Below are 57,671 nucleotides of genomic sequence, written 5' to 3' on the forward strand. Positions count from 1 at the left end.
GATCAAACTCTCCAATAAAGTGTTTGTCTAGCATCATAAATAAAAATTGACGTTTCACGTTGTTTGTTTCGTTCAGTTTTCAAAGAACTTATCCGCCGCTCATTTGCGACTCCCTTATGCTAACATTTCAGTTATTCGATGTCAACTAAGTTTTTTATTTTTTCGCTTTCTGCTTTCGTGCATCAGCGACGTTTATTAATATATCATCTTCTTTTTTTTAATACAAGTATTTTTTCAAGAAAAAAAGAAAGTTTTTTATGCTATCAATTCAATCCTTTTATAAACCTTTAGCTAACTATCCAAAGAACACCTCACTTAAGATTTTTTTTAGAAATTTTTTACATAGATTTAACTCTAAAACCCTCCCCTTTGTTATATAGTAAAACAGTAACCATCAAACCCTATTATGGAGGAATTTATTTATGGAAAGATTGACGAAGTTTTCATTAAAAAATAGGGCCGCTATTATCATCATGGTTTTTCTCATCTCTGTACTAGGTATTTATTCCGGCTCTAAATTACCGATGGAGTTTTTACCAAGCATGGATCAACCAGTTGTAACAATCACTACCTTATCTGAAGGACTAGATGCTGAAACAATGACAAAAGAAGTAACAGAACCTCTTGAAAAGCAGTTTCGAAATCTTTCACATGTCGATACGATTACATCATCAACAAGTGAAGGATTGTCAAAGATTGAAATTATGTATACCGCAAAGACAAATATGAAAGATGCAGCGCGTGAAGTTGAAAAACTCACAAATGGAATGCCACTTCCAAAAGGCATAATGAAACCTGTTGTCAGCCAGCTAAATACTTCTATGATTCCACTCGCACAAATTACAGTCCAAAAGAAAAATGGCTTTACAAAAGCCGATGAAAAACAAATTGAAAAAGAAATTATCCCACAACTTGAAAATATCGACGGTGTTTCTAATGTTATGTTTTATGGGAAATCAACATCAGAATTATCTATTGTATTAGATCCCGCTAAAATGAAAGATCAAAACATTGTAACATCACAAATCGTATCTGCTCTTCAAGGAAAAGAAGCTTCTATACCAGCTGGACAAATATCTATAAATAATGAAAATCATCTACTTCGTGTAATTGGAGAAATAAAAAGCATTGAAGATATCAAAAACATTACACTCACACCACAAGTAAAATTAAGTGATATCGCAAAAATCGAATTAAAACAACATCATGATGCAGTTTCTCACATTAACGGAGACGACGGCGCTGTACTAGTCATTATGAAAGAACCGAGCAAAAATGCTGTTACAATCGGAAAAGCAATCGAGAGCAAAGTTGATGATATAAGTAAGCAATATAAAGACACTTTCACGATAAAAACACTTATGTCCACACACGAACAGGTTGAAAATGCTGTTACAAGTATGGGGAAAGAAGTTGTGCTTGGTGCGATTGCCGCTACATTTATCATTTTAATTTTCTTGCGTAACATTCGTACTACTCTAATTTCTATTGTTAGTATCCCATTATCCATACTCCTTACACTCTTTTTACTTGATCAGTCCAATATCACTTTAAATATTTTAACATTAGGCGGATTAGCAGTTGCTGTCGGACGTCTTGTCGATGATAGCATCGTTGTAATCGAAAACATTTTCAGGCGCTTACAAAAAGATACTTTCTCAAAAGACGTCATCATTGATTCTACGAAAGAAGTTGCAATCGCGATTACGTCTTCAACTTTAACAACCGTCGCTGTTTTTTTACCTATCGGTTTTGTAGCGGGTGGAATCGGTGAATTTATGTTACCTATGGTGTTGGCGGTTGTATATTCAATTCTTTCATCTTTATTAGTAGCCTTAACAGTTGTGCCGCTCATGGCTTTTCTACTTTTAAGGAAAACAAAACATACGGAGCAAAAAGAAACGAAACGTTATACAGCCATTTTAAGATGGTCGTTATCACATAAATTTATCATTTTACTTACCGCTTTTTTATTATTCGTTGGTTCAATTGCAGCTTATATTCTACTCCCAAAAGCCAATATTAAATCTGATGATAACACCATGCTTTCTATTAATATGACATTCCCTGCAAATTACGATTTAGAGAAAGGGAGACAACAAGCTTTTGAATTAGAGAAAAAATTACTTGCAGATTCACGGGTAAAAGACGTTACATTACGAATGGGTTCCGCTTCAGAAGATGCCCAGTGGGGACAAACAACAAAAAACAATCTCGCAAGTATATTTGTAGGGTTTAAAAAGGGAATTGACCTTGAAACGTACATTAATAAACTAAAAAAAGAACAGAATCAATTTCAACCAGCGACATTTGATTATATAAAAGTAAGCTTTTCAAATTTCGGCGGCGGAAACGCATTACAATTTAACGTCACTGCAAACAATAATAAAGACTTAAAACAAGCTTCCGACCTTGTTACTACAAAGTTAAAAAGCTTAAATAGTCTTTCAAAAGTAAAAACGAATACAGAGGAAGAGAAAAACGAATGGGTTATTAACGTCGATCAAACAAAAGCAGAAAAAGCAGGACTAAGTTCTGAAGTCATCGGACAACAAGTTGCATTTTTAATGAAAAAATCACCAATTGGTCAAATCACACTGGACAATGAAAAGACAACTCTTATGCTAGAACACAAAAAAACAGAGACTCCTAATAAAGATGCGATTTTAAACTCAAATATTTTGTCACCAATCACTGGTTTAATCGCATTAAAAGATGTTGCAACTATTTCCGAAAAACAAATACAAACCGAAATATTTCACAAGGACGGAAAAGAAACAATTCAAGTTACAGCAGAAGCGAAAGGTGAAGACTTAAGTAAAGTAAGTGCAGAAGTAAATACAGCTATTGCAGATTTGAAATTGCCTGATGGAGCGAAAGTTAACATTGCTGGAGCAACAGAATCGATGCAAGAAAATTTCACTGATTTATTCAAGATTATGGGAATTGCAATTGGTGTTGTTTACTTAATTATGGTCATTACTTTCGGGCAAGCGCGTGCACCATTTGCAATTTTATTCTCTCTCCCATTAGCAGCTGTAGGCGGGATTTTAGGTTTAATTATTTCACAAACACCTGTCGATTTAAACTCTCTTATCGGAGCTTTAATGCTAATCGGGATTGTTGTAACGAATGCAATTGTATTAATAGAACGTGTACAACAAAACCGCGAAAAAGGAATGGCAACAAGAGAAGCACTATTAGAAGCTGGTTCAGTACGGTTGCGCCCAATTATTATGACAGCTATTACAACCATCTTCGCAATGCTTCCTCTATTATTCGGTGATACACAAGCAGGAAGCATGGTATCTAAAAGCTTAGCTGTTGTAGTCATTGGCGGTTTATTAGTTTCTACATTACTAACACTAGTTGTCGTACCCGTTATGTACGAATTGCTAGATCAAATCGGTAGTAGAAAGCACCGTAAAAAACGACATGAATCTTATACAAATGTTCCTAAATCTTAAAAATATAAAAGCCGTATTCAGACTTCTGAATACGGCTTTTCCTTCTTTGACAAAACAAGAGTATTTCCTCAAACTCTTAGGACACTCTCTTTATTTTATAATTAAATTCTTTTTAATTTTTCAGCATATAAATCGCAGCAATACAAAACGAAAATTGATATCCGCTCGCTTTCTCCCTTTGTTTTAAACCTTGCACGTGGCAGAAAAAAGCCCTGACCGCTTCTATGCATGGCCAAATGCTCTGGCCCACCTAAAAGAAAGGAGTTTTTTATATCTGTTATTCACTTTGTATATAAAAGTTATGCTGCTTTTACTTTCTTACTTTTGCGAGTTTTTTTCGTACCAGTAAAGCGCTTATGAAGTACAGATGCTGTAAAGCGTGCAATAATATTGAATAGTAATACCATAATAATTAATACTGCTGCTGATTTTGTTGCAATTAGTTTCGCGTCAGGGATAATTCCCTCAGAATTCAACTTCCAAATATGCACAGCTAATGTTTCTGCTGGTCGAAATGGATTTAATGGATGTGAAGGGCTTGAAAAGTCCGCTGCCGAGTTTAAAATCGGTGACGTTAATCCAGCTGTGTAAATGAGTGCCGCCGCTTCACCAAAAATACGTCCAGCCGCTAAAATGACACCTGTAATAATTTGCGGCAATGCAGATGGAAGCATAATTCTTACAATTGTTTGCCACTTTGTTGCACCTAATCCAAGACTTGCTTCTTTCACATTCGCTGGAATTTCTGTCATTGCATTTTCACAAACGCGTGTTAAACTTGGTAAATTTAAAATTGTTAAGGCTAAAGCTCCGCCCATAACAGTATATCCCCAACCTGCCGTTGTAACGAACACAAGCAATCCAAATAGACCGACTACAATAGAAGGTAAGGAAGCCATTGTCTCAATGCATAAGCGAACAAAATTTAAAAAACGACCTTGCTTTGCATATTCCGCCAAGTAAATTCCTGCACCGAGGCCTAAAGGAATAGAGATAATCAATGTAATAACAAGCATGTAAAAGGAGTTAAATAATTGAGGTCCAATTCCTCCTCCTGCTCTTGTATTACTCGGCTCTCCAAATAAAAAACTCGGATCCCAAAATCCCCAACCTTTTTGTAAAATTTCATATACAAGAAAAACAAGTAAAGTGACTATAAAGAAGGCAACTGCATATAAAATACCTGTCCATATATTATTAACTGTTCTAGCATTCATCGTTATCTTTCACCTCTTTGGCCAATCGCTCGAATTACTACGATAAATAAGAAAGAAATCAAAAGCAGTATCATCGCTAACGTCCATAGCGCATTATTCCAGGCTGTTCCATTTAACGTATTTGTCATATCCATCGTCAAAATACCCGTTAAAGTTGAAGTTGGACTATAAATTCCTTCCGGTAATTTTATTGTATTTCCTATTACCATTTGCACTGCTAATGCTTCCCCGAAAGCTCGAGCTAATCCAAGAACAACCCCTGTTAAAATACCTTGTTTTGCAGCCGGAACAATAATACGACTAATCGCTTGCCACTTCGTCGATCCTAAACCATAAGAGGCTTCTAAATACTCAAAAGGAACCGAACGAATTGCATCAGAAGCAATACTTGCAATCGTTGGCAAAATCATAATACTTAATACAATAATACCGGCAATTAAACTAAATCCTACACCACCAAATGAATCTCGTAAAATCGGAATTAAAATCGTGACCCCTAGTAAACCATATACAACAGATGGGATCCCTACCAACATTTCTAAAACTGGCTTTAACACCTTGTTTCCAAACTTCGGAGAAATTAAATTCATGAACACTGCAAGTGCAATTGCAATCGGTGCGCTAATGATTACTGCCCCAAGTGACACTAGCGTCGATCCAACTATGAAAATAACAGCTCCAAAACTTCCATTCCCTTCATTCGGTGCCCATTTTGTTGATGTAAACACTTCTGAAATCGAGATATTACTTTGTGTAAATGATTGAATTCCTTTTGCACAAATGAATGCGATAATAGCTAATGTAATAGCAACAATTAATAAACCGCAAAGCGTTACAAGTGTTCTTCCAATATATTCACTTTTTACGTAGTTAATTTGTTTTTTCCCCTTCATCACAAGACCACAACCTCACTTCATATATTGAAATGAACAGGACTGGCTAAACAGCCAGCCCTGCTTTATCCCGCATTAACGAGCAGTAATACTCCCACCTCAAAATTCAGCGAAAACATCGTCCAGCTCCAGTGGCTAGAATGTTCGGTGGCTTCACTTCTTCCTACGAGGTAAAAAACACCTCTACGTCAGAAGTTCCATCCCCCTCACATTCTGAACGAGCCACTTCCGCTTTTCTTAAGAAGTTAGGTGGGAGATAAACTGCCCGTAAAAGCCCGATTGGTTCAACTAATAATCAGTGGGGGATAAAACCCCCCACTGATTAAAGTTTCACTTTATATTATTGCTTTAATTTAGACATTGGGATGTAACCCATCTCTTCTACTTTCTTTTCAAATTCTTTACCTTTTACATAATCAATGTAGCCTTTTGTTGCATCTTTTGCTTCACCTTTTGTAATCATGTATTCATAAGACCAGAACGGATATTTACCAGCAGAAATATTTTCAGTTTTTGGTTCTACACCATCAATTTTTAATGTTTTTAACGATCCTTTTTTGTCGCCAGTCATGTAGGACATAGCTAAGTAGCTAACAGATCCTGGTGTAGAGTTGATTGCTTGCTCTACTGCACCATTTGAATCTTGTGTTGTACCTGTAGCATCGTTAATTTTCACGTCTTTCATAACTGTTTTTTCAAATGTAGCACGTGTACCAGAAGCCGCTGGGCGGTTAACTATATTAATTTTTTCATCTTTTCCGCCAACATCTTTCCAGTTTGTCACTTTACCAGAGAAAATATCTTGTACTTGTTTTAATGTTAAGTTATCAACCTTTACATCTTTATTTACTACTAACGCAAATGCGATACCTGCAACTTTGTTATCTACTAATTCTTTCGCTTTATCTGCTTCTTTTATTTTATCCGCAGCAGGAACATCGGAATTACCAACCTGAACCGCACCAGAAGCTACTTGGTTAATTCCAGTTCCACTACCGCCGCCTTGAACTGTAATTGATACTTTTGAATTTTTGCCCATAAATTCTTTAGCTGCTTCTTCTGCAAGTGGTTGAAGTGCTGTAGAACCAGCCGCTGTAATTGTCCCCGATAATTCTTGCTTCGCTTCATTACCACCTTTAGCAGTTTCCTTTGTGCTTTCTGATTTCCCGCACCCTACTAAAGCACCCGCAACTACTAATGCCGCTAAAGAAAATTTCAAGCCTTTTTTCATAACCATGTTTTGTACCCCCATTTAATTATCACTTTTCATTTCCACGTTATTATGTGCATAATCCGTAATACAAATTCATTGTAGAATACTAATATTATGTCAGTGTTAAGCGTTTTTTAATTTTAAGTAAAGACAGTATATCTTTAGAAAAAGCTATATATATTCATTGTTTTTCTACAAAAAAAAAGTGAAAAACCTTAAGAAACCGTACTCATTGTAAATCTAGTTTTAATAATGTAAATTGAATGTAAATTTCAAAATATACTTCTACGATTTTATTAAGATTGTCTTTACAAAAATTCTACGTTTCTCCTGTTAAAACAACTAAAACCTCAGCGCGACTTACATATGAATACTCCCCCCACTTAACAAAGCTTGAAGTGGGGGTTTTACTGCCAGTTAATGTGAGATAAATTGGAACACCTAAAGAAATGATTGAATATTTCTAAAGTAACAATTGACAACAGCATCCACTATCATCTAGTATAATATTAATAAAAAGTTTCCCTAGGGAAACTTTTTGAACTCGTACTAAAAAAATAGAGGTGAGGTAACTCTTATGACATTGGTTAAAACTCAACCACTTTCTACTTTTAAAACAGGTCAGCTCGTACAAATTGAAAAAATCAGATTAGAAGGAACGATGAAACGTCGTTTACTAGATTTAGGGTTCATTCCCGGTGCAACAATTAAAGTATTACAAAAGAGCCCGCTTGGCGATCCCACTGCATATCAAGTAAGCAATACAACAATCGCGCTTCGAAATGAAGAAAGCTCTCTTATATTAGGAAGCTTGATAGGAGATGATTCACAATGAAGAAACATCGCATCGCATTAGCTGGGAATCCAAACACAGGAAAAAGTACATTATTTAATACGTTGACCGGATTAAAACAGCATACTGGAAACTGGACTGGGAAAACGGTATTAAAAGCTGAAGGTGAATATGAACATCGCGGAAACCTCTATACTGTAATCGATTTGCCAGGAACATATTCCTTATACTCAAATTCTGCTGATGAAGAAGTGGCACGTGACTATATTATTTTTGAAAAACCAGAGGTAACAGTTGTTGTTGTTGATGCTACTGCAATGGAAAGAAATTTGAACTTAGCCCTGCAAGTAATGGAAATGACAAAAGAAGTGATTATATGTGTGAATTTAATTGATGAAGCAGAAAAGAAAGGCATTATAATCGATGAGAAAAAATTAGCAACATCGCTTGGAGTTCCTGTTGTGAAAATTTCTGCCCGTAACAAATTCGGAATCGGTCAGTTGCTAAATACAATTGAAAAAGTAGTAAATAGAAATTTAATTCCTACTCCTTTTCAAATTACTTATAACGAAAAAATAGAAAAGATGATCCAGGAACTCGAGCCGCAAATATATAAAGTTTTTGGAGACTCTTATCCTACTCGCTGGGTTGCACTTCGCATTTTAGATGGAGACAAGAATTTCTTAGAATCTCTTCAAAAACATCATGAAGAACCACTTATAAGGGAGGTTGTAATAAATGGAATCTCATTCAACCAGTAAAGCTCTTCCGTTAGACTATATCGTGCAGCGTGCACAAACACTTGTTAGAGAAGACATTCGTGATGAAATTGTCGGTGATATATATCGTGCTTCAGCTCATATTTGTAAGGATTCTGTTCAATATACAGATAAAAATAAATTATATCGTTCCGAGAAGCTCGATAAAATTTTTACTTCTCCTATATTCGGCTTCCCGATTATGCTTGCTATTTTATCTATTATTTTTTACCTTACAATCGCAGGAGCTAACGTTCCTTCTGATATGATTGCTGAGTTTTTCGGATGGGCAGAAGGTTATTTAACAACTTGGTTCCAAGCAATGAACGCCCCAAAATGGCTACATGGTATCCTTATTCTCGGTTTATTCCGCGGAACAGGAGCTGTTATTAGTGTTATGTTGCCGCCAATGGCTATTTTCTTTCCAATGTTTGCTTTATTGGAAAACTACGGTTACTTACCGCGCGTTGCTTTTAACATGGACCGCCTCTTTAAACGTGCCGGAGCACATGGGAAGCAATCACTAACAATGGCAATGGGATTCGGATGTAACGCAGCTGCAATTATGTCGACGCGTATTATCGAATCGCCGCGTGAACGTATGCTCGCAATCTTAACAAATAACTTTGTTCCTTGTAATGGCAGGTGGCCAACACTTATTTTATTAGCATCTTTATTCATGGCTGCTGGATATACGGGGGGTATGCAAACACTTGTAACGTCTGGTGTTGTTGTCGGTATGGTTGTAATTGGTATTATTGTAACTTTAACCGTATCATGGGTACTCTCAAAAACAGCTTTAAAAGGTGTCCCAACCCACTACACACTAGAATTACCACCTTATAGAAAGCCTAAAATTTGGGATACGATTGTACGTGCAACACTTGATAAATCCATATACGTTCTAAAACGTGCTGTTATCGTCGCAGCACCTGCAGCAGTATTAACATGGATATTAGCAAACGTATTTATTGGAGACACAAGTCTTCTTATGTATATCGTGAACTTTTTAGATCCGTTTGCAAAATTACTTGGACTTGATGGATATATTTTAGCAGCATTTATTCTTGGCTTACCGGCAAACGAAATTGTTGTTCCCATTTTATTAATGGCTTATTTATCAACAGGTTCATTAACAGAGTTAGAAGATTTAACACAAATTAAACAGTTATTTCTCGATCACGGTTGGACTTGGCTAACTGCATTAAATATGATGCTGTTCTCTCTTCTTCATTTCCCGTGCGGCACAACGTTAGTGAATATATATAAAGAAACAAAAAGTGCCAAATGGACATTTCTTTCATTTGCCATTCCTACTGTAATTGCCATTGTTGTTACGTTCCTTTCCGCACAATTAATAAACTGGTTAGGACTCATATGAGTCCTGAATAACAATCCAGAACACAATAAAGAAGATAGCCAACACAAAGTAGATGGTTATCTTCTTTTTTATATTGAAACGGTCTTTTTCAGTTCCTTCCGTATTACTCAGGTTTCTTTTTTTGCTGCATTTGTTTTTGCCAAGGTTGCGCACCGTGTTCTTGTATTTTCTTATGAAGAAAATAAGCTGTATACGGGAGAATTGCCATTAAAATCGTACATATAATCCCTAGAGTTGTAAACATGAGACTACTTACTCCTTTACTCACTTCTTATCGGTAACACAGACCCTGTATGTTCAATACTTGGATGTACACGAACGATAATATTACTCGTACTAAAATAATTCTGGCCTTGATCCCAATTTTTTTTAACTTTTATCCATTGCTTATAATTTTTGCGCTTGTAATACTCCCCTATCCCAAGTACATCTACTTTCAAATCTTTTTGAGCAACTTTAACTGTTTTTTGTAGCTGTTTTTCCATTTCCCTTGCAAGGTATTTACTGATTTCCTTGTCATTCATCGCCTTATTATCTTTCCTTAAATAAACTTCCGCTAATGTCCCAGCTAAATATACATCAATTACAAATTTAGGTTTTGTAGGATCCGTTACGAATGCATGAATTTTCCGGTGCATTGAACGAATTTCAAATACAATATGTTGATTTCCTCTTTGAATTTTAAAAAAACCTCCTACTTTTTTCCCCATCATATAATTTAATCCTAATGTTTCCATCCCATTTAATCTACCTACAAGCTTTTTGTCTTTCCCGCGAAATACAGCTGCTCCTTCCATTTTAATCCCCTGACGTGTTAGCCCTAAGACTGGAAGAACAAAACTTCTGCTAGCAGACATTTTCTGTTGTAAATCACCAATTCGAACCGCTTCTAACATTTGGGCATTTTTCTGTGCATGATTTGATATCATATTTACATATTTAGCTGGTAAGTTTTCTGGTTTTGCACTTTGTTTTAATATGTCTTCCGCTCTTCCTTTTGAAACGAAAATACGAATGTTCCTACGCATCTCATGATCACGAAAAAACACATCCAATGTATCTTCTAAAACGAAAGGTTTTTTCAATAAATCCTCAGAAAAAACAAGCACTTCTATATGAGGAAAAAATAAAGAACGGCTTATTTTCTTAGATATAATCCGAATTTGAGCAAATACACTATCAGCCGTTGCATTAATATTAATATAATTTTTCTCGCCGTCTTTCATTTTCTGCTGCGTTAAAGAGCTAGGTAACACAATTTGATATGTTCCTTTTACAAGAGGAGAACGACTAGTAGTTGTTGGTTCACTTTTTTCACCTTTATTAGTTCCCTTATCTAATGCGACCCCAACAACAAATCCTCTTTCTTCAATTTCCTGTCGTTCTGAGCAGCCGCTTATAACGATAACAAGAAATATACAACTCATTACGCTAAGAAGAGGTTTCATTTTTCGTTCCCCTTCCTTTTATTTTATAAAGAATAAAAATAAGAAACGTAACAACAAACATAACAGCCATGTCACCCCAAGCTAAATATGTACCGTACTTACTTATTACCTCTAAGTTACCTGGAATCATATTTACAGCATAAATAATCGGTGCACTAATAAAAATGAATGTATGTTTTTTTATAGCAGGAAACATGGAACAAAATAAAAAAATAGCCACACCATAATACAATGCAGTTGTATTAAAAACCGTAATAATCCATGTGATAAAAAAGATTGCATCAAACCTCTCTAGAAAACCTCCCCCTACTTCAATTTCTTTTCCAAGCTCAATTGTTGGATATGTTAAGGTGCTAGTTGTTAAATACGTAAATACGCTTATACAAGTAACATAAATTAATATATAGGATAAAACAGTAACCATAACCCCTTTCACTGCTGCTAAAGGAGCCTTTTTCGTTGTTCTTAGTATAGCAGCATAGAAAAAACCTACCTCGAATCCAATAAATGTAAAGGCAGTTTCTCGGATCCCTCCTATATATTTACTAAGTTTAGTTTGGAAAAATGGAGATACATTTTCAAATTCCATTAAATTAACATTTAACAGCGATAACAAAATAATAGCAATAAAAACAATCGGCAAAAACAGAACACTAAGTCTTAATAATCCTACCCTAGATCCACAAACACCATAAACAACAACAAGCAAATAAAAAAAAGACAAAAGCTGAACAGGTGTATCGCTAAATAAATATGTCTGAGAAATAATAGAAATTGTTCGCGCCTCATAAGCCGTAATTCCTGTAAATGTTAGTATTAAAATCATACTTAGCATATAAGCAATCGGCTTCGTTACATATACGCTCGCATATTGAACAAAATTTTGTTTCGGAAATAAAGTGGCAACCTTCATAATGAACCATGCAAAACAAGCGGATACTAATCCACCTATAAGTAAAAGAACCCACCCATCTGCAAAAAGGGCATGGGTTGCCATAACGCGCGGCATCGAAAGTGCACCTGTACCAATAATAGTAGAAGAAACAGCAAAACTGAGTTCACGAGTACCAATTTCTTCATTTCCATACTCAAATGGTTTCACTTTACTCTCTCTCCTTCGAGCGCAACGTTTTATCTTTCGGTTGTAAATACTCAGGTCTTTCTTTTAACATCGCTTTAGGCAAACGGACCACATCCTCTTTCCAATCTTTATAAAAAGCAGGTGCAATCGGTGCAGAATATGGTACTCCAACACTCGTTAAATTGACGATGTGAATCGCTAATGCAATTAGCCCTAAAATAATTCCATACAACCCGAAGACTGTAGCAGCTAAAATAAATGCAAATAGTAAAATACGAAAAGTAATTGTAATGCTATATACTGGCAATGAAAATGTAGCTACCGCTGTGACGGCAATAATAATGACAAGAAACGGGTTTACAATCCCAGCACTTACAGCAGCCTCTCCAATAACAAGACCTCCTACAATTCCAATCGTTTGTCCCATCGGCTTAGGAAGACGAATTCCAGCTTCGCGAATCAGTTCCATTGTGAGCGCCATGATGACTGTCTCGATATACGCTGGGAATGGGACACCTTCTCTTGCTCCAGCAATTGAATAGGCAAGAGTAGAAGGAATAAGACCTTGATGATAAGAGACAAGAGCTACATACATAGCCGGCAATAAAATTGCAATCACGCCCGCTAGCATTCGAAGTCCTCTTAACAACGTTCCAATCATCCAACGTTCATAGTGATCTTCCGGCGATTGAAATATATCAATCATCACCATCGGAGCAATCAGTGCAAATGGAGAACCATCTACTAAAATAGCTGCTTTCCCTTTTGCTAGTGATGCCACAACATTATCTGGTCTTTCTGTATTTAAAAATTGAGGAAACGGTGATAAATTATTATCTTGTATCAATTGTTCAATCGTTCCTGTTTCAAAAATAATATCAGTTTCAATAGATTGAATTCTCTTATGTAACTCCTCTACAATGTAAGGATTAATGATATCCTCAATGTAAACTAAGGTTACTTCTTTCTGCGAGCGCTTCCCCATAATATAAGAGCGAAACCGCAGTTGCGGGTCACGGATGTGACGCCGAATTAACATTTTATTTACATTTATATCCTCAATAAATCCTAAATTAGGTCCGCGAATGATTGTCTCCGTAGAAGGTGAATTGAGACTTCGCTTTTCCCATTCACGGAAATTAACAATCATTGCAGATGAAATGCCATCGAGTAATACAATTGTATCTCCTGCTAATAGCGCATTCATAATATCCGGAAATGTCTTTGCAATACTCACTTCTCCAACTGATAAAAAGCGATCCATTACTGTTTGCATAATTGGTGTTTGTTTAGGAACTTCTTCATACTGCAATGGCCGAATGACAAAGCGATGAATCATGTCTTTATTACTGAGTCCGACTAAAAAAATAACCGCACACCGATTATTTGTCCCCGAAAGAGAGAATTCACGTACAATTAAGTCGTTAGGTGAATCTAACTTATTTCGAATTTCATTTGTTATTTTCGATAAGTTAGTATCTAATTCAATCATATATATCACCTAACTTTCTGTTTCAAAATGTTATAACGAATTTATATAGTTAGATTTCTCTACTTAAAGAAAATATATACAAAAAGAGTTATCCCTTGGTAATTGGATAACTCGAATAAAATACAATTTTATTTTCCATTCCTCATGAAATTCAAAACTGACGAAACAAATACACTTACACCAACTGGCAAGGCATCTTCATCAATTGTGAAGCGCGGATGATGATGGGGATATATAATCCCTTTCTCCTTATTTCCAGCCCCTATAAAGAAAAATGTACCTGGAGCTTTTTGTAAAAATGCTGAAAAATCTTCTCCAGCCATTGTCGGCTGTAAACGAACAACACATTCTTTTCCTAAAAGCTGCAATGCCGTACTTTCTACATGACTTGTTACAGATTCTTCATTTACAACTGGGCGATATCCATATTCGTATGTAAATGTATAAGATGCACCGTATGCCTCTGTAATACTTTTTACAATCTTTTCAATGCGTTCTGCTGTTTGCTTTCGAAGCTCATTTCGTAGACTTCTCACTGTCCCGCCAATTGTCGCACGATCAGGAATTACATTATGAGTTGTCCCTGCATGAAACTGCGTTACCGATAACACCAATGAATCTAACGGATTCGTGAGTCTGGAGACAATTTGTTGTAATTGCGAAACAACCTGTGTACCAATCGCAATACTATCAATTGTTTCATGCGGAATACCAGCATGTCCACCTTTCCCAATAATCGTAATTGAAAATGCATCCGGAGCAGCCATCGCCGGGCCATATATCACGCCAACTTTCCCAACTTCCAGCGGTGACCAAAGATGTGCACCAATAATGCAATCAACGCCTTCCATCACACCAGCGTCCACCATTTCCTGTGCGCCGCCCGGGAAATTTTCCTCAGCATGTTGAAATAAAAAGCGAATTTCTCCTTCAATTTGATCATATTTTTTCGAAAGTGTGTATGCTGTTCCTAGTAACATCGCCATATGTCCATCATGCCCGCACGCATGCATAACTCCTTCATTACGAGAAACAAAATCAAACTGGTTTTCCTCTTCAATAGGCAGTGCATCCATATCAGCACGAAGCGCAATTGTTCTTCCCGGTCGCTTACCAATCAATCGTGCCATTACACTATATTGCGCCGGACGCGAAACTTCTAGATGAGGAAATGTTTGCAATATATCATAAACCATTTGAGATGTTTGTTCTTCAGAATAAGAAAGCTCTGGGTACATATGAAAATGTCTTCTCCACCAAATAAGCTGTTCTTTTGAAATAGATGCTTCTTGGATCAAGTCCATATACAATCATCCTTTCTTCTTCCAATGTAACTGTTATTATAACCTGGATACTCACGAAAATAAAAATTATTCCGATAATTAAAGTTATTATATATCCATTTTGATGTTTGGACATCTTTGTCTAGCTCTGCCTCCTAGGCCCTCATGTCTAAAAACCTTAGCCAACAGGCCTAAACAGTCGGCTCCGCTTGTCTTTATAAGTCGCTACCATGCAGAGTACAACATGCTCGCTACTTACTTTCTCTTTTTGTTTTAAACATTGCATGTGGCAAAAAAAAACCTGACCGCTCCTATGTACGGCCAGATGCTCCTCCCTAAAAAGAAAGTTTTTTGTAATATGATTCTAGTGAAGATGTGTCTCTCTATTACTTATAAATTCGTTTTTTGGCATATAGACTACTGTCATACAAACAGGGCAGGAGCTTGCACTTATTGTCTACTTTTATTTTCAAACCTTGCACATGGTAGGAAAAGGCCCTGACCGCTCCTATGCATCGCCAGTCCCTCTCGCCCATTTAAAAAAAATGCTTTTCTGCCTTTTTTTCATAAAGTAACTGAGTAGTTACAGTTTTTTTAGCTTGTATATAACCTCTAGCTCATGATCAATAGCAATATTCTCAAAGATTCTTATCTATGAGTTGCAAAAAGAAATAAGCTGGTGCTACACAAAGCCCTAATACACTAATCGTACCCAAAATAAGAGAAAATGAAATACAAGAATATTTTACTGCCTTTGTTTTTTTCCAACCATAACTCCAAATTTCAATGCTTAAGCCAATTAATATAATTGCGACAAGTACTTCCCCAAGTAATAAAAGGGCCATAGTTGAGATCGACATGTATTGACACTTCCTTAGTGATATAATAGTAATATTTTACCATACGCGGAAGTTAATCTTAAAGAATAATTATAAAAAAACCTGCTGAGACAATGTCCCAACAGGTTTTTGAAAGCATATTACATAGAGAAGAAGATCCAAACTGTACCAACAACCGTTATTGTCGCAATGAAAAAGTGGAATACGATTGTCATTGTTTGTATTACTCCCTCTCCTTCTGTCATGTGCATAAACATAACTAATTGTAATGCTGCTTGTGCCACTGCCATTACAAGAATACTTGTTAAAATTGTTGAAAGTGGCAAACTTGTCTCTAACGTTACATATAAAGCAAGGAACGTTAATGCAAGCGATAAGATAAATCCGAAAACGTGTGACCATGGAAATCCGCTATGCGCATGTCCTTTTGCTTGTGTATTGTTTTGTCCCATTATTACGCCACCATCCCGTTCAAGTAAACTAGTGTGTAAATAAAGATCCAAACAACATCAAGGAAATGCCAGTATAAGCTGATAATAAATACTTTACGAGCTGTAACTGGTGTTAGTCCTCGTTTTAAAATTTGGATAATAACACAAGTTGCCCAAATGATACCACCTGTTACGTGGGCACCGTGCGTTCCAAGAAGAACGAAGAATCCAGATAAGAATCCACTTGTTTGTAGTGTAGCACCTTGGCTCACGTACATCATAAACTCTTCAATCTCCATATAAAGGAAGCCGGCACCTAATAGTAACGTAATGATAAACCATAGAAGCATACCATTTTTATTTTCTTTACGCATTTCATGAATTGCAATCCCGCATGTGAAACTACTTGTTAAAAGTAAAAGTGTTTCAATCATAACAGGCTTTATTTCGAAAATTTGTGCTGGTGTTGGACCATCTGCCGTACGACCAGCTAATACTAGATAAGAGGCAAAAAGCGTTGCAAACAGTACGATTTCAGCCCCAAGGAAAACCCAAAACCCTAAAATATTCAATCTGCTTTGTTCGGATTGATATTCTAAAGGTAAGCTTTTATCTAAAGCCGCCATTTCGTTTCACCTCTCATGCAACATGTTCTGTCTTTTTAATTTCATCTACACTAACGTAGTATCCGTCGTCGTAATCAAACGAACGCCAGATCATACAACCTAACATACCAATACCGCCGACAATTGCTAACCAGAACCAACTAAATACTAATGCAAAACCTGCAAGACCGATACAGCAAGACATAATAATCGGAACACCTGTATTGCTTGGCATATGAATTGGTTTTAATTCTTCAGAGCTCGGTGTAATAGACTCACCGTTTTTCTTCATTTCCCAGAATACATCGCTATGCTTAATTTCTGGTAATTTTGCAAAGTTGTAATGTTGTACAGGAGATTGTGTTGCCCACTCAAGTGTACGAGCGTCCCAAGGATCTCCAGTTACATCACGCTCACCATGACGAATGCTATAAACTACGTTGTAGCATAATAAGGCGAAGCCGACTGCCATCATTACTGCACCGACAGATGCGATTAAGTTTAATCCGCCCCATCCAAGGTTTTCAGAGTAAGTGTACATACGACGAGTCATACCATCTAAACCTAGGAAGTACATTGGGAAGAAACAGATGTTAAATCCGATCATAAAGATCCAGAATGTCCATTTACCAAGACGTTCATTTAACATATGACCAGTCATCTTCGGATACCAGAATGTAAATCCAGCAAGCATCGCGAATACTGTACCCGCGATTAATACGTAGTGGAAGTGAGCGATTAAGAAGTAGCTGTTATGATATTGATAGTCAGCTGCTGCCATCGCAAGCATAACCCCCGTAACCCCACCAATTACGAAGTTTGGAATAAACGCCAATGACCATAGCATTGGAACTGTAAAACGAATACGTCCTTTATAAAGCGTAAACAACCAGTTAAAGATCTTAACACCCGTTGGAATCGAAATCGCCATTGTCGAAATCGAGAAGAATGAGTTAACTGCTGGTCCTGCACCCATTGTAAAGAAGTGATGCAGCCATACAAGACCACTTAAAGTTGCGATTGCAACCATTGAATATACCATTGCTGTATATCCAAATAAGCGCTTGCGTGAGAACGTACTTACGATCTCAGAGAAAATACCGAATGCCGGTAAAATAACGATATATACTTCAGGGTGACCCCATACCCAGAACAAGTTCGCCCAAAGCATTGGCATACCGCCGCTCGCCATCGTAAAGAAGTGAGCATCGAATAAACGGTCAAATGTCATTAATGCAAGAGCAACTGTTAATACTGGGAATGCAAAGATGATAATAAGACATGTAATTAAAATAGACCAAGTAAACATTGGCATTTGCATTAATTTCATGCCTGGCGCACGCATTTTTAAGATTGTTACAAGGAAGTTAATCCCTGTCATCAGCGTCCCGAGACCTGAAATCTGCAATGCGAGTGCATAGTAATTATTTCCTACCCCTGGACTAAATTCTGTACCAGCCATAGGGAAGTATGATGTCCACCCAGCGTCTGGAGAACCACCGATAACGAAGGCGATGTTAAATAACATAGCACCTACGAAGAATAACCAAAAACTTAATGCATTTAAGAACGGATATGCAACGTCACGTGCTCCAATTTGAAGAGGAACAACAACGTTCATAAGTCCCATAACAAACGGCATTGCCATGAAAAGGATCATAACTGTACCGTGAGTTGTAAAGATTCCGTTATAGTGTTCAGCGTCTAAATATGTTGTGTTAGGGAATGTTAACTGGGCACGAATCATTAATCCATCCATACCGCCGCGGAACATCATTACAATTGCTGAAATGATGTACATAACCCCAATTTTCTTATGGTCAACAGACGTTAACCACTCATCCCAAAGCCATCTCCACTTTTTGTACTTCGTCAGTACAAAAATGATTGCTAATGTCACAAGAACAATAGATGCGTCCGCTCCGTAGATAATCGGATCACCTGTGACAAAAAATTCATCAAGCTTCACTATATTCACTCCAATCTGTTGGAATAATCGTTATTACTTTTTATTTTTGTAGTAGTTGTAATCACAATATTCAAGTGATTTCGGATCTACATATTTCAAATGTGTATTAGAGTATGTCATACGACCTACTACACCTGGTTGGACAATTTCTTTATATTTCTTTTCTGATAACGGAGGAGCACCTTTTGCTTCTTTTACCCATTTGTCATACTCTTCTTTTGTTTTCGCTTCAAGTTCAAACTCCATATCAGTAAATCCTTCACCAGAGAAGTTTGCACTACGTCCAGTGTAAGAACCTGGTTTATCAGCTTGTAGGAATAAATCCATAATCATGCCATCCATTGTATACTTCATTCCACCAAGTTCTGGAACCCAGAAAGCATTCATTGGACCGACAGAAGTTAATTTAAATTGAATTGGTACACCTGCTGGTACATTTAAATAGTTAACGGTTTCAATTCCTTCCTCAGGATAACTGAATAACCATTTCCAGTTAGCAGATGTAACGTAAATTTCAACAGGTTTAATATCTTTTGTTTGCTCTGGTGGTTTTTCCGTTGCATACGTTGCTTTTACTGTCGGGATTGACAATGCAATCACGATGATAACAGGGAAAATAGTCCAGATAACTTCTAAAAGTGTATTACCGTGTATATCAGGTGGCTCATAGTCCATATTTTCTGGTTTTTCACGGTAACGAATTAAAATAATTGTAAACAGGACAAATACGACTACAATGATGACTGACATCAGTATGAGCGACCAAATAATTAAATCATACTGCGTTTTTGCAACAGGTCCTTGTGGATTTAATACAGCGATTTTTTCGCATCCACCGAGGAACAAGAGTAATGATAGTGGAAGAAGTGAAGCCAACTTCCAAATTCTTTTTTTCAGTTGCACGATTGAAAATCTCCTTTCTCCTTGGATTGAAACTATGCCAATAAAACAATATAAACCTATTAATTTATAGTTGGCAATAGTTTTTAAGATATTGTTAAAAAATAGACACAAATGCACAGTTTTTACGTTGAAAAACATTTGTAACTTGCTAATATTGTAAACTATTTTTTAGACCATAACTCGATTTTAAAAATTTTAAGATAATTAAAGTTATACCAGAATATCCAATAAACGGAAAAAAGTTATCTCATTATAGAATGAGATAACGGAATTTTTCATATATTCAGTTTATCATTTATGAAACGTTTTTTTGCTGTTCAAATGTGACAATTTTTTTATATTTTACTTTATAAAAAATGTAACAAGTAATCATGAATGGAATGCCGCAATATAAAGCAATACGCTGGTCTGGAATAAACGCTAAGCTTATAAATGTAACAAAATTTAAAGAGAACGCTACAATAGGAACAAGCGGATAAAGCGGCGTACGGTATTTTAAATCTCGTATATCCCCGCCGTTCTTAATAAATTCTCTTCTAAAGAAAAATTGAGATGCAGCAATGGACATCCAAACAACGACAGCTGCCATAGCCGCAATCGATGTTAACACTAAAAAGACGGTATCAGCGGCAAATACACTTGTTAAAAGAGAAAGACCGGCAAAGATTAAACTGAAAATTAAGGCATTAATTGGTACCCCTTTTTTCGTTAATTTTGTGAAGCGCGGACTTCCCATTCCTTGTTTTGACATCGCCCAAAGCATACGAGAGTTTGCGTATAACCCAGAGTTTGCCACCGATAATACAGCTGTAATAATAACAAAGTTCATAATGTCTGCTGCATAAGGAATTCCAACTGTGTCAAAAACGAGTACGAACGGGCTTTCTACAAGATTCGCTTCTTGCCATGGTAATAATCCTACGACTACAGTAATTGCAAGAACGAAAAAGAAAAGTGTTCGCCAAATTGTATTTTTTATAGCGCGTGGTATTGTTATTTCCGGTTGCTTACTTTCACCTGAAGCAATACCAATTAATTCTGTTCCTTGGAACGCAAAGTTAACGGTGATCATTGTAAAAAGAACAGCTGGAAGTCCGTTTGGAAATAATCCGCCATTTTCTGTAAAGTTATGGAACATTGGTGCGGGCTTACCATTAAAGTCTAATAAACCAAGCATAACAGCACCGCCGAGTAAAATAAAAACAATAATCGTCATTACTTTAACACTTGCAAACCAAAACTCAGTTTCCGCATATGCCCGCGCTGAGGAAGCGTTTACAATAAAGAGTATGGCAGCAAATACAACACACCATATCCAAGATGCAACATCTGGAAACCAACGCTTCATTAAAATACTAACAGTCGTTAATTCCACTCCGACAGTCACAGCCCAGTTTAGCCAATACATCCATCCAACGACAAATCCAAAACCAGGTGAAATAAATTTGCTAGAATAACTTTGAAAGGAGCCTGCTTCAGGCATTGCAACTGTTAGCTCCCCAAGACAAAGCATGGTTAAATACATAACAAACCCGCCGACTAAATAGGCAAGAATCGCTCCGCCCGGTCCAGCATTGTGAACAATTTGCCCGGATCCCATAAATAATCCAGTTCCAATAACGCCCCCTAGAGCAATCATGAAGAGGTGTCTGCTTTGCATCGTACGTTTTAGTTCATTTGACTGCTTCTCCTTTTGGATCATATACCCCTCACCCCATATTTTCATCTTAATTAGTGGAAATTTAACTAAGTTAAACATATTTTATTTTAACAAAATATTCTAAAAATGTATATTTATTTTTCTTTTTATTTGAAAAAGTTAGAATCTTCAGTTCGGTATATTCCCTCCTTTCTTTTAGAGGAGGACGAGAGCATCTGGCCATGCATAGAAGCGGTCAGTTCCTTTTCCTTCCACATGCGAGGTTTAAAACAAAAGGAAGGAGCAAGTGCAAATCATGTTGTATTCTACATAGCGACGATTTATATGTCGAAAAATTAAAATGGATTTATATATATGGAAAAATTAAAAATATATTCATATATTAGGATGTTATCGGTATAATCATTCTAGTAAACTAGTGAAAACAAAGGTACAATAGAAGAGTGTGTCACTTTTCGAAATGCAAGAAAATAATTATGTAATGGAGTTAGAGAAATGGGTAGGATCGTCAAATACGTATGTATTTTAGGTATTGGTGTTATTTTTGGTGTAGCATGTAATAAACAAGTTATGGGCGTAATTGAAACAGGGAAAAATAAAATTTTTCAAAAAACCCAGGAACTTCGTGTAGATTTTTCATTTGACATGAAAGACACAATGATGATTGAAAATGTTCCATTTATAAAACAACTTCCCGAATTAGAAAGAGGTTGTGAAGTAACGAGCTTAGCAATGTTACTTCAATATAAAGGAATTAAAGTGGACAAAATGACGCTTGCAAATGAAATTGCTCATGTCCCATTTGAAACAAACGGTGTGCGAGGAAATCCACACGAAGGATTTGTTGGAAATATTTACACAAAATCAGAACCAGGTTATGGTGTATACCATCAGCCAATTTTTAAATTAGCACAGAAATATGTTCCGGATAAAGCTGTTGATTTATCTGGAAGAGACGTGAAGGATTTGTATAAAGTACTTAGTGCTGGTTCTCCAGTATGGGTGATTGCAAATACAACCTTTAAGCCGCTAAATGAAGGCAACTTTGAAAAGTGGAATACAAACGCTGGAGACCTAATGGTTACATATTTTGAACATAGTGCCGTTATTATCGGTTATGATCAAAACTCTGTATATGTAAATGACCCACTTGCAGATAACCCGCGTAAAAGTATTCCACGTGCTGAGTTTGAAAAAGCGTGGGAACAAATGGGGAAACAAGCAATTACTATTTTGTAACGATGAAAAGCTATCAGTTTTGATGGCTTTTTGTTGTTAATAGACAATGTATATAAAGTCAAAACCCATTCTTTTTTTGGAGGGCGAGAGGAACTGGCCATGTGTAGTAGCGGTCAGGGCTTTTTTCTGCCTCTTGCCATGTTTTAAAACACAAGGAGCGAGCGAGTGCGGGGCATCGGGTGTTTTTCGTAGCAGCGACTTATGTGTGTCGATAAATTGAAATGGATTTATATAAGGTAAACAGCGACATACTCTCTCCACTTTTTCTTTTTAGGGGAGGACGAGAGCACCTGACCGTGCATAGAAGCGGTCAGGGCCTTTTCCTGCCACATACGATGTTTTAAAACAAAGGGAGCAAGCGAGTACAGGTCGTGTTGCAGTCTGCATAACAGCAACTTATCTGTCGAAAAATTAAAATTGATTTATATAGATTCAATTCTAAATGAAACTACTTGATATCAAATTTTTACGTCGATACACACTTAACACGATACCCATTAAAAACGCATGAAACAGAGTTGGCATCAATCCATAGCTAATAAAAGGCAAGGATATAGAAGTAATCGGTAATAAGCCTAGGATCATTCCAACGTTATAAATGAACTGGACTACAAAAAGAGTCACTCCGCCAACAAGAAGCAATTTACCATAATGACCATTTATTTTATAAGATATGACCATTATCCTTGCTACAAAAAGGGAAAGAATCAAGACAAGGATAAGTGCAAACAAATACCCATAATAGTAAGTCAAACTTGCAAACACAAAATCAGTATGTGCAGCAGGGATAGACTTTACATTTCCAGATGTACCAAACCAACCCGCTGACAACATTACCTCTTTTAAACGTATATACATAAACCCTGCGCCACCCGCATCTTGCTCTGGGTTTAAAAACCCTAAGATTCTAGCCGAATGGGTGCCCTTTACTGTGGGACGAAAAAACAATTCACCGATGATAGATAAACAAATTGGTACAACTGTAATGATCAGTGCCTTTTTCTTACCTAACTTACTCCACCAAAGCATAACGAATACCATCATGATATAGATAAAGGTTGTTGAAAGGCTTGGTGTAGTTAAGAATAGACACAAAGAAAATAGGTGCAAAATCCCAAGATGCCAAACCTTTAACTTACCGTTATTGAAAAAAGAAGCCCAAGCTAGAAAAAAGAATGGTACAGCCATTAAACAGCCAATTGTAATGGGACCAATTTTTATTAACGATTCTCCATACATTGAAGTGTTTGGGAAATAGTTTATCATTAACAGGATAAGTACTCCAATTGTGTAAAACAGCCATCCAAGTCTCTCTAATTTCCGATAATCAATCATCATCATCCCAAGAGCCGTCGCAATACCGAGAATAACGAATATCACCTTATTGATTAGTAAATCATCCGTATGTCCAAGAGCTACAACTGGCAAGAAACCTAGCCCCATAACAGTCACCAATAAAATAATAATGAACCAATCAACCTTTGGCTTATGAAGTTTGTTAAGTTCTTGACCAAGTTTGAATGGACTTCCCATTTGTTCAACAGCCTTGTCTTCAGCAATTTCCTCACTTAGCCCTTTCTCTATCCACATGTTCTTAGCCTGCTTCAAGTGAAATTCCAATTCAGTTGCCACAAGATTCTTTGCTTCTTTTGATTTAATATGATTGGTAACTTCTTTTAAAAAATGATCCCCTTTTTTGTTCAATTTTGTCTCACCCCTGTACTAATTCTTTTAGTATAAATCTTGCCTTTGCAGAATCTTTTTCTGCCTTTCGTAATATCTTTCTTCCCTTATCATTTAATTGATAATATTTAGTTTCTGAATGATCCCAACTTGATTGGATAAAATGATTCTGTTCTAGACGATGTAATAAGGTGTATAAAAAGCCTTCATTTCCTTCGAATTTTTGAATTCCTCTCCCACGCAATAGCTGTGCCAATTCGTACCCTGTTTTTTCATTCATGAGAAGTTGCAAAACTGCTAAAAAGATATCTTCTTCATTTTCGGATGGTTTATTAATTTTTTCGTAAACCTGCTTACGATGCTGATCAGAAAAATTCAAATGTTTAAAGGTTGTTTTCTCCATTGATTTTCGTAGCCCTTTTAATCGATCTTCCATTTGATTATTCCCCCAATCCTTTCTTCAAGAGTTCCTTAGCTCTTTTAAGTCTTGTTTTAATCGTGTTTTCCTTCACTTCTATTACCATAGCAATATCTTTGATTGGCAATTCTTCAAAATAAAAGAGATAAATCACTTCTCGATATTTTATTGGTAAGCTCATTACTGCAGAAGTCAGCCTACGATCCTCATCATTTTGAATAACAGTCTGTTCAACACTTTCTTTTTGAACCCCAGTATACGTAGATTCATTTTCTGTAACGATTACCTTTTTGTTATACCAACTTTTTATATAGTCCTTACAATGATTAATAGCAATTCTCCACAACCATGTTCTTAACTTCGATTTTCCCTTGTATGTATGAAGAGATTTGTAAAATTTAACAAATATATCTTGGGTTAAATCCTCAGCGATCTCTTTATTATTTACATATGAATAAACAAGCTGTAAGATCTCCTGTCCATACTTGTTCATTATCTCGTCTATAAGGGCCTCCTTATCTTCTATTTCAAACACCTCTGCTGTTAATTCATCCACATCAGTTCCTCCTTCCAATTTATTAGACGACGTACTCCATTGAAAAGTTTTCTAAATTCCTTAAAAGAAAAACGGTTGTCAATGTCCATACCGTTTTATTAAACCTATCTTTATTTCAAGTTTAATTTTGCTTTACTGTAACTACTCAGTTACTGTATGAAAAACCGACAGAAAAGCATTTTTTTAAATGGGCGAGATGGACTGGCCGCGCATAGCAGCAGTCAGGGCCCTTTTCTGCCACTTGCGATGTTTCAAACACAAGGAAAAAGCGAGTACATGGCATGTTAAAATATATATAAACAGAGCCTCTCACACGAGAGGCTCTGTTCTTGAAACTTATTATAGAAATAGATGACACCCAAATAATATTGCAAAGACATAAAGAAGCGGATGTACTTCCTTTCCTTTTCCTTTTATGATTTTTAAAATCGGATAAATTAAGAAACCAAGCGCTATACCGTTAGCGATACTTGATGTGAGTGGAATACCGATGAAAATAAAGAATGCTGGGAACGCAGTTTCAAAGTCATTCCAATTTATCTCTCGAACGTTTTGCGCCATTAAGCCACCAACAATAATAAGAGAAGGTGCTGTAATTGCCGCTACACTGGATAAAGATGCAATGACAGGACTAAAGAACGCTGTAATAATTGTTAAAACGATAACAACAATACTTGTTAATCCTGTCCTACCTCCTGCTGCAATACCAGCAGAAGACTCAATTGTAGCTGCTGTTGGACTCGTTCCAAACATTGCCCCTACTGTTCCACCAATTGCATCAGCAATAAAAGCTTTTCCAAAACGTCGTTCTTCATGATCTGTATTTAAACCTGCCTGCTTAATTAAGCCTAGCAACGCTCCTGTTGTATCAAATAACAATACAAGTAAAAATGAAAAGACAACGCCGTATAATCCGTATTCCATTACATCTCCCGCAGCTTGAATAGGATTAAACGTAATGATTCCCTCAGGTAAATGCGGAACTTCTACAAGTTTATGTTCAAACTTTAATTGTCCTGTGAAAAAGGAAATAATCCCCGTCACAATCATACTAATAAATAGTGCACCTCTTACGTTTAAAACCATCAATACTGCAGCTAACACTAAACCAATTAACGTTAACACAACAGACAAAGAATGGAAGTTTCCAATCGTAACTAAGTTTGTTGGATGATCTACTATAATACCTGACAAACGCAAACCAATAAATGCAATAAACAAACCAATTCCCGCTGCAATCGCATGCTTTAAACTGTCTGGAATCGCTTCAATTAACTTTTGACGAAATGATGTAAATGAAAGTAATAAAAATATAATACCTGTTAAAAATACAGCTGAAAATGCAATCACATATGTAATTCCCTCTGCCTTTTGAACAACAGAATAAGCAAAATAAGCATTCATTCCCATTGCCGGTGCAATGACAATTGGATAATTTGCTAAAAATGCCATACACAATGTTCCGATAATTGTTGCAATAATTGTTGCAGTAAAAGCTTGATCGAACGGCACTCCTGCATCAGATAAAATCTTCGGATTAATAACAAGAATATACGAAAAGGTTATAAACGTCGTTATCCCTGCTAAAATCTCCTGCTTTACAGAAGTGTTATACTTTTTTAATTGAAACATATTAGCTATCCTTCCTATGTAATAAAATAAATCTTTTATTATACAAAAAATACAATACTTAATCATATCAATTGCTAAAAAGAGACGTCAATATCATCGCTAATAGTTCGAATTTTAAAATTAAGTTGATATATACAAGTGAAAAAAACCTTTCTTTTTTTGGGTGGGTGAGAGCGTCTGGCCTTGCGTAGTAGCGGTCAGGGCCTTTTTCTGCCTCTTGCCATGTTTCAAACAAAAGGAGCAAGCAAGTGCAGGGCATGAGAGCAGTGACTTAGATATCGAGACATGAAAACGGATTTATATAGTACAGAAAACATTGTCTTTTTTTGTAGCATAACAGTTATAAATGTTTTATAATTTTAAATAGTTAAATAAATCTGTAAGCGGATACAATATTTTTCATATTAGTTAAGGAGGTTTATTATGCAGCACACAAACAAAACAGAAAATTTAAACCGTGGATTAAAGCAACGACATATTACCCTTATGTCGCTTGGGTCTGCTATTGGGGTTGGGCTATTTTTAGGATCAGCTTCCGCTATTAAACTAGCAGGACCGTCTATTTTATTCGGTTATATTATTGCAGGCCTTGCGATTTTTTTCATTATGCGAGCGCTTGGAGAAATGGCAATTGAACAACCTGTTGCCGGTTCATTCAGTAAATATGCACATGACTATTTAGGTCCGTTAGCAGGTTATATAACGGGTTGGAACTATTGGTTCTTATGGGTTGTAACTTGTATGGCCGAAATTACAGCGGCAGGAATTTATATGGAATATTGGTTCCCAGGAACCCCGCGTTGGGTTTGGGCGTTAATTGCTCTTGTCTTAATGAGCGCATTAAACTTTTTATCGGTTAAAGTATATGGAGAACTTGAGTTTTGGTTTGCTTTAATTAAAATTGTCACAATTATCTGTATGATCATAATTGGCACCGGTATTATTTTATTCGGTTTTGGAAATGGCGGCGTAGCGACTGGAATTTCAAACCTTTGGTCACACGGCGGTTGGTTCCCAAATGGATTTTCTGGCCTTCTTTTATCATTACAGATGGTACTATTTGCTTACTTAGGAGTAGAGTTAATTGGTGTAACAGCCGGTGAAGCAGAAAATCCGAAAAAAACATTATCTAAAGCGATTGATAACGTTTTTTGGCGCATTTTAATCTTCTACGTAGGTGCCTTATTCGTTATGATGGCAATTTATCCATGGAATGAGATTGGTGAAAAAGGAAGTCCATTTGTACTAACGTTTGAACAAATCGGCATTGCAAAAGCAGCAGGAATTATTAACTTTGTTGTCTTAACAGCTGCTCTTTCTTCTTGTAATGGTGGTCTCTTTAGTACAGGTCGTATGCTATTTACATTAGCACAACAAAAACAAGCACCAGAAAAATTTGGTCAGTTAAATAAAAATGGAATTCCAAGCAAAGGAATTTTAGCAACCGCTTTCGTATTATTAATAGGCGTTGCATTAAACTACATTGTTCCGGCAAAAGTATTTACGTGGTTAACGAGTATTTCCACGTTCGGAGCAATTTGGACTTGGGGCGTCATTTTAGTTGCACAACTTCGTTTCCGCAAAGGACTATCACAGGAGGCGCAAGGCAAATTAGCGTACAAACTGCCATTGTATCCACTTAGCTCTTATGTTACGCTCGCTTTCCTTGTTTTAGTATTAGGAATTATGGCATACTCTGCTGATACACGCATCGCATTAATCGTTGGACCAATTTGGCTCATCGCTTTAGTAGTCGTATATTATGCAAAAGGATTTCATACAACAGATAAAACAGCGAAATCTTCTTCGCAAATCGGGTAATGCTAATCCCTTCCTTATATGAGGAAGGGATTTTTTCTTTTCCATCGCTGCAAAAAAAATATTTCTCAACAAAATTCACCTTAATTTTACAAAATTTTATAAATTCCCCCTTTTTTCTTCCGTTATATTTCGGTAAAGTAATACAGGGACACTTTTATTCGTAGGGGCATTTGATAGTTAGTTGAGCGAATCGCACTCTTACTTAACTTACTTTAGGGGGATTTTTTATGAAGAAACAAAAATGGCTGAAACTCACACTCGCAACAGGAATGACTTTAAGTATGGCTACCATGTTTAGTTCAACGACTTTTGCTGAAAGCGCTGTAGATCCAGCTCCGCAAATTGCAGCAAAAATTGTAAACGAAAACGCTGAAAAAAAAGTATTATTTGATAATACACATGGGCAAACAGCAGGGACAGCTGATTGGGTTATTGATGGGGGATTTTCTGATTTTGGAAACGGCATTGCAAACAAAGGCTTCTCTGTAAAAGAACTACGTAAATCAACACCTATTACATACGATGACTTAAAAGATTACAATGTGTTTATCGTTCCAGAAGCAAACATTCCTTATAAAAAATCAGAACAAGACGCTATGCTGCAATATATAAAAAATGGTGGAAGTATCTTCTTTATAGCCGATCATTATAACGCTGACCGTAATAAAAATCGCTGGGATTCCTCTGAAGTTTTCAATGGGTATCGCCGCGGAGCATGGGAAACTCCAGTAAAAGGAATGTCTTCTGAAGAAGTATCTTCACAAGCTATGCAAGGTGTAGAAAGTTCTGATTGGCTATCAGACAACTTTGGTGTACGTTTTCGCTATAATGCAATTGGCGATGTTTCTACAAATAAAATTGTAGCACCTGATCAATCATTTGGAATTACTACAGGTGTTTCATCTGTTGCCATGCATGCTGGGTCAACAATTGCAATTGTAAACCCTAATTTAGCAAAAGGAATTGTTTACTTACCAGAAGGTTTACCTAAGTGGAATAACGCTGTCGATAGTGGTGTATATAACGGCGGGGGCATCGCTGAAGGCCCTTACGTTGCAGTTTCAAAGGTTGGTTTAGGGAAAGCAGCCTTTATCGGTGACTCTTCGCCAGTTGAAGATGCGACGCCAAAATATGTCCGTGAAGATACAGGACAGTCTAAAAAAACATACGATGGATATAAAGAAGAAAGCGATGCTACTTTATTAACAAATATCGTAAAATGGCTTTCTACAAAAGAAACATATACAAGCTTAAATCAAGTAAACGGATTACAATTAGACAAACCAACACCATTAAAAACATTTGAACAACCAAGTGCATCAACTGAGCCGCAACCAGAACCATGGAGCGCTCCTAACCAAGGATATCAATGGTTTAATTCCAGTACATTTAAACCTGGTTCTTACGGCTATAATAATAGCAATAATAATAGCAATAATAATAATGATGGTGGAAACGTCTCAACAAATGATTATAACTTTATACACCCTAGTATTCTTCCAAACAGCGGTGTATTTCAAGTAAAAATACAAGCAAATCATTTATTACCAAACACGACTTACAATAATTACTCCCTAGGTATTTATACAAGTGGTGGCACACAAGTAGCAAAAGTTCAAAATGAAAACGGCACTTGGCCTTCTTCTTACGGTTATAGTAATTCATTTTCCTTTACGACAAATAGCCTAGGTGTTGCTGAAAAAGTCGTGAATGTACAAATTGCCCCTAATACAACAGGGCAAGCTACATTACGCCTTCGTCAAAACACGACTGTAAAAGAAAATAAAACGGTTGTAATTGGAACATCTGCTATTCGATAAAGTGAAACTTCCATCAGTGGGGGTTTTCTTCATCCCCCACTGATGGAAAGCCCGCCCAATCGGGCTTTTACGGGCAGTTATCCCTCACCTCTCTTCTTCGCTTCTCTCTGAATCTTGAGGTGGGGGTCTTACTGCCCGTTAATGCGGGATAAAGGAAATCCCCTTTCAATAGAAAGGGGATTTTTATTGTACATAACTATCACCATCACTATATAAGAATATTTTTTTACAATAAAGTGACCTTTGTTGACTCAGAAAAGTTAATAAGATAAACTATTAAATATATAAAACTATTAACTATGTTTTTTTAGGTTAGGAGGAATCACATATGGAAGCTGCGCTACAGTTTGATAAAAAACAACAGCCAAAAAAGAAACATCCTCCAGGTTTGTACTTACTCTTTTTCACAGAAATGTGGGAACGATTTAGCTATTACGGATTACGAGGATTATTAACATTATATTTAACAACAGCCTTAATAAACGGTGGTCTTGGTTTTAGTAAGAGCTGGGCACTTACGATTTATGGCTTTTATACAGGCGCTTGTTATTTCACCCCATTGATTGGTGGATTTTTAACAGATCGTTATCTTGGTAGACGATTAGCGATTACACTTGGCGGTATAACAATTGCAATTGGTAACCTTACGTTATTTGCACTGCAAAGCCAATTAGGACTATACCTCGGATTAGCGCTCATTATTATCGGGAACGGTTTCTTCAAACCAAATATTTCTACCCTTGTCGGAGAATTATATAAAGAAAACGATCCACGCCGTGATGGTGCCTTTACGATTTTTTATATGGGAATTAACGTCGGTTCATTCCTTGCTCCACTCGTTTGCGGATATTTATCAGAAGATTTGTTTAAAACAACAATAGATGGCGTTATGCATTACGGTTTCCGCTATGGATTTTTAGCTGCGTCTATCGGGATGATTGTCGGACAAATTTTATTTACAACATTATCAAATCGTTTTCTTGGTGATATTGGTAAAAAACCAACAGCGGCTTTACAAACAGGTACAGGCAACAAAACAGCTGGCAATACACCATTAACAAAAAAAGAAAAACAGCATACAGCAGTTATTGTCATTTTAACGTGCTTTGTTGTTTTCTTCTGGGCTGGATTTGAACAAGCTGGTAGTTCTTTAACTTTATATACAAATAGCTTTGTAGATCGCTCTATATTCGGTTGGGAAATTCCAACATCTTGGTTTCAGTCTGTAAACCCGCTATTCATTATTTTATTAGCACCAGCTGTTTCTGCACTTTGGACAAAGCTTGCTACTACAAAACGCGGTGACTTGAAAATCCCAACAAAAATGGGTCTCGGTATGATCTTACTTGGAATTGGTTATATGGTTCTTGTTGTTGCTACATTAAAAACAGGAAGTAACGAACAACAAATTACAGAAAAAGCAAACCTGCTCTTTATTGTCTTTACCTACCTGTTCCATACATTAGGTGAATTATTCTTATCTCCGGTCGGACTCTCAATGGTAAGTGCACTTGCTCCTGTCAAACTCGCATCTTTATTAATGGGCGTTTGGTTAGCAAGTACAGGTGTTGCTAATATTTTAGGTGGACAGTTAGCAAACTTTACAACTTCATTAGGATATTCAGAAGTATTTGCTGTGATTGGAGCTGTCGCTATTTTCTTAGGATGTATCTTACTATTAATTTCAAAAAAATTAGTAAAGTGGATGGACTAAAAAAGATGAGGGGTTATCCCTCATCTTTTTTATGCATTTTCTCCTTTTTCTATCGCTTGCTTATAGAAGAACGAAATTCCACCCTCAACGAAGGTGGAATTTCTTTTTAATTATTTAATCTTTTTCGTCTGCACCAAGTTCCCAGATACTACGTATCGCTTGGAATTATCAAGTACAGACGTACATGTAATAAGTGTTACTTCATTTTTCCCATGATCTTCAACGACTTCCCATTTATCCGGTGTGACTTGTGTTACTTGTTCTACCGCATACTCATATTCATTTTCACTATCATATAAATATACTTTATCATTCTTTTTTAATTTTGAAATATCGCTAAATAACACACTTTTTTTCGACATGTTATGTCCTGCTAGCGCATAGTTCCCTTTTCCCATCTCTTGTTTCTCTTTTACTGTTGCTGCACCTGATAATAAATTTTTCTCTGTTGAACCATTTAAAATTGGAAGTTCTAATCCAATACTTGGAATCGACATACGCCCAATCACTTGTTTTTTATCTAATGAAGCATTGGCCACATCAGCTAAATCCGGTTGATTTATTTTAGAAGCATCAACAAATTTCGTTTCTTGTTTTTCATACTTTATTTTCTTAATAGCTTGTACGTTTTCATCTTGCATTTTTCCAGCTTTGTAACCATCATAAAATGGTTTTGCAATTAAAACGCCACCTACAATAAATAAAAGAAGTGCCAGTATACTATAAATCTTTTTCTTATTCATTCTCCAATTCCTTTCCTTCACAAAATTCCTCTTATATAAAATGATAAAGTAAGAATGCTAGATATACAAGTAACATGTACAAGACAAAGGAAATGGCACTCCTTATTAGGAAGTGCCATGATTATCATTTTTGCAAACAATAAAAGCTCAATGTTCCATCTGCTTCATCTGCACTTACAAATATATTACGGTTGCTAATCTTATGAATCCCTTCTGGTGCTTTGCCTCCTGAAGGAACAAGACCAATATAAACAGGGAACATCGGGATCGTTACATCAAAAAAGAGTACTGCATTTGCTCTTTCAGCAGCAACAGCCATAATCGGACTTTCTTGTATCATTCCTGTTGCAACATTTTCCACTTCACTGCCTCGGCTATTACTGCGACTATCTGGATATAAACCTGCAGCTGCAACTTTCTCATCAATAAGGTTCATACTATCATATACAAGCGAACCATTTTGACTCCATACAGATATATTGCGTCCACCTGATTTCACACCATCTTTAAATTCATTTTTCCCTAGGTCTCCTTCATTAGCAGTAATTACAAAACGCCCCGATTGATCCCACGTTATACCATCTGGTTCTGGTCTTGCAATTAGTTCATCTTGAAAAGAAACAGCACCATCATTTTGCAAATCTGCTTTATGCTTTGTTGTTCCAAGGCCAAATATCGTTTCAATGTTTTGTCCTTGCAAATTAACAATAGCAACAGCATTATTCTCTTGTAACGTAACAGCAGCTTTTTCTCCATTTGGACTAATTGCAACATATTCTGGCTGAGGGTCATGTTTGTAAACTGTTCCGTTTCCAATTTGACTTATATCAATTGATAGCTCATGGTGAATTCCTTGCAATACATCTCCACTTGGGAACGTGATGATAGAAATCGTACCCGGTCGCTTCGTTTTTTTCATATTGACTTCATTTCCGTCATTTGGATCTCCTTCTTCATCCTCATTACAAACAACAAGCTTTGTACCATCTTTTGATAAAGCAATAGAATCCGGTCCTACACCAACCTCATATGTTTTCACAATATTTTTCGATGATAGTTCTACAACCGCTATCTTCCCTTTATTTGCATTGTACAAGTTATCGCCTGTACGAAAAGCAACAAATGCATACTTACCATCTGGTGTAACTGTTGTACTCGTCACCTCTGCTTCGGAATGAATTCCTTTCAAACTCACTGTCCCTTTCAATTGAATGTCTTGTAAATTTTCAATTGAAAGGATGCTAATTTGTCCTAGGTCTGCTTCTGTTACAACTAACGTCTTACCGTCCGGTGAAGATGCAGCGATTTCCGCTTTTCCACTTGGCATTTGGAAAATAGCCGTTCTTTCTAACTTTGTATCCTTATGTTTATTACTAATGAATTTATTTACCATTTCCTCTATTTGCCCACGAAATGCTGGATTCGAAATACTCCCTTTTGGTAAACTTTCTATTTTATTAGCAAATTGTTTCGTTTCTTGATTGATTTTTTCTGCGTTTACATAACTGCCTGTCCATAATACACTCGCTATAATTCCTCCGCAGAGCAAAGCCTTTCTCATTCTCTAATCCCCCCATTTCAATACTTCTTCTATTGTAAAAAGGATTTGTAAACTCTCCCTATAGCATTTCATTAAGCTTTTGTAAAAATGCGGAAAAATTTTCCGAGTTCTAAATATAAAAAAAGATGCGCTCTTTCGCACATCTTTTACACAACCTTATTACGATATAAAGAAATATGAAATATTGTTGTTTGGATTAGTAAAATGATAAATATTACATACAGTGGATATTCCGGAATGTTTCGATTAAATAGTGGATAAGCAACTAAAGTGGCAGCTGCGATAGGTAGAATACACCATAATGAAAGAAGGGTAGTTCGACACGCTTTCGCCGTCAATATTTCTTCTCTTTCATCTTCACTTGGAAATAATAACGGAAATGTCCAAAATGATAATTTCTTATATTTCTTTTTTTGCACCTTGTAACCAATGATTATCCCTATCCCTATAATCAGCATCAATGCAATTGGCGTTATATTCATCGTAACAGTCCACGTTTGCTTTTCGGTACGGATGATGTTTGCAAGTTCCGTAATGATATGAAAATACTCAACAAACCCCCAACCCGCTATAACAAGTATACCTATATTTATTACATAAGAAAGGCCGATTCTATTCATTTGCTATCTCCTCCTTTTGAAGAACAAATACCTCTTCCATCTGCAAGCCAAATACATCACAAATCATGAGCGCTAGTAATAATGAAGGTACATAATCCCCCTTTTCAATAGCAGCGATCGTTTGTCTCGTTACCCCCACCTTTTCAGCTAATACACTTTGTGAAAAATGAAAACGGGCTCGTAGTTCTTTTACTCGATTGTAAATGGTCAATTTTACCACCTCTTACCATTATTGTATGCTAAACTTCACAAAATGTAAACTCAACTTAACATTTAATGATAAAAAAAATCTACTTTGCTTTTGCAAAGTAGATTTTTACTTTAATCTAAAATGACAACACGAACCTGTTTTCTTCCCCAAGCACTAGAAGTCCCTTTATCTGGAACGAAAACATCAATTTTATATCCTTTAATCGCACCACCAGTATCCGCAGCAATAGCTTCTCCATATCCTTGAACCCATACGCGTGAGCCTAATGGAATAACCTTTGGATCAACGGCAATTAATTTCAGATTTGGGTTTGATGTTAAATCATAGTGGCCCCAAGCAGAATACACATGTTCACCTGGCTGTTTGCCATTTTCAGCTGGATCATTTGTATAAGCTGTAGCTTCTACAAAAATTTCACGTCCTCCGCCTTTTGCAGGTTTTTCCGGAACTGTATCGTTTACTGCCTGTGCTTGTGACTGTTCTTTCTTCGCTTTTTCACGATCTGCCGCTGCTTGTTGTTCACGAGCAATTGTATCTTGTACGCTCTTCATATCTGATTCAAGCTTTGCTTTTTCTTGCGCAGCAAGTGTAAGCTGACTAGAAATTTGATTATATTTCGCTTGTACAGCTTGTAAGTTATCTTGGCGTTTCTTTAAGTTTTCTTGTAACTCAGCTTGTACTTTTGCTAATTTTTGTTTATCGCCTTCTAAAGATTTTTCTTTTTCATCAATTACCTTTTTATCGGCTTCAATTTGGCGAAGATCTTGTTCTTGTAAACGAAGAATCTCTTTATCTGCATCCATAATCGTAGAAACTGCAGTCATACGTTGCAGGAAATCTGCAATGTTTTTTGAATCTACAATTACTTCTACTACTAAACTTACATTTGAGCTGTCTTGAACAGAGACCATACGTTTTTTCATAATATCTTTACGCATAAGTACTTTTTCTTCTAAATTAATAATCTCTTTCATTTTTTGCTCAATTTGTTTATGCGTTTCATCAATTTTACGCTGAATTGCATCTTGTTCTTCTTTATTTTTTGTAATTGTATTATTTAAGTCCGTTAATTCTTTTTGAATGCCTTCAATGTCTTTCATTACAGCTTGCTTTTCTTGTTCTTTTTGCTGCATGTCATTATTATTATTTTGCAATTGCTGCTGCATGTTGTTTAATTTCTCGTCGTTTGACTCAGCTTTTACAGCAACTGTACTACTGAAACAAATAAATCCAGCTAATACAAGACTACTGATACGCTTAAAATAGTTCATAATCCGACTCCCTTCTCTTACATTTATACATGATTTGTTTTACAGTTTGTTTACAAACTCATTAAATACAGTTTATTTTTCATGACGAAATATAACGAATCATGAAAAAATTGTAATAAACTTATTCGATATTTTTAAATTTTTATATGGATATATTTAAAAATAATGCTACAATTTCAATATAAAGTGAAACTTTAATCAGCGAGGTTTTCTTCATCCCCCACTGATTATTAGCCATCACCAATCGGGCTTTTACGGGCAGTTTTCTACTTATTCCTTTTTATTTATCTGAATTTTGGGATATTTTACCATAACCCGCAAATAGCGAGATGAAAAGAAAATTATAGAAGCTTGGAGAGAAGACTATGTTTACAAAAAGCAAATCACTAGAAAAAGAAATTGCTCAATTACAAAATCAAGTACAAGAATTAGAACATCAGTTACATGAGAAAGAACAAGAACACAAAAAGGTCATCACTTCATTACAGGGAAACGTATTAGCTATTGTCAATGAACATGAAGAAGTTAATCGCCAACATCATACGCTACAAAGTTTAATTCAACAGTTAAATGACTGTTTTAACAACGTAACGACAAGTACAAACCGTTCCAGCGAGCTGAACAATGATATGCTGCAAAAAGAACAAGGGCTTATTCAAGCTATTGAAGAAATTGTAACGTGCTCGAATGAAGGAAAAGATTCCGTTCACGGCTTACTTACTGTTATTAACAAATTAGGTGAGCAATCACAACGTACGTCTAACAGTATGAATCATTTAAGTGAGCGTTCAAAAGAAATTGAACAAATTGTTGAAGTGATTCAAAATATCGCTGCTCAAACAAACTTACTTGCTTTAAATGCAAGTATTGAAGCTGCTCGTGCTGGTGAACATGGAAAAGGATTTGCAGTTGTTGCCAATGAAGTTCGAAAGCTTGCTGAAAGCACTGCTGAAAGTACAAAAAACATTGGAGATTTAACAAAGAAAATTCAAGAAGAAATTGAAAAAGCATATGAAAATACAAAAGATAATCTTCACCTTGTTGATGAAGGTGTTGAAGTAAGCGCAGATACAAATGCAAGAATTGAAAAAATCTTAACGATGGTACAAACATTACAAATAGGTGCTACAGATGTGATTGAATCCATCGAGCAACAAAAACATTGTAACGAAGACGTATTACGTGAGTTTACAAAAACACAACACATGTTCAAAAAGGTAAATGACACACTGGTAAAACATGTAAATGATGCTCAAAAAGTAGATACAAAGTTATCTACAAGTCTAGAAGAACTAGCTGGAACAAAAAAATAATAAAAAGCCTGAATCGATAGGTTCAGGCTTTTTATTATTCCTTCTCTCTATTTGTTTTTTGTAAAAAATTGTCGTTATCCTTACATTTACTCCGATTTTTCTGAATAGTATTATATTTTATATAGATACTTTTTGCTGAATCCATATGGAACGGAGGACCCGTTATTGTAAGGAGAAACTTACTAGGGGTGAATCTTGAACAGTAGGGTACCCTTCAAGGCCCGAACCCGACAGCTAACTTCGTAAGCATAACTGGAGGGATTACTTATGTTATGACTGAAGAACAACGATACTTACCTTATTACTTTACTACTAAGAAAAAGAGGGATCCGTTATGTTCATTGTGACCAACATGCTTTATATAAAAAGAAATTGCGAAAAAGAAGTACTAACAGCATTACAACAATATTACCCTACTCCTAATACGCGAGGTTTTATTAATATAGAAGTTTCCTATACAAAACATGGGAGAGATCATACAGAATTCTTCATTCGCACATTATGGAAAACGCAACAAGATTATCGAGGATGGCTCACCTATAAAAAGAAATCTACTACTATTACGTGGCAACAGCAAGTTCAACCATATATCATTTCTTCCAAGTCCAACGCAACTCAGCTCCATCAGTAAAAATACAAAAAAGCATGGAAATCATATAGATTCCATGCTTTTTAAAATTAATATACTTTCTTTTCCTGACAGTATAAGTGAATCACATGTTCATTTTTCTGAAACACATCATGTGTTATATTAACAATGCTAAAATTACGTTTTTCTTGCTCTTTCTCATCTTTAAAAAAGACTTGTTCTCCTTCTTTAAATTGCCATGCACTATTAAATGTTGTTACATACTCTCCATTTACTAAAAACAGCTCATATTTCATCATTTGTGAACCCCTCCCGAATCAATTATTCAAATTACCCTAGTACCATATTTAAATTATAAGCTGTTTAAAATGGAATTCAATATGATTTACTCTCAATCTGAACACACTTTCTAAGACAACGTAAAGAAATAGGGAAATGTATGATAAAAAAGAGGATATAAAGGTATCCTCTTTTTTACGTGATGGAATGAATCATTACATATTAAAAGTAGCGGAAATTTCCTTATTTCACTTCAGCCATTGGTAAGTTTTCATACTTAACGAAACATGCTGCAAATAAGCCTAGACCGAGTATGGCTGCAAGTAGAATAAACGTCGTAGTGAAACTGAAAGCTTTCATAAATGTAAAAGAGATAATTGGACCAAAACTTGTTCCAGCAAATAAAATGACTGTGTACATTGATATTGCAATACTACGAGCTTTACCTCCTAATTGACCAACAAGAGAAACTAAAGAAGGTACGGAGAGTGCAATGCCACTTACAAAAACTATACTCATTATTGTTAAAAATAACATGTTTGTAAGAAAGCCCATTGATGCTAGGGCTAAAATGGAGAGAAGTAGCGCCCACCGAAGTACAAACAGAACGCTAAAATGTTTTGCTAATTTACCTGCTAGTGGAGACAATATCATTCCTAGGATCCCGAATGAACGAATATACAGAAGTTCGTAATTGTTCATTTGGAAAGATGGATTGGTTAAATATTGCCCTAAGGTGGTGTACATACTAACGAAAGACATGAGTAGAACAAAAGCTATTACGTAACTAAATATTAGATTTTTATTAGTAAAGACAATGCCAAGTTGCTTCATCGGCTCCCAAATACTTTTCTTTTGATCATGACTTATACCTTTTGGAAGTAACCAGAACACTATTGCGGCAGTAAAAATATAAACTGCAGAAAGAGAGTAAAAAACAAATTGCCAATGAAATTGTTGGCTTACGTAAGCACTAAATACTTGACCGACGATTCCGGCAACGAGGAATCCTGTACTAATAAAACCAACAGCACCAACCTTTCTTTCGTTAGGGAATACTTCTAGTGTGTATGCTAACGCTACTGGTGAAAACGTTGCAGCAGCTAAACCTTGTAGACCTCTTAATACAACAATATATGAGAAAGAATGAACCATTCCTAGCAGGAATGAAATGACACTTAAAGAAATTAATCCAAGACATATAATGTTTTTACGGCCATATTTTTCAGAAATCGCACCGTAAATAAAACATCCACTAGCAAAACCTATTGAAAATATACTAGAAGTTGTAGCTGCTTGCGATAGAGAAACATGAAAATTATCACTAAACATGATAATGAGTGGAATACTTACATATAAACTGGACATAACAACCATTCCAGTCCAGCATAATATGAGTGTCATAAGATTATAGTTATGCTGTTTTTCAAAATCAATCGCGATCATAAAATCACCTTCACCTTCATTTTAATTATACTAACTTATAGTTAGATAACCTAATTAAAAAGTTAAAAAAGAGCTACTATCGCTTTGGATAGGTAGCTGTTAATCGCTATTTATCGCTCAATTCCAAGTCGTACTTGTATATTTTCATTTAATTTCTTAATGATTTTCTCAAATACTTGACGTTCAGTAGGGGCTAATTCATCAAAAATGGAGGCGCAAGTAGACCAATATGTTGGCAATATTTTTTCAACAAACTCACGGCCTTCATCGGTAATGCTTACATGGATTTTTCTACGATCGAACGAGCTGTGTTTTCGTGTAACAAGGTTTCTTTTTTCCAACCAATCAATCATAGAAGTTGCAGATGCACGACTAATTCCTAAACGTTCAGCTATCGCTGAAGGAGTTATCATTTTGTTATCGTGCAGAGTTATTAAGATTAGCAAATCAAGTTTGCTTTCTGTAATCCCAAAATGAGCTAACTCCTGGTCCATTACATCCAAGATATTATCGCTTAACCATAACATGATTAATCCCATAGAGGCATCATTACGGTTTGTACTTGATGCTGCTGAGCGATTAATAAGCTCTAAATAAGGCTGAATACCTAATTTTGGTAAGGCATCATCTGAATGTGTTCCTTTTCCGTTCTTACGCATTTTCTTTATGTCTACTCCTTTTAATTAGATTACCTAACTATAATTTATTCTAACTATAAGAAAGGAATTACGCAAGAGGAATTTCAGGAAAATTTATGTTATTTTGCTGGCTGTTATTTTAAATAAGGAAGTTAACATACATTAATATAAATATAGTGAGGACATACAAAATAGCTTCCCTCGTCTATAGAGGTGCCACATGTGCAGAAAACAAAAGCCCCCCTTCTAATTAGTTTAGAGGGGGGCTTTTGTTTATAAGGAATTACAAACATATATTTTTCATATTGAAAAAAACTATAGAAAAATTGGATAGATCAGGAAAGATGTTAATGATATTTTATTAATGTTACCAATGTATATGCTATAAATAGTAAGGATAAAAAGATAAATATATCTAGTATTAAAAAAATATATAATATTACTTTTATTTTTTTAGATTTATCATTTCTAATCATATATATAATAAATAGAATTGTAGTTGATTGAAATAAAATAGTAAAAAGCACAAACATGGTAGAAAATAACATTTGTGATAGAAATAAGGTATTTGCAATAAGTAAACAACTAATTATATTAAGAATAGATGTAGTTACTATAAAAATATACTTATAGACGTTTTTAATTTTGATCACCTACTTTGTCACTTTTGTTTATTTGATAATATAGTTGTTTATTTTTATGGTTATATATAAGTATTTTGTTATTGTTTTCGTCTACAATATAAACATCTTTTTCTTCCCAATCTATTCCACGAGATATGTCCTTTTGAATAGAAAATAAAACCTTTTTATTTTTAAAAGGAATTGAATTTCGATTAGCATGAATATCTATTTCATGTTCTTTTATTTTGAGGCTATAATCCCCTGAATAATTGGAGAAGAAAGGTTTTAATTCACTATTAATATATAGAATTTCCTTTTTATCGGTTTCTTTATAAAAGTGTGAATTAATAACTTTTAGATCTGATGTTTTTATGTCCTTTGGTATAAGTAAAAAAGCAACAAGACAACAAAATATAACAATAATAGCAAACAAAGAATATATGTATATATAAGTCATCATTAAATATTTTTTGTAATTACTTTGTTTTATTAATTGACTCTGCAAATTTAAATCCTCCTTTAATAAAGAATCAATTGAAACATTAAATAGTTTGCTTAAGGCTAATAAATTAGTTAAATCTGGAAGACTTTTTCCTAGTTCCCATTTAGATATAACTTGTCTTGAAATAAATAATTGGTTGGCTACATCTTCTTGCGTCATTTTATTTACTAATCTTAAATGTTTTATCCTCTTTCCGATATTCATGTTTGTACCTCCTTTAATTAATTTAATTCATTCTAATGTTAAATAGTAAGAAACGGATCGTAGCATCACAATAAAAAGGTCTGCAACGATCTGTTGCAGACCTTTTTATTGTGATTTATCTTCTATTTTTGTAACTACTCAGCTATACCTTTTAGAAATTTAGAAAAGGGTATGATTCTAGTGAAGATGTGTCTCTCTAGTACTTATAAATTCATTTTTTTGCATATAGACTGCTGTCATGCAAACAAGGACAGGAGCCTGCACTTATTGGCTACTTTTGTTTTCAAACCTTGCACGGGGTAGGAAAAGGCACTGACCGCTCCTATGCATCGCCAGTACCTCTCCCCCTATACATGCGTAAATTTCCAAACATGCCAATCAATTTCATTGCGGAGAAAATTAGCGTTATGTCATAATAGCAAAAGAGAGGTGAAAGAGTTGAAGTACTTTATTTATTTTATTGTTATCATCGCATTTTTCGATACATTTTCACAGTTACCAATTATGAGTACATATGCACAAAATCTTGGAGGGACTCCTCTTATTATCGGTCTTGTCGTAGGAATGTACTCATTTGCTAATATGATAGGTAATATTATTGCTGGTGCCACTGTTGATAAATATGGGCCAAAAAGAGTTCTTTATATTAGCATGGGCATTACAAGTTTCATAGTTTTATTGTATATCTTTGTTCAAAGCGGCGAACAACTTATTATCGTTCGTTTTCTGCATGGATTTAGTGACGGCTTCTTAATACCAGCTGCCTTCACGTTCTTATCAAAACAAACAAAATCAACAAAACAAGGGAAAGCAATGGCTATATCTGGTGCAGCTGTTGGAACAGCAGCTATCATCGGCCCCGCTTTCAGCGGAATTATGAAGGCAAAAGCTGGTATACATTGGGTCTTCATTACAGTTTCAATCTTAATGATACTTGGTACAATGATTTCCCTTTTCTTACTACCAAATTATACAACAAGAACAAAACCATCACGGATACAAATGATGAACAAAGAAGAAATGCTTGAATTATTAAAGTTCGAACCATTATTACAAGCATATATCGGTGCTTTCACCTTAATGTTTTCACAAGGAATTGTCACCTATATGCTACCGGTAAAAATAGAAGCCTTAGGACTAAAAACATCTACAACAGGAATGATGCTTAGTGTTTTTGGAATTACTGCCATCCTCTTCTTCTTACTACCTACAAATCGGATATACGATTTCTTTAACCGTCAAAAAATGATGGTCATTGGTATTGCAGTAATGGCACTTGCGCTATCATTACTTGGTATATTTACAACAAAGAGCATGCTTTTCGTTGTAATGATGATTTACGGAATTGGATTTGCTATCCTCTTTCCTTCTATTAACGCCTTACTTGTCGAAAATACAACAGAAGACAATCGCGGAAAAGCATTTGGATTATTCTATGCCTTCTTCTCTTTAGGCGTTGTGGCCGGCTCATTTACAATTGGAGCAATCGGTGCCTCACCGAGCGTAAGCTTTGTAATTGGAACGGCTTTCTTGCTTACCTTTGCTTCAACAATTTATATACGAGGAAGAGGAAAAAAAACAATGATGGGATAACCCCTATCATTGTTTTTTCATTTCATAAGGAAGAATCTAATGAAATAAGAATGGCTTTCGACAATTCCCCCGGAAATATTTTTTCCCTCGGCACAACTCGATAAAATATTTAGGGATTTATTCCAAACTGTAAAAAAGCACATTCTCGCAGTACAGAGAATGTGCTTTCTATAAATCATAGAAGATATCAATCTATTTTCTATGAACCCAAACTGCTCCTGCAGAATGATCTTCTGCTTGCCCTACAACTTGGAATTTCAATCCAACGCTTTCCCTGGGACTGTCAGCCACTTAGTTACATAACCATCTACATTGTAACTTCCTCCAGATTGTTCTTCATAATATTGCTTAAATGTTTTTACTTTAGAACCATCAATTGAACTCCCCCCACTTATCGGCTAACGCCACTTGAAGTGAGGGATTCTAGAACCTCTTGCTCCGATGCTAACAGATTCTAGAACCTCCTCCGTTCAACAAGAGAAGTTCTCTATACCGTCAATCCGAAGTATCTATTGATGACCCATTTCTGCCCCTGTACAAGCAGACAGAAAAAGGAGCAGCAAGAGCCCCCATTCATTCCCTCCTTACCGCTGGACTCTGCCCTTCACGTGTTTGAAAAAGGGGTCTTCTGGGATAAAATGATAAAAAAATGGCTCAACATTTACGTTGAACCACTTTTTTATATTATTTCCCTTGTGTTTTTTCCCAGTCAGCTAAGAATTTTTCAATTCCTTGATCTGTTAATGGATGTTTCACTAATGAAGCGATAACATTTGCTGGAATTGTTGCGATATGTGCACCGTTTAACGCTGCGTCTGTTACGTGAACAGAGTGGCGTACAGATGCTGCAATGATTTCTGTTGGAATACCATGAATCGCGAAGATGTCAGCGATTTGACGAATTAAGTCCATTCCGTTATGACCGATATCATCTAAGCGACCTAAGAACGGAGATACGTACGTTGCACCAGCACGTGCTGCAAGTAATGCTTGTACTGCTGAGAATACTAATGTTACGTTTGTACGAATTCCTAAATCAGAGAACGCTTTTACTGCTTTTAAACCTTCTGTTGTCATTGGTACTTTTACAACAACGTTTGGTGCGATTTTCGCTAATTCTTTTCCTTCTTCAATCATTTTATCTGCTTCTAGGCTAATAACCTCTGCACTTACAGGTCCTTCTACAACACTGCAAATTTCACGAATACGCTCATGGAAATCTACGCCTTCTTTTGCAACAAGAGATGGGTTCGTTGTTACACCTGCTAATACGCCAAGGTCATTTGCCTCTTTAATTTCGTCAATGTTTGCTGTATCAATAAAAAATTTCATGTTTTTTTCTTCCTTTCTAAATGTAAGTATGTGTTTATCCCGCATTAACGGGCAGTAAGACCCCCGCTGAGGGAAGTTTCACTTTATTTTTTCTTAATACGGTCTAATTCAACCAAAATAATTTTTACTTTTTTCCTTTTCCACACTTACTACCGATGTAACTGCATTGGAATCCGTTGAAATGATACCGATTACATATTGCATTTTAAACGTGATTTTGTACATCGACTACTATTCATTTTATGGTAATATTCGCAAACGCTTCGAATATTCCGTAAAGACCATACAGGATTACTGTCATATACATTACAGAAATAACAAACCGATACCTAAAATGAGTAGTCAGACGTCTGTCCATAAAAACGAATATAAAACTCCTAAAAACATCATTTTCGATAAAAGGTACTACTTTTCCTTCCTCAATGATGAGACCGTTTACAATTCCGATGATAAGAACAGCAAAGAATGAATCCCTACCAGCAATAAGTGTACGTCATAATGCTAAAATAGAACGTACCGATAAGTCAATACCTCTACGTTAAAATTACGTTAAAAGTCATAATTTCAAATGCATTTGACAGTTCAATTATGTGTTAATTAAAACTTTACCATCCTACAATCATCTGTACTTCTCGTAATTTAGCTCTTGATGGCATACCACCTTGAGCCCCTAATTTTGTTACAGAAAGCCCGGCTGCAATGTTTGCAAAATGAATCGCTTTTTGCAATTTCTCTCCTTCTGCGATTGCAACTGCTAATGCACCGTTAAATGTATCTCCAGCTCCTGTCGTATCAACAACTTCAACAGAAATACTTGGTACATGAACGATTTCAGTGCCATTATGGAAGCGAACACCGTTTCCACCTTCCGTCATCAACAGTTTATTAGGATATTTTTCAAGAAGTGATTCAATTGGTGATGTAAAGTCATCTAGGACAATTCGACATTCATGCTCATTTGGTGTAATATACGTTGCCTTTTGCAGTACTTCCTCTGGCAACTTTTGCGCTGGTGCTGGATTTAAAATTACTGGAATTTGATGTTCTTCACAAATATTTAGTACATATTTTACTGTCTCAAGTGGAATTTCTAGCTGCAAAACAACCATATCCGCTTTCGTAAGAAGATCTGTTGCACGATTCACAATTTGTTCGCTTACCAAACGATTTGCACCTTGTACAACAATGATGCTATTATCTTCTTCAGCCAACACGATATGCGCAATGCCTGTTGTTTCACTTGTAACTGTTTCTACATATTCAATAAAAATATGCTCATTCTCTAAGTTATTTCGAACAAATTTTCCATAATTATCATTTCCAATTGCTCCAACCATTGCAACATTTGCGCCTAAACGCGCTGCAGCTACAGCTTGGTTTGCACCTTTTCCACCTGGAACAGTATGAAATGATTCCCCAATTACTGTTTCACCGGCTTTCGGGCGCTTTTTTGAGATTGCAACTAAATCTACGGAAATACTGCCAACTACCACAATATTCAGCAATTGCTTTCCCTCCTTACTGTACCGAATGCGATACGATCAATTGCTATAACCGGTACTTTAAAATTCATGTAATTACCGCCATTTTGCGGACTTTTTACAACAATAAAACCAGCGACATTATTGTTCATAAGCACATCGATATATTTCTTCTTTTTCTAAATTCCTATCAGAATCACATAGCACAACTGTATATCCTTTTTTATGAGCTACGTCCTCTACCGTCCAGGCTACCTGTAGAAAGAATGGATTTATGATGTTTGGACGATTTATCCAATTAGACGAGAATTTTCATTCGTATACATTCTTTTTCCTTTCCATCATATGTAACCGTTTACGCAAATAATATAACGTATTCATGAAAATCCGTCAATTGTTAGTAAATGACAAGATAACATCCAAAAACGCTCTCCCGCTAGTAAAAATTGCGATTATACATAAAAAGCATCGCCACTACTGGCGATGCTCTTTTTTATGATGAAACAGATACACTTGCATCTTTTTCTTCTTTCTCTTCTACTTCACTCTTTTGTTCTTCTGCTCCCTTTTTACGATCAGAAAGGTTAATTTTCTTCAAGAACAATGTAAATACAGCACCAACTAGAATAAATACTAATCCAGTTATAAATACATGATGAAGAGAATCTAATAATGATGTCTTTAATACAGGCACAATGCTATTTGCAATTGGTTCTGGGAGTTTCTTCATTGCTTCTGGACTAAATAACATTGAATATAGCCCTTGTGGATCTGTGTGAATCATATCTTTAAACTTCGTCACGATTTCACCTGCTTGTGGTGGGAACGTATTCAGTACAGGCACTAACTTATCTGTTAATACTGTACCGGATGTGTTATTCATAATGGAACCTAAAATCGTAATCCCAAATGTACCACCGATTTGACGGAAGAATTGACTTGATGAAGTTACAACTCCAAGATCTTTTTTTGGGAAGCTTTCTTGTAATGCTAATGTTAAAGTTGGCATTACAAGGCCCATTCCGAAACCAATAATCATCATATACGACGATGCAACGAGCTTACTTGTATGCATATCCATAGTCGTTAACATCCAAAATCCGCCAGCCATAACCAGCATCCCCGTAATAATTTGTGGTTTTACTCCAACTTTTAACACAAGCTGGCCGCCAATAATACTCGTGATGATCATCGTGATCATCATTGGCGTCATAATCGTTCCTGATTCAGCAGCACTTACACCGACAATACCTTGCATAAAGAATGGAACAAACATGATTGCTCCGAACATTCCAATACTCATAAAGAAACCAATTGCATTTAATATTGTAAATGTACGATTTTTAAAGAAATGGACAGGCAAAATTGGCTCTTTCGCTTTTTTCTCAACCATAACAAAGCTGATAAGACCAATAACCGCAAGTGCAAATAACCCAATGATTTGCCAAGAATCCCAAGCGTAATCTTTTCCCCCAAATGTTAATGCTAATAATAAGCTCACAACACCGACAATCATCGTGAAAATACCAGCGATGTCAATTTGAATTGGCCCTGTTTGTTTCTTCCCTTTTAAGCCCATTGCGATAAAGATTGTCGCTAAAATCCCAACTGGTAAGTTAATGTAGAACACCCATCTCCAGTTCATTGAATCAACAATCCAACCACCGATTTGCGGACCAATGACAGAAGCAAGACCATAAAGTGCTCCAAAAATCCCTTGCCATTTCGCGCGTTCTTTCCCTGTAAACATATCCCCAATGATAATCATAGCCATCGGCATCATAATACCGCCGCCAAGCCCTTGAATACCACGGAAAATAATTAATTCTGTCATACCATTTGCCATACCACAAAGCGCAGAACCAATCATGAAGACGATTAATCCTGTCATATATACAGTGCGGCGACCTAACAAGTCGGCTAATTTACCGGCGATTGGTACAACCGTTGTTGATGATAACATGTATGCTGTTGTTAACCATGTCATTAAACTTAATCCACCAAGTTCACCGACAATACGCGGCATTGCTGTACCAACGATTGTTCCGTCTAATGCAGCAAATAGCATCGCGATAACTAAACCAATTAACAACAACGTTCTATTTTGATTTGCTTGTTGTTCCATATAATCTCCTCAGCTCTCTTTATTTTGTCTCTTTCTTCTCTGATGATTGGCAAATAATTGCTTCTATTTTTTCAAATAATCGTAACAAGTCTTCTCTCTCTTGTACTTCTAATTCGGAAAAGTACTTGGCAATATGTTGATTACGAGCAATCATTGCCTCTTCTAGAACAGCTTTCCCCTTTGTCGTTAACTCAATTACAACCACGCGGCGATCATTTTCATCATGATAACGCAAAACCAACTCGTGATCGATTAAACGATCAATCATTACTGTAATTGCACTCGGTTTCACATACATTTTCTTCGCCAATGTTGTTGCTCTTGATGCACCGTAATGATCTAAAATTTTTAAAATATAAAATTGCGGTGGTGTTAATCCAGATGACTGTAATTTCCCTAATAACTCCGTTTGCAATTTCTTGCTAATAGAAAATGCAAGAGCTTGAATTTTATCTATATGTGTCATGTCATTTTGCATATTCTTTACCCCTTATTTAAACAATAAAATATTTAACGTCTTTAAATATTAAACTTCGAAACTAATAATGTCAATCATTTTATTTCTTACAAACTTTCGTAATTTTTTCAATAAAAAATTACATAAAAACCCCTTTCTGTTTAGGGAGGCGAGATCATCTGGCCGTGCATAGAAACGGTCAGGACCTTTTCCTATCACATGCCATGTTTTAACAAACAAATAGGAGAGCATGTTGTATTTTGTATAGCAGCGACTCAAATGTCGAAAAATTAACATGCATTTATACAGATGAAATGCTAGGATGATTTTTCCATAACAAAAAAACTACCCTTACTATGTATATAAAACATAGCAAGGGTAGTCTTTACTTGTTTATGAAATCAATTCAATTGTTTCAATAATTTCGATGCTATCCTTCACAGATTGGACAATTGTACAATTTTTCATCGCAAGCTTTAATGCCTTTTCTAACTGTTCTTGCGTGATTCCTTCTGCCTTTATTTTATAGTGTATGTGAACACTCTCCACTGGTTTTGACAATGTCTCACTTCTTTTTATTTCCGTTTCCATTGTAAATTCATGATACGCAATACGTTTTTTTTCTAAAATCGTTCGAAATACAATCGCGCTGCACCCTGCAATTGAAGCAATAAGAAGTTCTAATGGTGTATACCCATTCTCTTTCCCGATTTGCAATTCACCATATGGAACCTTCGTTATAATTTCATCGCGCTTGACTATTAGTTGCATATGTATTCTCCATTTCTACCTTTTGCTGACGCTTTTTATTTATATAATAATATATGTAGCAAAAAATAATAAATGGAATACCGCAGTATAATGCCATGCGCTGTTCTGGGATGAAAGCTAAACTAATTACAACAATACTGTTTAAAACAAGCGCTGCAATTGGAACAATTGGATATAATGGTGTCTTATATTTTAAATCTTCTAACTTGCCGCCGCTCTTTACATATTGTTGTCTAAAGCGAATTTGTGAAAATGCGATAATAATCCAACTCGCCACTGCAGATAATCCTGCAATAGATAGTAAATACATGTATACAGTACTTTCTGCGAATACGCTTGTTAATAATGATAAAGCTGAAATAATCATCGTTACAACTAATGCAGTAATCGGCACACCTCTTTTATTCACCTTCTTAAAGGAAGTCGGTGCCATTCCCTCATTTGCTAGCGACCATAAAATACGTGTTGCTGCATATAATCCAGAGTTTGCTACCGATAATAGAGCAGTAATAATAACAAAGTTCATAATGTCCGCTGCATATGGAATACCAATTTTATCAAAAACAACAACAAACGGACTTTCAATCACTCCTGCTTCTTTCCAAGAAATTAATCCTACTAAAATTGTGATTGTTAAAATAAAGAACAACATAATTCTCCATACCGTATTACGAATCGCACGTGGAATTGTTTTTTCCGGTTCCTTACTTTCACCTGCTGCAATCCCGATTAACTCTGTTCCTTGGAAAGAGAAGTTTACGGTGATCATTGTGAGCAATACCGCTCCTACGCCGTTTGGAAATAGTCCTCCATCATGTACAAAATTAGAAAAAAGCGGCGCTGCTTCTTTTCCATCGTATGGTAAGAAACCAAGCAATGCACTTCCTCCAAGAACAATAAATGCAAGAATCGTAATTACTTTAATGCTTGAAAACCAAAATTCTAGTTCTGCATAGCTTTTTGCTGATACTGCATTTGAAATGAATAAAAGTCCTCCGAATACAAGGCACCATACCCAAACATTTACATCCGGAAACCATCTCTTCATCATTAAACCAATTGACGTTAACTCTAAACCAACTGTTACAGCCCACCCTAGCCAATACAGCCAGCCAATCATAAATCCTGTTCCAGGTCCGATAAATTTCGTCGCATATTTTTGAAACGATCCCGAAACGGGCATGGCAACTGTTAGTTCACCAAGGCAAAGCATCGTTAAATACATAATCAAACCACCGACTAAGTACGAGAGGATTGCTCCTCCTGGTCCTGCTTGATTAATTGTATATCCTGATCCGAGAAAGAAACCTGTTCCGATTACTCCTCCAAGTGCAATCATAAATAAATGTCTACTCTTCATTGTACGATGTAATTGCTCATTCGTTGTTTGATTCATCTTCTTCCTCCCCTTGCATACCCCTTTGAATTTTAAAATTTTCTGATAATAAAAAATATACAATAAAGCGTTTACAATTTCTATATAAAATTAAAATTTTTCTAAAAAAATAACTCTTGCATAAAATACAATGCAAGAGTTATCCCGCTATTCGCGGGCAGTAAGACCCCCACCTCAAGGTTGAGAGAAAAGCATTGTCCAGCTCTAGCGGCTAGAATCTCCGGTCGTTTCGCCCCCTCGGACGAGGCAAAAAGCACCTCTCTGTCGGGTGCTCCAACGTCCTGCGATTCTGAGCGAGCCGCTTCCGCTTTTCTTAAGAAGATAGGTGGGGATAACTGCCCGTAAATGCCCGATTGGTGAGGGCTTTCCATCAGTGGGGATAAAGCGCCCTACTGATGGAAGTTTCACTTTATCTGCTCTCTAATCGTCTTGAAAAAAGAGACAAACTATAATTTACAATGAAATACATACAAGCAACGAGAAGAAAGATTGGAATCATATAGTTTACATTTTGACCATTTATAATTTGAGCATTATGCATTAATTCTGGCAATGAAATGACGACTGCCAACGATGTATCTTTTAAAAGAGATATAAACTGACTGACAAGCGGCGGCACCATACGTCGCAGCGCTTGCGGCAGAATAATGTGCTGCAGCGTTTGAACATACGATAAGCCTGACGCACGCGCTGCTTCAATTTGCCCTTTCTCAATTGAAGATAAACCGCTGCGAACAATTTCTGATATCATCGCTGCTTCAAATATTGTTAAAGCCACAATAGCCGCCGTTGTAATTTCTAATTTCAATCCAGCTTCTGGGAGCGCAAAATACGTAAAGAAAATAATTAATAACAACGGTAAATTACGAATAATCTCAACAATAAACGCAAGTACCACTGATACAACCGGTATTTTCACATATCGCAGCGTACCGATAATGCTGCCAATGATAAAGCTAAGGAAGATTGCGATAAGAGCGATTTCTAACGTAACAAGTAGTCCTTTTAATAAAAAAATAATATGATCTCCTGTATAAGCACCTCGAAAATCCATTTACACAGCTCCTTTCGCCAAGTGTTTCTCTAAGTAGCGAACACCTACGCTAAGCGGAACTGTTAAAAGTAAATAAAACATCCCAACAAAAATATATACATCAAATGTGACAAATGTTCGTGTAGAAATTAAGTCACCTTGATACATTAAATCCGCCCCTGCGATAATACCTAGTATAGAAGAGTTCTTCACTAAATTTAGAAATTGATTACCTAGCGGCGGAATCACAATTTTTATCGCTTGCGGCAAAATGACATAATACATCGCTTGTACATACGTTAAGCCAGAAGAACGCGCTGCTTCCATCTGCCCTTTCGGAACTGATAAAATCCCCGCCCGAATCGCCTCTGTAATAAAGGCCGCTGTATATATCGTAAGAGCAGTTGTTCCAGCAACAAAGCCGCTTAATGTAACGCCAATTACCGGAAAAGCAAAATAAAAAGCAAATGCAATAAGAACTAAAGGAATATTCCGAATAAACTCTACATATGTTGCGCCAATCCAATTTAAAACGCGAATTGGCGCAATTCGCATCACTGCGATGATAATGCCAAGAATAAAACTACCAATTAACGCAATCAAACTAGACAGCAGCGTATATTTGAATCCCTCTAAATACAACTCTATATTATTTGAGAGAATCGAAAAATCGGGCACAAACACTCCCCCCTCTTTCTTCATAAGAGGAGGATGAGAATTTCTCATCCTCTCCTGTATTTTTACTCAGGCTTTTTCCCAATCCACTTTTCATACAATTTATTGTATTCACCGTTTGTTTGCATCTCTTTTAATAAATCATTAATTACTTTCGTAAGCTCTGTTTCTCCTTTTCTCACCGCAATGCCATATGGTTCGTCAGTGAATTTTTTTCCAACCACTTCATAGTTTGCGTCTTGCTTTTCCATACCATATAAAATGGCATTATCTGTTGTTAAAACATCGCCTTGTCCTGCCTTCAATGCCGTAAACGCTTCGCTATAGTTTTCAAATTCAAGCACAGTCGCTTCTGGCGCTTTGGCACGAATATTGTTCGTAGAAGTAGAACCTTTTACAGCCAACACTTTTACTCCCTTTTTCACGTCAGCTATATCTTTAATTCCACTTCCTTTTTTTACAAGTAAAGATTGTCCAGCTTTAAAGTACACATCCGAGAAATCAACTTCTTTTTTGCGTTCCTCAGTAATTGTCATTGTCGCAATAATTGCGTCAATATCGCCGTTTTTCAGCATCGGGATGCGCGTTTTAGAAGTAACTTCTTTTAATTCTAATTTGTTTTCATCGCCTAATATTTTTTTCGCAAGTGCTTTTGCAACATCGATGTCAAATCCTTCTACCTTTCCTGTTGCCGGGTTCTTTAATCCAAATAGATTCGTATCATACTTCACACCGACAACTAATTTTCCGCGTTTCTTAATTTGATCAATAACAGTTTCTTTCTCATTTTTTACAGCTTCTTTTTCTTTCTTATTTCCACAACCAGTTACAATAAGTACAAATAAACATGCAAAGACGATAAGCGTAAACCACTTTTTCATGTTAATCATCAAATTCCTCCTTTAACGATTCAGCACACGACTTAAAAATAGCCTTGCCCGTTCTTGCTTTGGGTTTACAAAAAAATCAGCGGGAGATGCCTCTTCCACAATTTCACCCTTGTCCATAAATAAAATGCGATCCGCTACCTCGCGGGCAAATCCCATTTCATGTGTAACAACAACCATCGTCATGCCTTCTTTTGCTAATGTTTTCATCACGTCAAGTACCTCACCAATCATTTCAGGGTCAAGCGCTGAAGTCGGTTCATCAAACAGCATAATCTCCGGCTTCATTGCTAGCCCCCTTGCAATCGCAACGCGCTGTTGCTGTCCGCCTGATAGTTGATGTGGATAGGCATTTGCTTTTTCCGTAATCCCTACTTTCTCCAAATAAAACATGGCAATTTTTTCTGCTTCTTCTTTTGGCTTTTTGAGTACTTTTATCGGAGCAAATGTAATATTTTGAAGCACCGTTTTATGAGGATATAAATAGAAATGTTGAAATACCATGCCGATGCTTCGTCTTAATTGATTTATATCTTTCTTCCCCTCATGTATGTTTACACCATTTACAACCAATTCACCATTCGTGATCATCTCTAATTGATTCATGCAGCGCAGCAACGTGCTTTTCCCTGACCCCGATGGCCCAACGACTACAACGACTTCTCCTTTTTCAATTTGTAAATTAATATTTTTTAAAACTTGAAAGCTACCGTAATATTTGTTGACATCGCGAAAGACAATCAATTTACTCCCCTCCTTTACAACTTGAAAAAGCCTATACAGTTTTTTATATTCGAAAGTATCTAAAAAAATAACTAGTAATCTTTTAGACAAAAAAAGAAGCAAAGAAATTGCTTTCTTTGCTTCTTTCCCCTCTTTTAGGAAACCTCTTCTTGTTTATCTTTTTTATATTCATGCTCCCAAAAATCAGCATTTTTAATCCCGAGTTCTTGAGGATCAAATACAGGATCTTTTCCTTCTTTCTTCTGCTTCTCATAGTCTTTTAGTGCTAACAGTGCTGGTTTTTGTAAGAATAGAATCGCAATAATATTTACCCATGCCATAATACCAACACCAATATCTCCAAGGGCCCATGCTGTCGCTGCCGTTTTCACACATCCATAAAATACGACTGCTAAGAAGATAAACTTCAATATTAATATCATCCAAGGGCGGTCTTTATCACGATTTAAATAGGCAATATTTGTTTCTGCAATGTAGTAGTATGCCATAATCGTTGTAAATGCGAAGAAGAAGAGAGAAATGGCAACGAAACCGCTTCCAAATCCAGGGAACACAGATTCAACAGCAGCTTGTGTATACCCAGGGCCTGGTTCTGCACCATTCAAGTTATTCACAAGAAACCCTTTTCCGCTTACATCAAATACGTTATACATCCCCGTAATAATCATCATAAACGCCGTTGCAGAACATACGAATAATGTATCAATGTAAACAGAAAATGCTTGTACAAGTCCTTGTTTGACCGGGTGAGATACTTCCGCGGCAGCTGCTGCATGAGGTCCTGTTCCTTGACCGGCTTCATTTGAATAAATACCGCGTTTTACACCCCAAGAGATTGCTAAACCAATAATTCCTCCAAATGCAGCATCTAACGCAAATGCACTTTTTATAATAAGCATAAAAGCATCTGGCAATTTATCAATGTTCATCCCAACAATTAAACAAGCTACAAGAATATACCCAATTGCCATAAACGGTACAACAACTTGTGCTACATTTACAATACGCTTTACACCACCAAAAATAATAAGACCTAATACAACAACTAATATCGCTCCCGATACAGACGTATTAATGCCAAAAGCTGTTTCCAAGCTCACTGCAATACTGTTTGCCTGTACACCAGGAAGCAACATTCCCGTCGCAAGAATTGTCGCCATCACGAAAATAATCGCATACCATTTAATCCCTAGTCCCTTTTCAATATAATACGCCGGACCACCACGAAATTGTCCTTTATACTTAGTCTTATAAATTTGTGCAAGTGTTGATTCGACATAAGCAGAACCAGCTCCTAAAAAGGCTACAAGCCACATCCAAAAGACCGCTCCTGGCCCCCCGAAGGCAATTGCTGTCGCCACTCCAGCAATATTTCCTGTTCCAACTCGCCCTGATAAAGAAAGTGCTAACGCTTGGAACGAAGAAACACCAGCTTCTGACTTTTCCCCTTGAAATGTAAGCTTTACCATTTCACCTACATATCGAACTTGCAAAAATTTCGTTCGAACTGAAAAATATAAACCTACTCCTAAACATAAGTAAACAAGTGCAGGACTCCATACAATCCCATTTAACCAATTAACGAAAGTTTCCACGGATCCTCCTCCTTTTTATTAAGAATTTTCAGAATATATAAAAATTATAAGATATACACCTTGTGAAATACAATATTATTTTGAGAAAATAAACATGTTTTTGTATAAAAACACAGAGGTGATTTTGGATTAAAAAAGAGTACTATTATATGTACTCAAATTCGTTTCGTTTTTCGTCATATAAGCGGCTGTAAATGCTCTCTCCTTTTGTAAACCTTGCATGTGGCCCTGACCGCTTCTATGCATGGCCAGATGCTCTCGTTCACCTAAAAGGAAAGGGGTTTTTCGGCTTTGTGTTTATATAGTAAAAAAACTGACCTAAACCACCATAACAGTGTTTTAGGTCAGTTCTCACTTTCCTTACCATTCAACAATCGCTTTTCTCGCAACAATTCTCTTATAAATAGCATCTGCTAATGTTTGAAAATACGCCGGCATTTCTTTACCGTTAAACTTCTTCATAATCGTTCCATATAAAGCAACATCTCGAAGGCGCATGAAAAGTGGTATCGTATCATACGCGGAATCATCGAGGATATGTTCTGACTCATATCCTTTTCTCAATACTTGCAGCTGGTGGCGTGCAAAAATCGCCTTTTCTTCTTCTGACCCCTCTTTTCGTAAAACAGAATAATATAAAATCATCGCAAGATCATGCGCAAAATAATTGTACGTGGCATCATCAAAATCAAAAATGGTTAACTCTCCATTTTCATAGTGAAAATTCCCATGATGAATATCTCCGTGAATCAATCCAAATGTTCGATTTGTCACAGGTATTTTTTTTATTTCAGCTACAACTTCATACCCAATTTCCTGCAATTCCTTATCTTCCTGTAACATATCAATAACAGTAATTTCATCGTCCATCCACGTAACGCGATTGTCCGTCTTTGGATAATTCATCGTAAGTCGATGTAACTGGCCAATTGCTTTCCCCCACGCGTAAAAAAGCGTATCATTCCAAACATCAGAATCTTCATCTTTCACACTCTCTCCGTTTGCATAATCAAAAAGTGAAATGTAAAAAGATGTTCCATCAGTTGCCTGTAAACTTTCTACAAATAGAGCGTTTTTGGAGCGATGCGGCGCCGCTACCTTTGCACCGTGTTTCCCAAGATATGCTAGAAAATCTAATTCGGCCTCAATTTGCTTATATGTACGGTGAGATGAATGTGTCAAACGTAAAACATATGGTGTACAATCTTCTCCCTCGGCACGAAAAATATAATTTTCAAAGTCTCCTAATGGTTCTTCCTTAACTGT

The 57,671-nt window shown here is 36.2% G+C and carries 49 protein-coding genes, 3 pseudogenes and 1 riboswitch (1 of these 53 running past the window's edge); of the genes and pseudogenes, 11 read left to right on the forward strand and 41 right to left on the reverse strand.

What is annotated here, in order from left to right:
- Window positions 1-422: 422 nt before the first annotated feature.
- On the forward strand, window positions 423-3,467 hold the full coding sequence (locus tag Q9306_RS14480) for an efflux RND transporter permease subunit (protein WP_306199591.1): 3,045 nt from the start codon (window positions 423-425) through the stop codon (window positions 3,465-3,467).
- 299 nt (window positions 3,468-3,766) lie between these two features.
- Here the strand turns inward: Q9306_RS14480 and pstA are convergent, their stop codons facing one another.
- From pstA to Q9306_RS14495, 3 genes are all read right to left on the reverse strand, one after another.
- On the reverse strand, window positions 3,767-4,684 hold the full coding sequence (pstA, locus tag Q9306_RS14485) for a phosphate ABC transporter permease PstA (RefSeq protein ID WP_306199593.1): 918 nt from the start codon (window positions 4,682-4,684) through the stop codon (window positions 3,767-3,769).
- 2 nt (window positions 4,685-4,686) lie between these two features.
- On the reverse strand, window positions 4,687-5,577 hold the full coding sequence (pstC, locus tag Q9306_RS14490; protein WP_154713375.1) for a phosphate ABC transporter permease subunit PstC: 891 nt from the start codon (window positions 5,575-5,577) through the stop codon (window positions 4,687-4,689).
- 340 nt (window positions 5,578-5,917) lie between these two features.
- Window positions 5,918-6,814: a phosphate ABC transporter substrate-binding protein PstS family protein gene (locus Q9306_RS14495; protein WP_306199595.1), complete on the reverse strand. Its 897-nt coding sequence runs from the start codon at window positions 6,812-6,814 to the stop codon at window positions 5,918-5,920.
- Window positions 6,815-7,367: 553 nt separating this feature from the next.
- Here Q9306_RS14495 and Q9306_RS14500 point away from each other — a divergent pair.
- From Q9306_RS14500 to Q9306_RS14510, 3 genes are read left to right on the forward strand one after another with little or no spacing between them, the layout of a single operon-like run.
- On the forward strand, window positions 7,368-7,625 hold the full coding sequence (locus Q9306_RS14500; protein WP_306199597.1) for a FeoA family protein: 258 nt from the start codon (window positions 7,368-7,370) through the stop codon (window positions 7,623-7,625).
- On the forward strand, window positions 7,622-8,344 hold the full coding sequence (locus Q9306_RS14505; protein ID WP_306199599.1) for a FeoB small GTPase domain-containing protein: 723 nt from the start codon (window positions 7,622-7,624) through the stop codon (window positions 8,342-8,344). The genes Q9306_RS14500 and Q9306_RS14505 overlap by 4 nt, the downstream gene beginning before the upstream one ends.
- Entirely contained in the window at window positions 8,322-9,722 is a 1,401-nt protein-coding gene (locus Q9306_RS14510) for a nucleoside recognition domain-containing protein (protein WP_306199601.1), read from the forward strand. Before Q9306_RS14505 ends, Q9306_RS14510 begins: the two co-directional genes overlap by 23 nt.
- 103 nt (window positions 9,723-9,825) lie before the next feature.
- On the opposite strand, the gene Q9306_RS14515 is transcribed toward Q9306_RS14510, so the two are convergent.
- From Q9306_RS14515 to Q9306_RS14565, 11 genes are all read right to left on the reverse strand, one after another.
- Complete coding sequence (locus Q9306_RS14515; RefSeq protein ID WP_306199604.1) at window positions 9,826-9,966, reverse strand: hypothetical protein; 141 nt, start codon at window positions 9,964-9,966, stop codon at window positions 9,826-9,828.
- A 16-nt stretch (window positions 9,967-9,982) separates the two neighbouring features.
- Window positions 9,983-11,170: a Ger(x)C family spore germination protein gene (locus Q9306_RS14520; protein ID WP_306199606.1), complete on the reverse strand. Its 1,188-nt coding sequence runs from the start codon at window positions 11,168-11,170 to the stop codon at window positions 9,983-9,985.
- Window positions 11,154-12,272, reverse strand: coding sequence for a GerAB/ArcD/ProY family transporter (locus Q9306_RS14525; RefSeq protein WP_306199608.1), 1,119 nt, complete (start codon window positions 12,270-12,272; stop codon window positions 11,154-11,156). The genes Q9306_RS14520 and Q9306_RS14525 overlap by 17 nt, the downstream gene beginning before the upstream one ends.
- A 1-nt stretch (window position 12,273) precedes the next feature.
- Window positions 12,274-13,743 (reverse strand): spore germination protein, encoded by a 1,470-nt coding sequence (locus Q9306_RS14530; RefSeq protein ID WP_306199610.1) that lies wholly within the window; start codon window positions 13,741-13,743, stop codon window positions 12,274-12,276.
- Window positions 13,744-13,871: 128 nt separating this feature from the next.
- On the reverse strand, window positions 13,872-15,047 hold the full coding sequence (locus tag Q9306_RS14535; protein WP_306199612.1) for an amidohydrolase: 1,176 nt from the start codon (window positions 15,045-15,047) through the stop codon (window positions 13,872-13,874).
- 617 nt (window positions 15,048-15,664) lie between these two features.
- Window positions 15,665-15,886 (reverse strand): DUF4022 family protein, encoded by a 222-nt coding sequence (locus Q9306_RS14540; RefSeq protein WP_306199614.1) that lies wholly within the window; start codon window positions 15,884-15,886, stop codon window positions 15,665-15,667.
- A 119-nt stretch (window positions 15,887-16,005) separates the two neighbouring features.
- The gene (gene qoxD / locus Q9306_RS14545) at window positions 16,006-16,317 is read right to left on the reverse strand and encodes a cytochrome aa3 quinol oxidase subunit IV (protein WP_306199616.1); all 312 of its coding nucleotides are present in this window, start codon (window positions 16,315-16,317) and stop codon (window positions 16,006-16,008) included.
- Window positions 16,318-16,319: 2 nt separating this feature from the next.
- Window positions 16,320-16,922, reverse strand: coding sequence for a cytochrome aa3 quinol oxidase subunit III (gene qoxC / locus Q9306_RS14550; protein ID WP_306199618.1), 603 nt, complete (start codon window positions 16,920-16,922; stop codon window positions 16,320-16,322).
- Between the two features lie 13 nt (window positions 16,923-16,935).
- Window positions 16,936-18,870 (reverse strand): cytochrome aa3 quinol oxidase subunit I, encoded by a 1,935-nt coding sequence (gene qoxB / locus Q9306_RS14555; RefSeq protein ID WP_306199620.1) that lies wholly within the window; start codon window positions 18,868-18,870, stop codon window positions 16,936-16,938.
- A 33-nt stretch (window positions 18,871-18,903) separates the two neighbouring features.
- Complete coding sequence (qoxA, locus tag Q9306_RS14560; RefSeq protein WP_306199622.1) at window positions 18,904-19,773, reverse strand: cytochrome aa3 quinol oxidase subunit II; 870 nt, start codon at window positions 19,771-19,773, stop codon at window positions 18,904-18,906.
- Window positions 19,774-20,068: 295 nt separating this feature from the next.
- Window positions 20,069-21,475 (reverse strand): amino acid permease, encoded by a 1,407-nt coding sequence (locus tag Q9306_RS14565; protein WP_306199625.1) that lies wholly within the window; start codon window positions 21,473-21,475, stop codon window positions 20,069-20,071.
- A 453-nt stretch (window positions 21,476-21,928) separates the two neighbouring features.
- On the opposite strand from Q9306_RS14565, the gene Q9306_RS14570 reads away from it, so the two are divergent.
- Window positions 21,929-22,672, forward strand: a complete 744-nt coding sequence (locus Q9306_RS14570) for a C39 family peptidase (protein ID WP_306199628.1) — start codon at window positions 21,929-21,931, stop codon at window positions 22,670-22,672.
- Window positions 22,673-23,110: 438 nt separating this feature from the next.
- On the opposite strand, the gene Q9306_RS14575 is transcribed toward Q9306_RS14570, so the two are convergent.
- The 4 genes from Q9306_RS14575 to Q9306_RS14590 form a co-directional block, all read right to left on the reverse strand.
- Entirely contained in the window at window positions 23,111-24,376 is a 1,266-nt protein-coding gene (locus Q9306_RS14575; RefSeq protein ID WP_306199630.1) for an FtsW/RodA/SpoVE family cell cycle protein, read from the reverse strand.
- 7 nt (window positions 24,377-24,383) lie between these two features.
- Window positions 24,384-24,791, reverse strand: a complete 408-nt coding sequence (locus tag Q9306_RS14580) for a PadR family transcriptional regulator (protein ID WP_306199634.1) — start codon at window positions 24,789-24,791, stop codon at window positions 24,384-24,386.
- 4 nt (window positions 24,792-24,795) lie between these two features.
- On the reverse strand, window positions 24,796-25,329 hold the full coding sequence (locus Q9306_RS14585) for a sigma-70 family RNA polymerase sigma factor (RefSeq protein ID WP_306199636.1): 534 nt from the start codon (window positions 25,327-25,329) through the stop codon (window positions 24,796-24,798).
- Between the two features lie 339 nt (window positions 25,330-25,668).
- A complete protein-coding gene (locus tag Q9306_RS14590; RefSeq protein ID WP_306199638.1) occupies window positions 25,669-26,961 on the reverse strand; it encodes an NCS2 family permease in 1,293 nt (430 codons plus the stop codon).
- Window positions 26,962-27,384: 423 nt separating this feature from the next.
- Between Q9306_RS14590 and Q9306_RS14595 the strand changes: the two genes are divergently transcribed.
- The 3 genes from Q9306_RS14595 (at window position 27,385) to Q9306_RS14605 (ending at window position 32,316) form a co-directional block, all read left to right on the forward strand.
- Window positions 27,385-28,782, forward strand: a complete 1,398-nt coding sequence (locus Q9306_RS14595; RefSeq protein WP_306199641.1) for an amino acid permease — start codon at window positions 27,385-27,387, stop codon at window positions 28,780-28,782.
- A 227-nt stretch (window positions 28,783-29,009) separates the two neighbouring features.
- Window positions 29,010-30,602 carry a DNA-binding protein gene (locus Q9306_RS14600; RefSeq protein WP_306199643.1) on the forward strand — a complete coding sequence of 531 codons (1,593 nt, stop codon included), beginning with the start codon at window positions 29,010-29,012 and terminating at the stop codon, window positions 30,600-30,602.
- Between the two features lie 328 nt (window positions 30,603-30,930).
- Window positions 30,931-32,316: a peptide MFS transporter gene (locus Q9306_RS14605; protein ID WP_306199644.1), complete on the forward strand. Its 1,386-nt coding sequence runs from the start codon at window positions 30,931-30,933 to the stop codon at window positions 32,314-32,316.
- A 110-nt stretch (window positions 32,317-32,426) separates the two neighbouring features.
- On the opposite strand, the gene Q9306_RS14610 is transcribed toward Q9306_RS14605, so the two are convergent.
- The 5 genes from Q9306_RS14610 to Q9306_RS14630 all read right to left on the reverse strand — a co-directional run bounded on the left by Q9306_RS14610 (window position 32,427) and on the right by Q9306_RS14630 (window position 36,722).
- Window positions 32,427-33,059, reverse strand: coding sequence for a class A sortase (locus Q9306_RS14610; protein WP_306199646.1), 633 nt, complete (start codon window positions 33,057-33,059; stop codon window positions 32,427-32,429).
- A 124-nt stretch (window positions 33,060-33,183) separates the two neighbouring features.
- Window positions 33,184-34,620, reverse strand: a complete 1,437-nt coding sequence (locus tag Q9306_RS14615; protein ID WP_306199648.1) for a choice-of-anchor I domain-containing protein — start codon at window positions 34,618-34,620, stop codon at window positions 33,184-33,186.
- Between the two features lie 146 nt (window positions 34,621-34,766).
- The gene (locus tag Q9306_RS14620) at window positions 34,767-35,240 is read right to left on the reverse strand and encodes a DUF2178 domain-containing protein (protein ID WP_306199650.1); all 474 of its coding nucleotides are present in this window, start codon (window positions 35,238-35,240) and stop codon (window positions 34,767-34,769) included.
- The gene (locus Q9306_RS14625) at window positions 35,233-35,460 is read right to left on the reverse strand and encodes a helix-turn-helix transcriptional regulator (protein ID WP_306199652.1); all 228 of its coding nucleotides are present in this window, start codon (window positions 35,458-35,460) and stop codon (window positions 35,233-35,235) included. The genes Q9306_RS14620 and Q9306_RS14625 overlap by 8 nt, the downstream gene beginning before the upstream one ends.
- Before the next feature lie 101 nt (window positions 35,461-35,561).
- Window positions 35,562-36,722, reverse strand: a complete 1,161-nt coding sequence (locus Q9306_RS14630; protein WP_306199655.1) for a 3D domain-containing protein — start codon at window positions 36,720-36,722, stop codon at window positions 35,562-35,564.
- 791 nt (window positions 36,723-37,513) lie between these two features.
- Between Q9306_RS14630 and Q9306_RS24655 the strand changes: the two are divergent.
- A pseudogene (locus Q9306_RS24655) lies at window positions 37,514-38,035 on the forward strand (methyl-accepting chemotaxis protein); the annotation flags it as partial.
- A 123-nt stretch (window positions 38,036-38,158) separates the two neighbouring features.
- Window positions 38,159-38,299: riboswitch (cyclic di-AMP (ydaO/yuaA leader) on the forward strand.
- Window positions 38,300-38,369: 70 nt separating this feature from the next.
- Window positions 38,370-38,666, forward strand: coding sequence for an antibiotic biosynthesis monooxygenase (locus Q9306_RS14640; protein WP_306199659.1), 297 nt, complete (start codon window positions 38,370-38,372; stop codon window positions 38,664-38,666).
- 47 nt (window positions 38,667-38,713) lie between these two features.
- Here Q9306_RS14640 and Q9306_RS14645 read toward each other — a convergent pair whose 3' ends face one another.
- From Q9306_RS14645 to Q9306_RS14660, 4 genes are all read right to left on the reverse strand, one after another.
- The gene (locus tag Q9306_RS14645; RefSeq protein WP_028411216.1) at window positions 38,714-38,920 is read right to left on the reverse strand and encodes a hypothetical protein; all 207 of its coding nucleotides are present in this window, start codon (window positions 38,918-38,920) and stop codon (window positions 38,714-38,716) included.
- A 226-nt stretch (window positions 38,921-39,146) separates the two neighbouring features.
- Window positions 39,147-40,349, reverse strand: coding sequence for an MFS transporter (locus tag Q9306_RS14650; RefSeq protein ID WP_306199661.1), 1,203 nt, complete (start codon window positions 40,347-40,349; stop codon window positions 39,147-39,149).
- Window positions 40,350-40,459: 110 nt separating this feature from the next.
- Window positions 40,460-41,008, reverse strand: a complete 549-nt coding sequence (locus Q9306_RS14655; protein ID WP_306199664.1) for a MarR family winged helix-turn-helix transcriptional regulator — start codon at window positions 41,006-41,008, stop codon at window positions 40,460-40,462.
- 618 nt (window positions 41,009-41,626) lie between these two features.
- Entirely contained in the window at window positions 41,627-42,316 is a 690-nt protein-coding gene (locus tag Q9306_RS14660) for a helix-turn-helix domain-containing protein (protein ID WP_306199666.1), read from the reverse strand.
- Window positions 42,317-42,754: 438 nt separating this feature from the next.
- Here Q9306_RS14660 and Q9306_RS14665 point away from each other — a divergent pair, with 438 nt between their 5' ends.
- Window positions 42,755-43,909 carry an MFS transporter gene (locus tag Q9306_RS14665; RefSeq protein WP_306199668.1) on the forward strand — a complete coding sequence of 385 codons (1,155 nt, stop codon included), beginning with the start codon at window positions 42,755-42,757 and terminating at the stop codon, window positions 43,907-43,909.
- A gap of 260 nt (window positions 43,910-44,169) precedes the next feature.
- Here Q9306_RS14665 and Q9306_RS14670 read toward each other — a convergent pair.
- The 14 genes and pseudogenes from Q9306_RS14670 to Q9306_RS14735 all read right to left on the reverse strand — a co-directional run.
- Window positions 44,170-44,283: pseudogene (locus tag Q9306_RS14670) on the reverse strand (immune inhibitor A domain-containing protein); the annotation flags it as partial.
- A gap of 310 nt (window positions 44,284-44,593) precedes the next feature.
- Entirely contained in the window at window positions 44,594-45,241 is a 648-nt protein-coding gene (fsa, locus tag Q9306_RS14675) for a fructose-6-phosphate aldolase (protein ID WP_306199670.1), read from the reverse strand.
- Between the two features lie 605 nt (window positions 45,242-45,846).
- Complete coding sequence (gene rbsK / locus Q9306_RS14680) at window positions 45,847-46,746, reverse strand: ribokinase (protein WP_306199672.1); 900 nt, start codon at window positions 46,744-46,746, stop codon at window positions 45,847-45,849.
- 29 nt (window positions 46,747-46,775) lie between these two features.
- Window positions 46,776-47,039, reverse strand: a pseudogene (locus Q9306_RS14685) (transcriptional regulator); the annotation flags it as partial.
- Window positions 47,040-47,215: 176 nt separating this feature from the next.
- On the reverse strand, window positions 47,216-48,847 hold the full coding sequence (locus Q9306_RS14690; protein WP_306199674.1) for an MDR family MFS transporter: 1,632 nt from the start codon (window positions 48,845-48,847) through the stop codon (window positions 47,216-47,218).
- A gap of 19 nt (window positions 48,848-48,866) precedes the next feature.
- Window positions 48,867-49,325: a MarR family winged helix-turn-helix transcriptional regulator gene (locus Q9306_RS14695; protein ID WP_306199676.1), complete on the reverse strand. Its 459-nt coding sequence runs from the start codon at window positions 49,323-49,325 to the stop codon at window positions 48,867-48,869.
- 372 nt (window positions 49,326-49,697) lie between these two features.
- The gene (locus tag Q9306_RS14700; RefSeq protein WP_306199678.1) at window positions 49,698-50,075 is read right to left on the reverse strand and encodes an OsmC family protein; all 378 of its coding nucleotides are present in this window, start codon (window positions 50,073-50,075) and stop codon (window positions 49,698-49,700) included.
- Window positions 50,050-51,471 carry an amino acid permease gene (locus tag Q9306_RS14705; protein ID WP_306199680.1) on the reverse strand — a complete coding sequence of 474 codons (1,422 nt, stop codon included), beginning with the start codon at window positions 51,469-51,471 and terminating at the stop codon, window positions 50,050-50,052. The genes Q9306_RS14700 and Q9306_RS14705 overlap by 26 nt, the downstream gene beginning before the upstream one ends.
- A 409-nt stretch (window positions 51,472-51,880) precedes the next feature.
- Entirely contained in the window at window positions 51,881-52,525 is a 645-nt protein-coding gene (locus Q9306_RS14710; RefSeq protein ID WP_306199682.1) for an amino acid ABC transporter permease, read from the reverse strand.
- Window positions 52,526-53,182, reverse strand: coding sequence for an amino acid ABC transporter permease (locus tag Q9306_RS14715; protein ID WP_306199684.1), 657 nt, complete (start codon window positions 53,180-53,182; stop codon window positions 52,526-52,528).
- 62 nt (window positions 53,183-53,244) lie between these two features.
- Window positions 53,245-54,069, reverse strand: coding sequence for a glutamate ABC transporter substrate-binding protein (locus Q9306_RS14720; protein ID WP_306199686.1), 825 nt, complete (start codon window positions 54,067-54,069; stop codon window positions 53,245-53,247).
- Window positions 54,070-54,081: 12 nt separating this feature from the next.
- Window positions 54,082-54,810, reverse strand: coding sequence for an amino acid ABC transporter ATP-binding protein (locus Q9306_RS14725; protein WP_306199689.1), 729 nt, complete (start codon window positions 54,808-54,810; stop codon window positions 54,082-54,084).
- Between the two features lie 134 nt (window positions 54,811-54,944).
- Entirely contained in the window at window positions 54,945-56,405 is a 1,461-nt protein-coding gene (locus Q9306_RS14730) for an alanine/glycine:cation symporter family protein (RefSeq protein WP_306199691.1), read from the reverse strand.
- A gap of 360 nt (window positions 56,406-56,765) precedes the next feature.
- Window positions 56,766-57,671, reverse strand: the 3' portion of a protein-coding gene (locus Q9306_RS14735) for a phosphotransferase enzyme family protein (protein ID WP_306199693.1). The gene runs 69 nt beyond the window's last position; only the last 906 of its 975 coding nucleotides appear in the window; its start codon lies off the right edge, out of view — the gene reads right to left on this strand; it ends in the stop codon at window positions 56,766-56,768.

Source organism: Bacillus multifaciens, from assembly GCF_030756675.1.
GTDB classification, from domain to species: Bacteria; Bacillota; Bacilli; order Bacillales; family Bacillaceae_G; genus Bacillus_A; species Bacillus_A multifaciens.

Coding starts and splice junctions, on each gene's coding strand:
- Q9306_RS14480 (WP_306199591.1), top strand. CDS start 423: ATGGAAAGATTGACGAAGTTTTCATTAAAAAATAGGGCCGCTATTATC.
- pstA (WP_306199593.1), bottom strand. CDS start 4,684: ATGAATGCTAGAACAGTTAATAATATATGGACAGGTATTTTATATGCA.
- pstC (WP_154713375.1), bottom strand. CDS start 5,577: ATGAAGGGGAAAAAACAAATTAACTACGTAAAAAGTGAATATATTGGA.
- Q9306_RS14495 (WP_306199595.1), bottom strand. CDS start 6,814: ATGGTTATGAAAAAAGGCTTGAAATTTTCTTTAGCGGCATTAGTAGTT.
- Q9306_RS14500 (WP_306199597.1), top strand. CDS start 7,368: ATGACATTGGTTAAAACTCAACCACTTTCTACTTTTAAAACAGGTCAG.
- Q9306_RS14505 (WP_306199599.1), top strand. CDS start 7,622: ATGAAGAAACATCGCATCGCATTAGCTGGGAATCCAAACACAGGAAAA.
- Q9306_RS14510 (WP_306199601.1), top strand. CDS start 8,322: ATGGAATCTCATTCAACCAGTAAAGCTCTTCCGTTAGACTATATCGTG.
- Q9306_RS14515 (WP_306199604.1), bottom strand. CDS start 9,966: ATGTTTACAACTCTAGGGATTATATGTACGATTTTAATGGCAATTCTC.
- Q9306_RS14520 (WP_306199606.1), bottom strand. CDS start 11,170: ATGAAACCTCTTCTTAGCGTAATGAGTTGTATATTTCTTGTTATCGTT.
- Q9306_RS14530 (WP_306199610.1), bottom strand. CDS start 13,743: ATGATTGAATTAGATACTAACTTATCGAAAATAACAAATGAAATTCGA.
- Q9306_RS14535 (WP_306199612.1), bottom strand. CDS start 15,047: ATGGACTTGATCCAAGAAGCATCTATTTCAAAAGAACAGCTTATTTGG.
- Q9306_RS14540 (WP_306199614.1), bottom strand. CDS start 15,886: ATGTCGATCTCAACTATGGCCCTTTTATTACTTGGGGAAGTACTTGTC.
- qoxD (WP_306199616.1), bottom strand. CDS start 16,317: ATGGGACAAAACAATACACAAGCAAAAGGACATGCGCATAGCGGATTT.
- qoxC (WP_306199618.1), bottom strand. CDS start 16,922: ATGGCGGCTTTAGATAAAAGCTTACCTTTAGAATATCAATCCGAACAA.
- Q9306_RS14565 (WP_306199625.1), bottom strand. CDS start 21,475: ATGATCCAAAAGGAGAAGCAGTCAAATGAACTAAAACGTACGATGCAA.
- Q9306_RS14570 (WP_306199628.1), top strand. CDS start 21,929: ATGGGTAGGATCGTCAAATACGTATGTATTTTAGGTATTGGTGTTATT.
- Q9306_RS14580 (WP_306199634.1), bottom strand. CDS start 24,791: ATGGAAGATCGATTAAAAGGGCTACGAAAATCAATGGAGAAAACAACC.
- Q9306_RS14590 (WP_306199638.1), bottom strand. CDS start 26,961: ATGTTTCAATTAAAAAAGTATAACACTTCTGTAAAGCAGGAGATTTTA.
- Q9306_RS14595 (WP_306199641.1), top strand. CDS start 27,385: ATGCAGCACACAAACAAAACAGAAAATTTAAACCGTGGATTAAAGCAA.
- Q9306_RS14600 (WP_306199643.1), top strand. CDS start 29,010: ATGAAGAAACAAAAATGGCTGAAACTCACACTCGCAACAGGAATGACT.
- Q9306_RS14605 (WP_306199644.1), top strand. CDS start 30,931: ATGGAAGCTGCGCTACAGTTTGATAAAAAACAACAGCCAAAAAAGAAA.
- Q9306_RS14610 (WP_306199646.1), bottom strand. CDS start 33,059: ATGAATAAGAAAAAGATTTATAGTATACTGGCACTTCTTTTATTTATT.
- Q9306_RS14615 (WP_306199648.1), bottom strand. CDS start 34,620: ATGAGAAAGGCTTTGCTCTGCGGAGGAATTATAGCGAGTGTATTATGG.
- Q9306_RS14620 (WP_306199650.1), bottom strand. CDS start 35,240: ATGAATAGAATCGGCCTTTCTTATGTAATAAATATAGGTATACTTGTT.
- Q9306_RS14630 (WP_306199655.1), bottom strand. CDS start 36,722: ATGAACTATTTTAAGCGTATCAGTAGTCTTGTATTAGCTGGATTTATT.
- Q9306_RS14640 (WP_306199659.1), top strand. CDS start 38,370: ATGTTCATTGTGACCAACATGCTTTATATAAAAAGAAATTGCGAAAAA.
- Q9306_RS14645 (WP_028411216.1), bottom strand. CDS start 38,920: ATGAAATATGAGCTGTTTTTAGTAAATGGAGAGTATGTAACAACATTT.
- Q9306_RS14650 (WP_306199661.1), bottom strand. CDS start 40,349: ATGATCGCGATTGATTTTGAAAAACAGCATAACTATAATCTTATGACA.
- Q9306_RS14655 (WP_306199664.1), bottom strand. CDS start 41,008: ATGCGTAAGAACGGAAAAGGAACACATTCAGATGATGCCTTACCAAAA.
- Q9306_RS14660 (WP_306199666.1), bottom strand. CDS start 42,316: ATGAATATCGGAAAGAGGATAAAACATTTAAGATTAGTAAATAAAATG.
- fsa (WP_306199670.1), bottom strand. CDS start 45,241: ATGAAATTTTTTATTGATACAGCAAACATTGACGAAATTAAAGAGGCA.
- Q9306_RS14690 (WP_306199674.1), bottom strand. CDS start 48,847: ATGGAACAACAAGCAAATCAAAATAGAACGTTGTTGTTAATTGGTTTA.
- Q9306_RS14695 (WP_306199676.1), bottom strand. CDS start 49,325: ATGCAAAATGACATGACACATATAGATAAAATTCAAGCTCTTGCATTT.
- Q9306_RS14700 (WP_306199678.1), bottom strand. CDS start 50,075: ATGCAACTAATAGTCAAGCGCGATGAAATTATAACGAAGGTTCCATAT.
- Q9306_RS14705 (WP_306199680.1), bottom strand. CDS start 51,471: ATGAATCAAACAACGAATGAGCAATTACATCGTACAATGAAGAGTAGA.
- Q9306_RS14710 (WP_306199682.1), bottom strand. CDS start 52,525: ATGGATTTTCGAGGTGCTTATACAGGAGATCATATTATTTTTTTATTA.
- Q9306_RS14720 (WP_306199686.1), bottom strand. CDS start 54,069: ATGATTAACATGAAAAAGTGGTTTACGCTTATCGTCTTTGCATGTTTA.